Below are 53,581 nucleotides of genomic sequence, written 5' to 3' on the forward strand. Positions count from 1 at the left end.
TCTGGTCGCGCACGCGCTGCGGGCGTGTGCCGGGGGCCTGACCGCCGCCGAGGAACTGCGCGGCCTGCTGTCGCTGAGCCGGCACGGCGGCACCGACCTGCTCGCCGAGGCGTCGCGCCACGTGCGGCCCGAAGTGGCCGCGACCGCCCTGGCGGTCGGTGAAGTGGTCACCGCGCGTCCCGAACTGGCCGACGCGGTGGCCGAGGCCGAGGGCAGTGCCGGGCTGATCGCCGAACTGCGCGCCGGCCTGCCGCCGTTGACATGGCGTCGGGAGATCGACTGGGTCGCCGTGCGCGACGAGCAGCGCCGCGAACCGCTGCCCGAGGCGATCGCCGCGCTGCTGGCCGCCGACCCGGACTGCCCCGACGACCTGCTCGTCGCGCTGTACACCGCACACCCGACGGTGGTGGGCCCGGTCGCCAGGCCGACGCTCGCGGTGTTGCGCGCGGCGATCGGCACCCCCAAACACCCGGCCCTGGCCCGGATCGCCGCGCTCACCCGCGACCTGGCCGAACCCGCCGACCTGGCCCGAGTGGTGCACGAGGTGACCCCGGCCCGAACCGCCGTCGCCACCCTGGTCGAACTGCCCGAATGCGCCGAGCTGCGCGACCTGTTGCACCGGCACCTGGGCGCCCACGCCGACCGCTGGACCACGCTGCGGGCCGTACTGCCGCGCCGACGCGAAGCGTTGCCCGCCCTGTTGGCCGGCATCGAGGCGGGCACCGTGACCGCGCCGCCGGAGCCGGCCGGCGGCCCGCCGCCGACGCTGACCAAGCCCTACCGGCACCTGCTCACCGCGGCCGACCCCGACGACCTGCGCGCCCTGCTGCCCGACCTGCCCGACTCGCTGGTGCGCGATCTGCTCTCCAGCGGCTCGCTCCCGCGACATGTGCACGAGGCGGCGATCACCTCGACCGACCCACGCGTGTGGGAGGCGATCGCCCGCAACGTCGGCCTGGACATCCGCGAACTGGCCCGGCTGGTGGCCAAACAGGTCCCGGCCGTGGACGCCGCCGCCTACCTGAGCCTGCGCTCGACGCCATCGCTGCGCCGCACCATCGCCGCCCGCACGCCGTTGGCCCCCGGCCTGCGCGCCGAACTGCTCGCCCACGGCGACCGTCGCACCCTGTTGCCGCTGGTGGCCAGTGGTGATCCCGAACTCGCGGCCCGCGCACTGTGGTTCGGCTGCCGCAAGATCGCCCAGCAGTACGCCTACGTCAAGGTCTGGGAACGGCACGGCCCGGCCGGCGTACGCACTTTGCTGGACAGCAGCGGCACCGGCACCGCGGCGCAGATCCGCAAGCGGGTGGAGGCCGCGCTCAAGGCCGAGGACGGCCTGACCGACCTGCGCGAGAGCGGCGAACCGTACGAGGACCCGGCCACGCTGCCGCACCGCTTGCAGACCCGCACCAGTCGCACCACCGTGCGCGACCTGGTGCACGAGCCGTACGCGCACGACTTCGCGCTGTTGATGGCGGCCGAGCGGGAGGAGCCGTTCGCCTACGAGGCCGTCGACGATCTGATCCGCCACGAGGACGCCACCGACGAGGACCGCGCGCGGCTGCGCCTGGTGCTGATCAACGCGCAACGCAACTACGCGCGCCGGACGAACGACACCCTGCCGGAGGAATGGCTGCGCACCGAGCCGTTCGACGGGAACGAGAACTGGGTGAACGAGGCGGTGGAGTACGACCTGCTCGATCCCGCCCGCCTGATCGACGTGGCCCATCCGGCGCAGGCGGTGGTGACGGCCGCGCGCCGGGTGAACCCGACGACCGTGCTGGCCCCGATGCGGGCCCGGCTGGCCGAGCTGACCCGGGAGCATCTCGCGGGCCACACCGAGGCGTTGGCCATCGCGGTCGGTCTGATCGACGGCTTCAACGCGTCGCTCGCCGAGTTGGTCACCGTGGCCGGTCAGGCCGCCGGTCCGCGGCCGGGAGCCGAGGAGTTGGCCCGGGCGGACGCCGCCACGCTGGCCGCCGCGCGGCGCGACGCGGCCGAGACGGCGAACAGCACACCGGTGCCCGCCACCGCGCCGGCATCGACCACCAGGCGTGGCGGCACGATCCGGGCCGCCGATCCCGATCGCAGGTCCCGGCTGGTCGCGGCGCACTTCCTGCGCGACGTCGCGGCCGGTTTGCATCCCGTGCCCGTCCCGGTGCCGGTGCCGGAGGATCCGGCCGTGCTCGCGGCGCTGGCCTCGGTGTCGACGGTCGACGCGCCGGGCTACGAGTACCCGAGTTGGCTCTACGAGGCGTGTTTCGGCAGCGACTCGGTGCAACCGCGGGTGGCCCTGGGACGCCGGGTGTTCGACGAGTCGGTCGCCAACGACCTGATCGACCTCGGCGAGCCCGAGGTGCTGAAGTCGATGGCCGAGAACAAGGGCCTGGAGGAGCCGACGAAGGACCGCGTCACCGCGCTCCTGGCCGGTAACCCCGCCGAGCGCCCCGAGCAGTACCCGACCAGGGACACCTGGCCGGGCCCGACCAAGCCGAGTTCGTACCTGCGCTGGATCCGCGAGTACTACGACGAGACGCGTGGCGGCGGCGACTTCCTGGCCGAGGGCGCGTATCGGCACGGCATCGTCGGCCCCACCGACGTGCTCGGCGTGCTCCCCACCCAGGCCCTGACCCCGCTGCCCAGGAAGTGGCGCGCGCTGACCTTGGCCGGTCCGCTGAACCGGGCAATCGAGGCGCTGGTCGCCGAGCGACTGGGCGTGGACCCGGAGCGGTGGTTGCGCGCGCTCGTCGCGATGGACACCGCGGGGGATCTCCCGTTGCCCGAAGTCCTGGACGTGAAATCGGAGTCCGCTCCCGACGAGACGTTCGAGTGGGGGCGGCTCGAGTCGCCGATCACCGTCGAGTTCGACACGGTGCGTCGGAGCGCCCATCGGGTGCGCCGCGCTTGGCGGTGGCCGGCCGGCAACCTGCTCCTGCGCGCGTCCGCCGAGGCGCTCGCGGTGCTGCTGCCGCGGCTGGGCGAGCACGCCTACCCCACGCTGTGGGCCTACGCGGACTACGTCGAGCACCGCGCGCCCGCGCTCGACGAATACCCCTTCATCACCCAGGATCGAACCGCGCTGCGGATCCTGGCCACGCACAGTCGTGACAGCGCGATCCGGGCTCGGCTCACGCGCCTGGACGACCCGGTGCTGAACGCCGACCTGTACGGCTCACCGCTGGTCCGCGGCAACGTCGTGGTGCGCCGCGCGGTGCTCTCCCGCGTGCCGCAGGGGCGTTCGGCTGTCGGGTCGCCGGCTGTGCTGCCGCTGGATCCGGAGCTGCGCGAACGACTCCTGGCCGACGACAAGGCGACCGCGTCGGTGTTGCCGGCGCTGCGGTTGCGGGTCGAGGCGGCCGACCCCGAGGTGATCGAGCACACGCTGCGCCGACTGGGCAAGAAGGCCGCGCTGCTGGACCGACTCCTGGGCGTGCGGGGTCTGTTGCGGTACGGCGGCGCGAATCGTGTCGGCGAACTGGTCGAACAGGGCGTGCTCGGCGCGACCGCCGGCCGGATGGTGGCCAAGGCCCTGGCGGCGGCCGATCCCGACGCGGCGCTCACCGAGCGGATCGACCGCGAACGCGCCGGCGACAAGCTGGTCGCCAAGCTGCGCAGGTGCACGCGGGGCTCCGAGACGGACGAGGTGCTCGACCTGCCGTACCTGCGCGACTGGGATCTGATCGTGGCCGAGCACGAGCGGGAGCCGTTCCCGGCGGACGTGCTGAACCGGCTCGTGATCCAACCGGACTCGCCCGCACGGCTGCTCGAACTCGGGCCCGTGCACTTCCGGATCGCCCGCACGGCCGCGACGCTGGACGCGGAGCACGCGCGTGCCTCGGTCGCCTTCGGCCGGGAACTGCTCGGCGACACCGCATGGCACATCCACCTGGACCTCCTGGTCACCACCGGCCTGCTGACCGGCCACGACCTGGTCCACCGCGCCCGCGGCGCGGCCTCCGTGCTGCGCTGGATCGCCGAGGCGGCCGTCCGGATCGAGGCCGATCCCGCGCTCCGCGCCGCCGCCGACGAGGCCCGCACCGAGATCGCCGCCCTGATCGAAACCCACCTGGGCGACGACACGACCAAGTGGTCCCGCGCCTTCGCCGCCCTCGCCGGCTGCGATCCCACCTGGAGCCCGGAGGCCCCCGGCTCGACGATCACGGCCCTGCTGACCCGCTGACCGGACGACGACGCACCCGAACGAGTCTCGGCCCGAAGCACCGGACGGACACCCACTCCGTCCCGACCCGGCGCTCCGGGCCGGGGTTCGGAGCCGGGGCTCGGGTCCGCTCGGCGGCGACGGCGGGACCGAGCCGACCCCGCCGTCGCCGGGACGTGGGCCCGAACCGATCAGTCGGCCCGGACGGCCCCATCGCCCGATCGCCCGATCGGCCCGGTCCGCGCTCACGGCGGGCGAAAAGCCGCGTCGAGAACCCCCGAGACCCGCCCCGGGCGAGGCCGATCGGCCGGACCCGCTTGCGCGTCCTCGAACCCGTGCGCCAGCCTCGGGAGATGCCCTCGGATACCCGTGTCCACGACATCGTCCTGTTCGGCGCGACCGGGTTCACCGGCGAACTGACCGCCGCCTACCTTGCCCGCGCCGCCCCGCCCACGACCCGCTGGGCCCTGGCGGGCCGCGACGCGCGGAAGTTGCGCGCGCTCCGGGACCGCCTCGCCGTGATCGACCCGCGCCACGCCGACCTCCCCCTGCTGTGCGTGCGCGCCGACGACACCGCCGCCCTGGCCGAACTCGCCGCCTCGACCCGCGTGGTGGCCACCACCGTCGGGCCCTACCTCCGGCACGGCGGCCCGCTCGTCGCCGCGTGTGCGGCGGCCGGCACCGACTACGTCGACCTGTGCGGCGAGGCGGAGTTCGTCGACCGGGTCTACCTGGACCAGCACGCCACCGCGGTCGCGACCGGGGCGCGACTCGTGCACGCGTGCGGCTTCGACTCGATCCCGCACGACCTGGGCGTGCTGTACACCGTGGGCCTGCTGCCCCGGGACGTACCGATCCGGGTGGACGGCTTCGTCCGGGCGAGCGGCACCTTCTCCGGCGGCACCTTCCACTCCGCGATGAACGCGTTCACCCGACTCCGCGAGGCCGACCGCGCGCACCGGGCCCGCCGCGCCGCCGAGCCCGCGCCACTCGGCCGCCGGGTCCGGATCGGCACCGGCCCGCCCCGGCTGGACCGCACCACCGGGATGTGGGCGATCCCGCTGCCCACGATCGACCCGCACGTGGTGGTCCGCTCCGCCGCCGCGCTGCCCGACTACGGCCCCGACTTCGGCTACCGGCACTACGCGGCCGTCAAGCACCTCCCGGTCGCGCTGGCCGGCGCCGTCGGCCTGGGCACCCTGGTCGGCCTGGCCCGGATCGGCCCGGTCCGCGAACGCCTGCTCGCCCGCCGCGCGGCCGGCACCGGCCCCTCCGCCGCCGCCCGCGACAGGTCCTGGTTCCGGGTGCTGTTCGTCGCCGACGCGGGCGACCGCCGGCTGATCACCGAGGTGGCCGGCGGCGACCCCGGCTACACCGAGACCGCCAAGATGTTGGCCGAGTCCGCGCTGTCCCTGGCCCACGACCGACTCCCGGAGACCGCGGGCCAGACGACGCCGGCCGCCGCCCTCGGCGACGCCCTGATCACCCGGCTGCGCTCCGCCGGCATCTCCTTCCGCGTGCTCCGCGACGAGAAGCGCCCCTGACCGGCGCCGCCCGCCCGCCGCCGATCGGTCGTGCCGCCGGCGGGCGGCACCGACACGCCCCTGGGCCGTCCGGGGGACCGTGTGTGTAGCCGACCGCCGTCGCGACCAGGCTCACCCCATGGCCGATCTGCCGGTGTATCCGCCCATGCTCGCCACCTCGGGATCGTTGCCGCCGGCCGTCGAGGACGATCGTTGGGCGTACGAGACGAAGCTGGACGGTCAGCGGTGTCTGGGCTATCTCCCGGGGGACGGCACGGTGCTGCTGCGGGCGCGTTCGGGGGCCGACATCACCGGCGCCTACCCGGAGCTGCGCGCGCTGCGCACCGCGTTGGGCACCCGGTCGGCGGTGCTGGACGGCGAGGTGGTCGCGCTGGACGAGCGTGGGCACAGCGACTTCGAACGCCTTCAGTCCCGGATGGGGTTGGCCGACCACCCCGCCGAGGCGGCCCGGATGCGCGATCGGGTGCCCGCCCGGCTGCTGCTGTTCGACGTGTTGCTGCTGTCCGGCCGACCACTGATCGATCGTCCCTACGCGGAGCGGCGTCGGGTGCTGGAGGGGCTCGAACTGAACGGACCGCACTGGTCGACGCCGGCGGCGCTGATCGGGCACGGCGAGACCGCGCTCACGGCGACCCGCGCGGAGGGCCTGGAGGGGTTGGTCTGCAAGCGGCTGGACTCGGTGTACACCCCGGGCGAGCGCTCGCGGCACTGGGTGAAGATCCGGCACGTGCACACCCTGGACGTGATCGTGGGCGGCTGGGTGCCCGGTCGCGGCCGGCTCACCGGTCTGCCCGGCGCGCTGCTGGTCGGTGTGCGCGAGGGTGGTGTGCTGCGTTACGTCGGCGCGGTGGGCACCGGCTTCGGTGACCGGGACCGGGCCGTACTGGGCGAATTGTTGCGGGTGTCCGCGATCGACGCGTGCCCGTTCACGCCGGAGCCGGAGGTGGCCGACGCGCGCTGGGTGCTGCCCCGGCTGATCGGCGAGGTCCGGTACGCGACACTCACTCGCGCGGGACTGTTGCGCCACCCGTCCTGGCATCGCCTGCGCCCGGATCTGGCCGAGGACTGATCCGGGCCGATGCCTACGGGGCGTGTCCTACGGCAGTCGGCCGGTGGTGCTCGCGGCCAGCAGTGGCGCGAAGACGTCGCCGTCGCGCGTCACCCGTTCGAGGACTTGGGCCGGGTCGAACACCAGCTCGGCGTCCGATTCGACCTCGGCCCAGGACACCGGCGTGGACACGGTCGGCTCGGGCTGCGCGCGCAGGGTGTACGGCGCGGCGGTGGTCTTGGCACTGGCGTTTTGGCTCCAGTCCACGAACACGTGTCCCGCCCGCAGATTCTTGGCCATCCGGTGCACGACCAGGTCGGGCCGATCCCGCTCCAGGCGCACCGCGAGCGCTTTGGCGTACGCCCCGACCGCGGCCTCCGGGGTCGGCTCCAGGGCCGCGTACAGGTGCAGCCCCTTGCTGCCCGAGGTCTTGGCCACGCAGGTCAACCCGTCCGCCGCGAGCAGGTCGCGGGCCAGCAGCGCGACCTCGCGGCATTCGGCCATGCCCGCCCCCGGCCCGGGGTCCAGGTCCAACACCAGCCGGTCGTGGCCGTCGGGGTCGGCGCCCCACTGCGGCACGTGCAGCTCGATCGCGGCCAGGTTGGCCGCCCACATCAGGGTGGCCAGCGAGTCGACGTCGACCTGCTGCCTGCTCTCGTCCCGGCCGACGACCTCGATCGTGCTCACCCAGTCGGGCGCACCCGGCGGCACATGCTTGTTGTAGAAGCGGCTCCCGCCGTCCACCCCGTGCGGAAAGCGGATGAACGTGGCCGGGCGCCCGGTCAGGTGCGGGAGCAGGACCGGGGCGACCTTGGCGTAGTAGTCCAGTGCCTGGCCCTTGGTGTATCCGGTCTCGGGCCACCACACCTTGTCCAGGTGGGTGAGCGTCAGCGAACGTCCGTCGACTGTCGTGGCGATGCGGTCCGGCATACGGTAAAGGTCCCCTTGTGTCCAGATATCGATGCATAATCCGCGAAAGTGGAGAGCCGATGCGCAGCAGTTGGAAAGGTGCGATCACGTTCGGGCTGGTGAGCATCCCGGTCCAACTCTTCCCCGCCACCGAGGAACACAACGTGCCCCTGCATCAGGTGCACGAGAAGGACGGCGGCCGGATCCGCCTCAAGCGCTACTGCGAGTTGGAGGAGCGCGAGGTCCCGTACAAGGAGATCGCCAAGGCGTACGAAGCGCCCGACGGCCGGCAGGCGGTGCTCACCGATCAGGACATGGCGGAGTTGCCGCTGCCCAGCAAGAAGGTCATCGACGTGCTCGCGTTCGTGGACGTGGACGAGATCGATCCGCTGATGTTGTCCAAGGCGTACTACCTCCAGACCGCGACCCCCGCCGCCGCCAAGCCGTACGTACTGCTGCGCGAGGCGCTGAACAAGGCGGGCAAGTCCGCGGTCACCAAGATCACCCTGCGCACCCGGGAGAGCCTGGCCCTGCTGCGCGTGCACGACGACATCCTGATCCTGCAGACCATGCTCTGGCCGGACGAGGTGCGCACGTCCGAGGGGCTGGCCCCCGAGGGCCGGTTCGACATCCGGCCGCAGGAGTTGAAGATGGCCACGTCGTTGATGGACACGCTGAGCGAGGACTTCGACTTCCAGGCGCTGCACGACGACTACAAGGAGGCGCTCGACTCGCTGGTCGTCGCGCGCCTGGAGGGCACCGCCCCGGCCGCCGCCGAGGAAGAGCGGGCCGAGACGCCGGACAACGTGGTCGACCTGATGGCCGCGCTCACCGCGAGCGTCGAGGCGGCGAACAAGGGCCACGGCCGGGCCGCGTCGGGCCGGAAGAGTGCCGCGCGCAAGCCGGCGGCGAAGACCTCCGCGAAGACCTCGACGAAGGACTCGTCGGGGAGCAAGTCCTCGGCGAAGTCGAGCACGAAGAAGAGCGCGGCGAAGAAGACCACGCGCAAGCGCACCAGCGCCTGAGCACCGGGCCGGTCGCCGGAGGCCGGTCGGCGGCGGTCGGCCGCCGGCGGTCATTCGGTCGGGAAGGCCGCCACCCGCTGGTCCAGCGGCACCGGCTCCTCGGCGATACCGTCCGCCGAACCGCTCGCGAACCGCGCGCACACGCCGCGGCAGGCGAAGGTCTGCCGTTCCTCCACATGCCCGACCGGCACCGCGTCGTGCGCGGGTCGGTCCGCTGCGGCCCGCAGGTCGCGGCCGCACATCGTGCAGGCCAGGCCGTAGGTCATCTCGACCGTGGTCTCCGGTCGAGAGCTTCGGCGGTGTCCCGCGATCGAGTGCTGTGAGTACATGGGTTCGAATCCTCTGGTCGGTCTGGTGCGCGGATGTCCGGATCGCCGCAGACGACGCCGCCATGGGTGACGGCATACGAGGTGCCCTCGGTCTCCCCAAAGTACTCCTCCCGTTCCGCCGCCCAGACCCCCTCGCGGAATCGTTTCGACACCGGATCGCGTCGCTCGCACCGATCCTCGGCGACCGATCCCGGACATGGCCGCGGGGCCCGTCGCTTCGACAGGCCCCGCGTCCGGCGGTTCGACGACGTGTCGACTACCAGCGATACCAACGCCCACGACGGCCACCCGCACCGGCGCTGCGGAACACGAACCCGAGGGCCCAGAGCACCAGCACGATCACGGCTATCCACCAGAGGGCTTTCAGGGCGAATCCTGCACCGAACAGGATCAAAGCGAGCAAAAGCACGACAAGCAGCGGAATCATCTTGAACCACCTCCGCCCGACGTCTGCCCCGAATGATTCGCTTCACGCGGTGCGATCGCAGACTTGTTCGGAGATCTATGCCGGGGGCTCCGCGCGCAGGTCCGCGGCCACCCGCGCGCCGATCTCCCGGACCACGTCCGCGAGCAGTTCGACATCCGCCTCGGTGCTTCGCCAGTTCACGATCGCCGGGCGCAGTGCGACCCGGCCCCGGTAGACGGTGGTGCCCGCGTACACCCGACCGTCCTCGTTGAGTTCGGCGCCGAGTCGGCGGTTGAGCTCGTCCAGTTCGGCCTCCCCGGTCGGCCCGGTCGGGCGGTAGCGAAAGCACACGACGCACAGCCGCACCGGGGCCAGCAACTCCAGGTCGGGGGCCTGCTCAACCAGCGCGCCGAGGTGGTTCGCGAGGTCGTTGTGCCGCTCGATCATCGCCCGGTATCCGGAGCGGCCGTACGCGCGCAGCGTGGCCCAGATCGGCAGTGACCGGGCCCGGCGTGAGGATTCCGGCCCGAGCGAGCCGTAGTTGAGGTGGGTGTCGCCGGCGCCGGGCAGATACGGGGCGTTCCACGCGCCGAACGCCCTGCCCATCACCGCGGCGTCGCGGACGAACACGAATCCGCTCTCGTACGGCACGTTGAGCCATTTGTGCCCGTCGGACGCCACCGAGTGCGCGCGCTCGACGCCTTTGACCAGATGCCGCAACCGCGGCGAGACGCCGGCGAACAGGCCGAACGCGCCGTCCACGTGCAGCCACGCGCCGTAGCGTCGGGCCAGGTCGGCGAGCGCGTCGATCGGGTCGAAGTCACCGGTGTCCACCTCGCCGGCGGTGGCGATGAGTACGGCGGGCCCGTCGATCTCGATCAGCGCGCGCTCCATCGCGTCGATGTCCACCCGACCCGCGTCGTCGCGCGCGCACACCCGGAGCGTGTCCCGCCCGCAGCCCAGGATCTGGAGGGCCTTGCGATTGCTGGGATGCACGTAGCCGCTGGTGAGCACCGGCATGGTCGGCAGTCCGGCCAGCCCGTCGGCGGTGACGTCCACGCCGTGTTGCGCGGCCCACCAGTACCGCGCGCAGGTGAGCGCCGTGAGATTGGCGAACGTCGCACTCGGCGTGAGCACCGCGCCGTACGAGTCGGGCAGCCCGAACAGGTCCTTGAGCCAACCGAGCACCACCGTCTCGGTCTCGGTCGCCAGCGGCGACGCGGCCCACAGTCCGGCCACCTGGTCGAGCAGCCCGGTGATCCAGTCGCCGGCCTGGGCGGCCGGGGTGGCTCCGCCGACGACGAAGTGGAAGAACCGGGGACCCGAGGACTGCGTCGCGGCGCGGGTGCCCACGTCGAGCAGTTCCTCGATGCTGGCCAACGTGCCGTCGCCACGCTCGGGCAGCGGTCCGCCCAGCCGGTCGAAGAGCACGTCGGGGGCCGGGATCCGCACCGGCAGCCCGGGCAGCGCCTCCAGGTAGGGCCCGGCGGCCTTGGCCACCAGGTCGAGGGCGGGCCGGGCGAGGTCACGTTCGTGGAGGGGGTCAGCCATCCTTGCAGGGGACCACGCGAAGCCCGGCCGCGTCGAGTATTTCCGTGTCACGCAAGGCTGTTGACGGATCATCAGACCCGCCGCGCGTGGGCCGAGGCGGGAGTGGGGAGGATCCCGTGCCGGGGGGCCGATGACCTCGACCTGGAGGAAGCGTGGCAACCGACATCGCGCGGACCCATCACCGGGGCGGTGACCTCGACGAGATCGGGCGGGTGCTGCTCGACATCTACGCCGAGGTCTACGCGGCGGATCTGGACCGACCCTTCCACTCGGTGCCGACCTTCGCGGAGCGGTTGGCGCGTTACGCCGCGGCGCCCGGCTTCGAGTGCGTCGTGGGGTGGAGCCGCGACATCCCGGTCGGCTACGCCTTCGGGTACACGCTCCAGGCCGGCGCGCGCTGGTGGACCGGACTCACCGAGCCGGTGCCGGCGGCGGACATCGAGGAGGACGGACGGCGTACGTTCGCGCTCAACGAGCTGATGGTCCGCGAACCGTGGCGCGGTTCCGGCGCGGCCCGCACCATCCACGACACGCTCCTCGCGGCCCGCACCGAACAGCGGGTGACCCTGCTGGTGGATCCGACCCACCCCAGGGTCCTCGCGCTGTATCTGCGCTGGGGCTATCGCGTGCTCGGCGACCTGCGTCCGGCCTGGCCGGACGCGCCGCTGCTCACCGCGCTGCTCCTGGATCGCACCTGACCGGCGTCGGTCGCCTGCGGGCCGCTCGGGTCGTGGTTGGCGGACCTGAGCGCCCGACCGGGCCATCCCCCGCCGAGAAGCTTGCCTCTGTTTAGTTTCGGCGCGCGTGCGTAGGGTGCGCGCCATGAGTGACGCGACCGCGAACAAGCGGCTGATCGAGCAGTTCTGGCAGGACCTGTACGCCCGCGACTTCGCCAAGGTCGCGGCCTACTTCGCCGCCGACGGCCACTACACGGACGTCGCCGCGCCCGGGCCCGGCGCGACCGGACCGGCGGCCGTGGAGGCCCGGCTGCGGCTGGGCCTGGAGATGCTCTCCGGCTACATCCACCACCACAAGAGCACCGTCGCCGAGGGCGACCTGGTGGTGACCGAGCACGCCGAGGAGTGGCACTGGGAGAGCGGCGAGCAGGTGGTGCTGCCGTTCGTGTCGATCCACGAGTTCCGCGACGGCGAGATCGTGCGCTGGCACGACTACTGGGACTTCGGCACGTTGATGAACGCCGCACCGCAGTGGTGGTTGGAGCACGTCGCCAAGGGCTACGCGCAGGACGCCTGACCGGCCGACCGCTCGACGCCGGGTGCTCCGGCCGACCGCCCACGACTTCGGCCGTGGGCGGTTCTCGGGTCGGCGGGAGTATCCGCCCGCCCCGGAGCGGGCGCGTCCCCGGGGCACCCGATCGGGACGGTCAGCTGCGCGGTTCGATGCGTTCGACCACCGTGTCCGCGATCTGCGCCAGCATCGCGATCTGTTCCTCGGTGAGCAGGTCGATCAGGTTCCGCCGGACCGAGGCGACGTGGTGCGGCGCGGCCTCCTCGATCACCCGCAGCCCCTCGGCGGTCAGCACGACCTCGGCGCCGCGGCCGTCGCCCGCGCACTCCTCGCGTCGGACCAGGCCGCGCTGCTGCATACGTTTGACGTGGTGCGACATCCGGCTCTGCGACCACAACATGCGCTCGGCCAACTCGCCCAGTCGGCGGCGATGGCCGGTCGCCTCGGACAGCTCGGACAACACGTCGTAGTCGGGGTCCGACAGCCCCGAGTCGACGGCCAGATCACGGGCCACCCGGGTATCCACGAGCAGTCGCAACCGCCGATACCCCCGCCACGCGCGCTGCTGCCCGGGGTCCAGCCAGGGCGTCTCCTCGATGCGGGCCATGGCCACCAATCTAGCAGCTACTTGACATGTCATGTACTTGGTCGGGACGATCTACATGACACATCAACTACTTCGCCGACCCCGACGAGCGCCGGGCGTGCGGCCAGGAAGGCGGATGCCTCGTGAGCACCCCCGTTCGCCTGCCGAATCGGCTGATCCGCCTGTTCCTCGGCCTGGCCCTGTTCGGCGTCGGCATCGCGCTGATGGTGCGCGCCCGACTCGGCCTGGACGCGTGGAACGTGCTGCACGAGGGCGTCGCGGAGCGGACCGGGCTGCCGTTCGGGCAGGTCGTGATCGGCACCGCCGTCCTGGTCCTGCTGCTGTGGATCCCGCTGCGGCAGCGCCCCGGGTTCGGCACGATCGCCAACGTCGTGGTCGTCGGCCTGGTCGTGGACGGCGTGTTGTGGCTGCTGCCCGCACCGGAGAACCTGCCGCTGCGGGCGGCGCTGTTGGCCGCCGCGATCGTGCTCACCGCGCTCGCCACCGGCTTGTACATCGGCGCCGGACTCGGCCCGGGCCCGCGCGACGGGCTGATGACCGGTTGGGCCGCTCGCGGTCACTCGATCCGGCTGGGCCGCACCGTGATCGAGGTGACCGTCCTGGGCACGGGCGTCCTGCTCGGCGGCACGGTCGGCGTCGGCACGATCGTCTTCACCCTCGCCATCGGGCCACTGGCCCACTGGTTCCTGCCTCGACTGACACCGAAGCCCGCATCGAAAGCGAGTCGCCCACGATGGACACGAAACTCCTCGGCACCGACCGACGCGGCGTCCTCACCACGCTCAAGCGGGACGGCCGCCCCCAACTCTCCCCGGTCTCCTACCTGTGGGAGCCGGACCGCCGGTTGATCCGGATCTCGGCCACCGTCGACCGCGCCAAGACCCGCAACCTGGCCCGCGACCCGCGCGCGAGCTTCCTGGTCACCGCTCCCGACTACGACGCCTACCTGGTCGCCGAGGGCCACGCCGAGATCAGTGCCGCGTGCCAGTCGCCCGACGACCCGATCGCCGACGAACTCGTCGAGGTATACCGCCTGATCGTCGGCGAGCACCCGGACTGGGCCGAATACCGCGACGTGATGGCGACGGAACACCGCGTGGTCATCCGGATCACCGTCGAGCGCACCTACGGCTGGTCCCGCACCTGAGCGGACCGCCCCGAATACGTCGCGTTCCCGGGCCGCGGGGTTGCCCGGGAACGCGACCCCGCCCTACCGCCCGCGCACCGGCGCCGGCCGCCGGTCCCGACCGACGGCCGGGCCGACACCGCGGCCGTCCGTGATGTGCGCCGACCGTCCCGCGCCGCCCTCGGGCCGAGCACGCGAGAATTGGTCCAGGTCTCGGCACGACGTAGAGTTCCGCCGGGGTTTTGTGGCGGCGGCGAGCACAGGAAACGGCAACGGCGATGACAGCGAGTAGTGGGATTCAGGCGGACACGGGCGTGGCGGAGGGCATCGATCCCGCGCGTATGGAGTTGTGCCTGAGCGTGCTCGCCGAGGTCGAGGAACTGGACGTCGAGCACCCGGACGCGGTCCGGATCCGGCGGGCCACGGCCGGGATCTACAAGAGCGTCAAGGAGCGCCGCCGCAAGGAGCGCCGGGACCGGGTGATCGCCAACGACGAGGCGGTCACCGCCGCCACCGCGACCGGCGCGCCGGGCCGGATCGACGACGAGACCCTCGGCATCGCGCTGACCACGGTCACCACGACCGAGATCGCCGGCGTCCTGGAACGCGCCCGGGCCTGCTACATCTGCAAAAAGCGCTACCGCGAGGTGGACGCGTTCTACCACCAGCTCTGTCCCGAGTGCGCCGCCGAGAACCGGGCCCGCCGCGACCAGCGCACCGACCTGACCGGGCGCCGCGCCCTGCTCACCGGCGGCCGGGCCAAGATCGGCATGTACATCGCGCTGCGCCTGCTCCGCGACGGCGCGCACACCACGATCACCACTCGCTTCCCCAACGACGCGATCCGCCGCTTCGCCGCGATGCCGGACAGCGCGGACTGGCTGCACCGGCTCAAGATCGCCGGGATAGACCTGCGCGACCCGGCCCAGGTGGTCGCGCTGGCCGACTCGGTGGCCGAGGCCGGACCGCTGGACATCCTGATCAACAACGCCGCACAGACGGTGCGCCGGACCCCGCAGGCGTACGCGGCACTGGCCGCCGCCGAGGCCGCGCCGCTGCCGGCCGGCGAACTGCCGGAGATGGTCTCGTTCGGACACATCGGCGGCAGCGGCCACGTACTGCTGCCCGGGCAGTCCCGCGCGGAGGAGCAGGCGCTGACCCCGCAGGCACTCACCGCGCTCGCCCTGACCAGCGGTTCGGCCTCGCCCGCCCGGATCGAGACCGGCACCGCGATCGACGCGGGCGGCCTGGTCCCAGACCTGGATCCGGTCAACAGCTGGACGCAACGCGTGCACGAGGTGGACCCGGTCGAGTTGCTCGAAGTGCAACTGTGCAATGTGACCGCTCCGTTCGTCCTGGTCAGCCGACTGCGTCCGGCGATGGCCGCGGCCAAGGCCCGGCGCAAGTACGTGGTCAACGTGTCCGCGATGGAGGGCCAGTTCAGCCGCGGCTACAAGGGCCCCGGCCACCCGCACACGAACATGGCCAAGGCCGCGCTGAACATGCTGACCCGCACCAGTGCCGAGGAGATGCTCTCCGACGGCATTTTGATGACGGCCGTGGACACCGGCTGGATCACCGACGAGCGCCCGCACCCGCAGAAGATGCGGCTCGCCGACGAGGGCTTCCACGCGCCGCTCGACCTGGTCGACGGCGCGGCCCGGGTGTACGACCCGATCGTGCGCGGCGAGGCCGGCGAGGACCTGTACGGCTGCTTCCTCAAGGACTACGCGCCGGCCGCCTGGTAGGCCCCCGACCTGCGTGTTCCGGCCCCGGCGGAGGTTCCCGCCGGGGCCGGTTCGGGTTCGGTCGGGATTCGCCGAAAAAAACTTTCGCCGACGCTGAACCCTTTCCGACCCCTCCCCCGTACTGCTGGATGTCGACGCGCAACGACCGGCACGCGAACCGGTCGACTCGGGAACGGAACCCAAAATCCGTCTCCCGTACCGCCGTTCGGCAAACCATCAATCACACTCCGGGGGTTCACCATGTCTGTTTTCAGCACCCGCAGCCTCGCCGCCGTCGCCATCGCCGGTGCGCTCGGTCTCGGACTGTCCGCGTGCGGCAGTGACTCGAAGGACGACGGCAAGGCCGCCGGCACCGCGACGCAGCCCACCGGGCAGCAGTCCCAGCCCGCGCCGAACACGCCCGGCACGCCCGCCGCGCCCGCTCAGAGTGCGAACGGTACGGCGGGCAAGGCCGTGTTGAAGGCGGGCACGGACGCCAAGCTCGGCCCGATCGTCGCCGACGGCGCCGGCTTCACGCTGTACCGCTTCGACAAGGACACCGCCAAGCCGTCCAAGTCGAACTGCGAGGGCGACTGCCTCGCGAAGTGGCCCGCCGTCACCACCACCGGCGGCGTCACCCTCAACGGCGTCGACCAGTCCGTCGTCGGCAGCGTGACCCGCGGCGACGGCAGCACCCAGGTCACCATCGGCGGCTGGCCGGTGTACCGGTTCGCGGCCGACACCAAGCCCGGCGAGACCAAGGGCCAGGGTGTGGGCGGCACTTGGTTCGCGGTGACCCCCGACGGCAAGAAGGCCGGCGTGACCGCGACCACGGCGCCGCCGAGCGACAAGCCCTCGACCGGCGGCTACGGCTACTGATCGCACCCGGCGCCGGCGCGGCCTCGGCTCGCCACCGCCGCCGGCCGACTCCCAAGCGGCACAAGCCGATTGGCCATCCACAGGCACCACGGCAACGACGCCGCGGTAACGACACCGCGGCGGTGACTCCGGCCCGCGCGCCCCCGCGCCACGCACGCGGACGAGGCCCGGCCGGACAACCCACGCGCATTCCACGACCCATGTCTTCGGGGAGACTCGTCATGTCCGCACGCAAGTACACGCTGCCCACCGTCGCCTTGTCCGCCACGCTCGCGCTCGCGGTCACCGGATGCTCGTCCTCGGACACCAAGTCCGCTGCCACGAAGAACGATTCGACCAACGTGTCCGCGGCCAAGGCGGGCAACGACCCCGGCTCGCCCGGTGGCGAACACGGCGGGGAGCACGGCTCCGAACACGGCGGAGCGGTTCCCGCCTCCGACCGGACCACCACCGGCGCGGCCGAACCCGCGACCGGCGAGGAGACCTTCTTCGCCGCGGGCCTGTCCGGCGCGAACGAGGTCCCCGGCGGCAACGCGGCGGTGGGCGACAAGGACGGCAAGGGCACCGCGCTGGTCCGGATCAAGGGCGACCAGGTCAGCTTCGGGATCCGTTGGGAGGGCACCGGCGCGCCGACCGCGGCCCACCTGCACCTGGGCGGCAAGGGCAGGAACGGCGAGGTCAAGGTGCCGTTCTTCGCGACCGCGCTGCCCGACACCGCGAACGCGGTGACCGGAAGCGTCAAGGTCACCGACGCCGCGCTGCTGGAGAAGATCAAGAGCGACCCGGCGAGCCTGTACTTCAACATGCACACCGGCGAGTTCCCCGGCGGCGCGATCCGCGGCCAGTTGGTCGCGCTCGCCGGCCCGGTCGACATGAACAGCGTGCTCAAGAACGGCACGTTGCCCGCCGAGGCGACCGGGAAGCAGGAGGTGCAGAACGCCGAGGGCAAGAAGACCGGCGACCCGGACGGCCGTGCGGACACCTCGGTCCGCCCGTGGGGCAACTGCATCGACTGGTCGTTTTCCTGGACGGGTGTCGCCCCGCCCACGCTGGGCCACCTGCACAAGGCCGCGGCGGGCGCCAACGGTGACGTGGTCGCGCCGCTGTTCGACGCGAAGGGCGGACTGCCGCAGTCGGTGACCGGCCTGGCCGGCACCGTGGAGGGCATCGACCCGGCGGTCGTCGAGCGGATCAACGCGACGCCGGCGAACTACTACACCAACCTGCACACGGGCGAGTTCCCGGGCGGCGCGGTGCGCGGACAGCTCGACCGCAAGGTGGCCCCGAAGTCGCCGGCGCTGAACCTGTCGGTGCTCACCGGCAAGCAGATCTACCAGTGCACGACCAAGGACGGCGCGAGCTCCTTCACCCAGCTCGACGTGGCGGCCAAGCTCCAGGGCGACCTCAAGCACAGCTTCGTGAACCCGGCCGCCGGTCCGCCGCAGTGGATCGCCCCGGACGGCAGCGCGGTGACCGGCGCGGTGGCGACCAAGCTGCCGAACGGGGATGGCAACATCCCCGAGCTGGTGCTGAAGGCGACCCAGACCGGCAAGCCGGGCCTGCTGCTCTCCGCGACCACCCAGGTGCTGCGACTGAACACCCGGGGCGGTGTGGCTCCGGCCGGCACGTGTGACCCGGCGACCCGGCCCACCGCCGAAGTGCCGTACCAGGCCGACTACCTGTTCATCGGCTGACCGAAATCCCGCTCCCCCGAGCCGGATCGTCCCCGGAAAGACCCCGAAGGGCCGCGCGTCCAACCCCCACGCGCGGCCCTTCGGCATGTCCGCTCCCGCGACCGGGCCCGGGTCTCACTCCGGCAGGGCGACGACCATCTTCCCGGTGTTCTCCCCGCGCAGCATGCCCAGCAGCGCGTCGAGGTTGTTCTCGATCCCCTCGACGACCGTCTCGCGGTACTTGAGCTTGCCCTCCTTGACCCAACCGCCGACCTCGGCGAGGAACTCGTCGCGCCTGCCGAAGTGGTCGATGACGATGAAGCCCTGGAGCCGCAGCCGCTTGCCGATCGACAACGCCAGGTTGCGCGGCGCCGGGGTCGGCTCGGTGGCGTTGTATTGCGCGATGGCGCCGCACATCGCGACCCGGCCGTGCGTGTGCAGCGCGCCGATCGCTGCCTCCAGGTGCTCGCCGCCGACGTTGTCGAAGTACACGTCGATACCGTCCGGAGCGGCCTTGGCGAGCTGCCCGGCCACCGGCCCGTCCTTGTAGTCGAACGCGGCGTCGAAGCCGTACTCGTCCACCAGCAGCTTGACCTTGTCCGCCGAGCCGGCACTGCCGATCACCCGCGAGGCGCCCTTGATCCGGGCGATCTGGCCGACCTGGCTGCCCACCGCGCCGGCCGCGCCGGAGACGAACACCGCGTCGCCGGGCTTGAAGGACGCGACGTCGAGCAGGCCCGCCCACGCGGTCATGCCCGGCATGCCCAGGACACCCAGGTAGGCGGACAGCGGCGCGAGGTCGGGGTCGACCTTGACGGCGCCGGCGCCCTTGCCGGCGACCACCGAGTACTCGCGCCAGCCGAGCCAGTGCTGCACCGCGTCGCCCACCTCGAAGCCGGCCGCCTTGGACGCGACGACCCGGCCGACCGCACCACCCTCCATGGCCTCGTTCAACTTGAACGGCGGGGTGTACGACTTGACGTCGTTCATCCGACCGCGCATCGCGGGGTCGACCGACAGGAACAGGTTGCGGATCAGCATCTGCCCGTCGGCGAGCTCCGGGATCTCGACCTCGCGCAGGGCGAAGTCCTCCTCCTTGGGCCAGCCCTTGGGGCGGGCCAGGAGGTGCCATTCGCGGCTGGTGGTGGGTGTCATCGGGCGTGGCCTTTCTCGGCGGTGCGGAGTGGGTCGGGAGACGGGGGTCGGTACGGGTGCCGGTCCGGCGACGCGTCCCGTGCGGTGGTTCGGCCGTCAGGCGTCCACGGACTCCTGGGTCCGCGGCACGGACACGGCGACCGGCTCGGCCCTTGCGGGTACCCGCTTGAGGCCGAGCAACGCCACCGCGACGACCAGCACGAGCATCACCCCGGCGATCACGAAGCTCAGCGTGAACCGGCTCTCGGCCGGAATCGGCGGGAAGCCCGCGGGCAGGCCGGCGACCGACTTGGACGCGAGCAGCGAGGTGATCACGGCGCTGGCGATCGAGCTGCCGACGCTGCGCGAAATGGAGTTGATCCCGTTCGCGATGCCGGTCTGGTGGTGCGGCACGTTGGCCACGATCAGCGCGGGCATCGCCGCGTACCCGAACGAGATCGAGATGCCGGTGAGCATGCCCGCGAGGATCACCGACGCCGAGGCGCCGTGCCCGAACGCCAGCCACGCGAAGCCGGCGATGCCCACCAGCGAGCCGATCACCAGGGTCATCCGGGCGCCGATCCTGCCGACCAGGAGGCCGCCCAGCGGTGCCGCGAGCAGCGAGATCAGCGCGCCCGGGAGCAGGTATTCGACCGAGGCCCGCAGCACCGACGCGGTGAATCCGTACCCGGCCACCCGCTCCGGCATCTGGACCAGGTAGGAGATCCCGATGAACTGGCTGAACGCGGCGAAGCCGACGAACAGGCCGGCCAGGTTGGTGAGCAGGACCGGACGGTGCACGAACATCCGCAGGTCCACCAGCGGGTCGGCGACCCGGCGCTCGACCTGGACCCACACACCCGCCATCAGCACGGCGCCGACGAACGAGCCGACCGTCCGGCCGGAGGCCCAGCCCCATTCGTGCCCCTGCGAGATGCCCAGGAGCAGCAGCACCAGGAACAGGCCGAGGGTCGCCGCGCCGAGCAGGTCGATCCGGCCGCCCGCCTTGGTACGGCCGGCCGGTACCCGGAGGATCACCGCGAGCAGGGCGACGGCGGACAGGATCGCGGAGAACCAGAAGACCAGGTGGTAGTTCGGGTCGTCACCGCGGGTGAGCAGTCCGGTGGCCACCAGCGAGAGTCCGCTGCCGAACGCGAGCGTTCCGCTGATCAGCGACATCGCGCCGGGCAGCTTCTCCACCGGCAGTTCCTCGCGGATGATCGACAGCGCGAGCGGGAAGATCGCGGTGGCCGCGCCCTGGAGCACCCGCCCCAGGATCAACAGCGGCAGCGAGGACGTCACCGCCGCCAGCACCGAGCCGGCGATCATCACGCCCAGTACGCCGATCAGCGTCGGCTTCTTGCCGTGCTGGTCACCGAAGCGGCCGAGCAGCGGGGTGAACACCGCCGCGGACAGCAGCGTCGCGGTGGTCACCCAGCCGACCCCGGCGGGCGTGGTGCCCAACTCCTGCTGGAGCAGTCCGAGGATCGGGATGACCTGGGTCTGCGCCATCGCGACGACCATGGCGGCCAGTCCGAGCGCGAGGATCAGCGGGGCACCGGATCCTCGCTTGTCGGCGGTGGCGGCAGCGGTGCCGGTGCCGGTGCCGGTGCCGGGCGGGGTGGGACTCACGGAGACGCTCTTTCTTCGGGGAGTCGGGTTCGGGACGTCTTTTCGGGACGCCGAGGCGAAGCTTTGCAGCCTCGATGGTTGAAGTCTTCAAGCAATAGAGCCGACCGTAGACACCCGCAAATTGCTACGTCAAGTTCAAAGGTTGAAGTCCTCAACCTTTTTGCGTTAACTTGGATCCATGAGCAGCGCCACGGACACCGACGTCGATCCCAGCACCCCGAGCACGGCCGAGATCATGGACGCCATGGCCGCCGTGGGCACCGCGTACTTCCACGACTTCGCCGCGGTGGTCAGCCGGCACGGCCTGACCTCGGTGCAGGCCAAGACGCTCTCCCTGCTCCGCCGCCCGCTGCCGATGCGCGGGCTCGCCGACCGCCTGGTGTGCGACGCCTCCAACGTCACCGGCATCGTGGACCGGCTCGAATCGCGCGGCCTGGTGCGCCGCGAGCCCAATCCCAACGACCGCCGGGTCAAGAACGTGGTGGCCACCGAAGAGGGCCACGCCACGATCCGCCGCATCCGCGGCGAGATGCACACCACCCGCGCGGCACTGGACGGCCTCACCACCGACGAGCGCCTCGCGCTGTACACCCTCCTGGGCCGGCTCCGCCCGGCCATGGAGACCGCGCACCCCTGACCCGGAACCCGAGTCGGCGCGGCCGATCCTGCCGAGATCGGCACCGCGGCCGGGAGCAACGGCATGATGCGCCGGCTCGGCAGCGTGTTCGGCATCGCCGTCGCCGTCGCGATCTCCGCCGGCGCGGGCAGCCCCGCCTCGCCGGCCACCTTCGCCGACGGCTTCGTCCCGGTCTCGGCGCTCGGCGCGAGCCTGTCCCGCGCGGGCGCGGCGACCGGCCTGCTCCTACCCGCGCGCCGCCGGCCGGGTCGCCGGGTACGCCCACCCGGACCGACGCGGCGTCGGTGGGGTGAGCCCGGGGCCGGCAACGGCCCGGCCACTGGGCGTGGTGGGGCGGCGCTCCGGGTGCGCGTGGGGCGGAATCGGTTGCCGAGGCGGGCGTGTGCCGCGCATGCTCGATCGGTGATCGACCTTCCCGCCGCAGCGACCGCAACCGAGTACCGGGCGATCGCCCGGGCGACAATGCGGCCCGCCGAATGACCCCGGATCCCGCCCCGGACGGCGGCGTCTTCGAGTCCGACTCCGGCTTCGAGCCGGTTTCGCTGGAATCGGGGGACCCCGCCTGGGTGTTCCCCGCCGTCGGCGGTGCCGAGGCCGAGGCCGTCCGGCGCGCTCTCGACGAGGCCGACGCGCACGTGCGCGCGCTCGGCGTGCACGTCGGCGTCTCGGCGTCCGTGCGCTACGAGTGCCAACGCCTGACGGACGTGACCCTGGCGAGCGTGCAGGGCGTACTCGAACTCCCCGGCGGCGTCATCTTTCTCGCCGCGCTCTACTTCCCTCGCCGCTGCGGGTTCGACCTGCGCTGGGGCCCACCATGGGTCGTCGACGCCGACATCACCCGGTACTGCCCGGCACCGGCCGACTGCGCCGGCCACCCTGTCGCCGACTCGTCCAGCGAACACGACACCCCCCTCGCCGCCGCCCGGGCCTTCGCCGACATCACCCGATGGCTCCGCGACCGGGCACTCACCCGCACCCGACCCGAGTGGCTCTCCGCCACGCCGACACCCGCGTGTCCGCCCTTCCGGCCACCATCGGCGCCCGCCGCCGGCTGAGGTGCCGGCGGCGGGTCAGGGGCGGGGGTGTCGGCCAGGCCGCGGATGAAGACGTCCAGACCGAACTCGACGCGGTCCAACCCGTCCGCCGCTGGTCATGTGCCGCTTGAGCGCGGTCAGGGTCGGGAAGCGGTCCCGGGGCAACACGAGCCCGGTTCCGCGTCCGGCGTACTGAACGCCACCGGCAACTCGGCGCGACGCTGGGCGTGGCGATCCTCGGCACGCTGTTCGATGTCGCCGCCGATCCGGACGCCGCGCGTCGGGCGGGTGCGTACACCCGCGCGCTGGAGCGGACCCTGTGGGCGGTCGTGGCCGCACTCCGGTCCCCGCACTCGGATGTGCCGATCCGGAGGTCGCTCGGCGTGCCGTGCCGTGTCGAGCGTGCGCGCCGGCCTCACCCCCGCCACCGGCACCGCGTCCGCCGGGCCGGTCGACCCCGGTCGGCCCGGTCGGCCCTACGCCGGATCCGTCGGCGAGTCCCGCTGGGGATTCGGGGGGTGCGGGGGTGCGGTTCCCGCCGGGATCGTGCCGCCGAGGGCGCGCCAGAGGAGGGACGCGGTGCGGTACGGCCAGTTCGACGGGATCGGGGCGCCCGCGAGTTCGCGGGCGTACCAGGCGCCGGTGCACATGGTCAGCGCGATCTCCAGGTCCGCGTCGGCGGCGAGGTGGCCCTGTCGGCGGGCCGACTCCAGCGCGGACAACAGGCGGGCCCGCCGCGGCGCGATCACCCGGGCCCGGTAGCGGGCACGCAGGTCCGGGTCGGTGGTGTCCTGGAGCATCGTGCCGACCAGCGAGAGCCGGCCGGACTTCGAGACCCCCCGCTGGAAGTCGGTCAGCTCGGCCACCAGCGTGGTGAACGGATTGTCCGCGGCGACGTCGGTGCGGTCCTCCTCGGCCAGCGCGGCGACCACCGCCGCGGCTAGCTCGGCCTTGCCGGGCCAGCGGCGATACAGCGCCTGGCGGGTGGTACCCGCCTCCTGGGCGACGGCCGCGAGCGACATCCCGGCGTACCCGTCCCGGGCCAGATGGCGTCCCGCCACGGCCAGGATCCGGGCGTCGATCGCGCTGTCCCGGGCGCGACCGGAACCGCGACTGGCACTTTCCATTTCAATACACTCCTGTATTGTATTGAATCAGCACCGCACCGAGACAGGGGTAGCGAGCGTGACCATCGTGTTCAACCGTCCCATCATCCCGTCGGGCCGACGCATCGGTTGCACGCCGTGACCGGCGCGCCGACCCAGGCCCGGCTGCGGTCGCTGCTGATCCGGGCACGTGTCCTCGACCGCGAACTCACCCGGCGGATGACCGACGCCGACGCGGGCGACCCGCTGCGCGACACCGTGCTCCGGCCGATGACCGAGGCGCTGATCGAGATGGGCGGGGATACCGCCGGACCTCAGCCGAGCGAGCCGCGCGCCGCCGGCGCTCCCGCCGACACCGACTGGGATCCGGTCGGCCCGGTCCGGGAACTCGCCTCGGAAGTGACCCGGTTGCGCGCACAGATCAGCCCCGAACCGCCCACCGGCCTGGTCGAGGCCGCGGCGGCGCTGCAACACCTGGCCTGGCTGTTCACCGACGGTGACGCCGAACGTGCCGCCCTGGTCGCCGAGTTCACCGAGATCCAGGGCGAACTGCCGACCCGCATCCAGGTCGCGCCGGACGGACCGTATCTGGTCACCAATGCGACCCACGTCACCGACCGGCTCGGCGAACCGATCCCGGTGCTGCCGCAGACCGCGCTGTGCCGCTGCGGCGAGTCGGCGACCAAGCCGCTGTGCGACGGCAGCCACGCCCGAATCGGCTTCAGCGGTGCCAAGGATCCGGGCCGGGTGCCCGACGAGCGCCGCACCCACCCGGGCAACCCGGTCGAAGTGACCGACAACCGGGGCCTGTGCGCGCACTCGGGCCTGTGCACCGACCGGCTCTCCTCGGTGTTCCGGCAGAAGGAGGAGCCGTTCGTGGCGCCGTCCGGCGGCCGGATGGACGAGATCGTGCGGACCGTCCGGGCCTGCCCGTCCGGCGCCCTGGACTACCTGCTCGACGGGCACGAACCGCCGTCGCAGCAGCGCGAACCGGCGATCGAGGTATCGCTGAACGGCCCGTACCGGGTCACCGGCGGCATCCCGTTGGTCGGCGCCGACGGCGAACCGGAGCCGCGCGGCCCGGGCGCGCCGACCGAGCGCTACAGCCTGTGCCGGTGCGGCCATTCGCGCAACAAGCCGTTCTGCAGCGGAATGCACTGGTACGTCGACTTCGCCGACCCGCCGCCCTCCGCCGAACCCACGCTCTACGAATGGGCCGGCGGGCTGCCCGCGCTGACCCGGATGACGCACATCTTCTACGACAGGTACGTCCCGCAAGACCCCCTGCTGGCACCGCTGTTCGCCCGGATGGCGCCGGATCACCCGGAACGGGTGGCGGCCTGGCTGGTCGAGACCTTCGGCGGTCCCAAGCTGTACAGCGAGCGCTACGGCGGCTACGACCACATGGTCGGCGAGCACGCCGGCAAGGCGCTCAAGGAGGAATGGCGAGCCCGCTGGGCGCAGTTGATCAGTCTCGCGGCGAACGACGCGGGCCTGCCCACCGACGCCGAGTTCCGCGCCGCGTTCGCCGGCTACGTCGAGTGGGGTTCGCGGATCGCGGTGGAGAACTCCCAACCCGGCGCCCGCCCGCCGGCCCACATGCCCGTACCGCGCTGGTGGTGGGTCTGCGGCGCCACCCCGGGCGCCCGGGTGTCGGCACTGGCACCACCCCCGAAACAGGAGACGACCGACATGTCCCTGCCGACCGCGGATCAACCGATCGGCTTCGACGAGCACATCAGGCCCTTGTTCCGGGAGATGGACCGCAAGTCGATGAGTTTCATGTTCGACCTGTGGGCACACGCCGACGTCAGCACGCACGCCGAGGCGATCCTGGCCCGGCTGCGCCAGGGCACGATGCCGTGTGACGGCGCCTGGCCGGCGGAGCGGGTGGAGGCGTTCGCCCGCTGGGTCGCCGAGGGCAAGCCCGAGTAGTTCGGCGGACATCGGCCGGCGGTCCGCGTCACGGCGCGGACCGCCGGCACCGACCCGATTCCCGGTACGAGCCGGTCGGTTGTCCGACGACTTCGGATGTGTACCGATTCCTCGACAGCCCTACGTCGCCGGCCCAAACCACGAATGCCCCCAGTACAGTCGGCGAACGTAGGGAATCGGTACTGCGGAGGCAGGCGGACGTGACATCCATACCGGCGGGGAACGCGGGGGACGGCGACGAGAAGGCCTGGCGGTTGCCTCGACTCGACGAGGTGGAGAGTCGGCTGCCGGCTCGGATCGACACGAGCATCCCGCACACCGCCCGGATCTACGACTATCTGCTGGGCGGCAAGAACAACTTCGCGGTCGACCGCGCGACGGCGGACGCGATCGTCGCCGCGATCCCCGATCTGCCGGTCACCCTGCAACTCAACCGGCTCTTCCTGCGCCGCGCGGTGCGCTACGCGGCACGCCGCGGCATCCGCCAATTCCTGGACATCGGCACCGGCATCCCCACGGCCGGCAACACCCACGAGGCGGCCCACGAGATCGCCCCGGACGCCCGGGTCGCCTACGTGGACAACGATCCGATCGTGCTGGTGCACGGACGGGCGTTGATGACCGACGCCGGCCCGGGCCGGATCACCTTCACCCAGGCCGATCTGCGCGCGCCCGAGGACATCCTGACCGCGCCCGAGGTGCTGGAGGTGATCGACTTCGGCGAGCCGGTCGCGCTGATGCTGGTCGCCATCCTGCACTTCATCCGGGACGACGAGAAGCCGCACGAGATCGTCGCCCGGCTGCGCGACGCCCTGCCCGCCGGCAGCATGCTCCTGCTCTCGCACGCGTCCTTCGACGCCAACCCGAACCAGGGCCGCAAGGGTGCCGACGGGTGGAAGAACGCCTCCGCCGAGATGACCATGCGCCGATACGACGACATCCTGGCCATGTTCGCCGGGTTCGACCTGGTCGAACCCGGCCTGCGCACCCACTGGAATCCCGACGCCGAACCGGACCACCCCCTCGACACGGTCGAGAACGTCTGGGGCTACGGCGCGGTCGGCATCAAGCCCCAAGGCGTGTCCTAGCCGCCACCGTCCGACCGACCCGGGGCCGGCCCCGGGCACGAGCGGCCCGCCGGCGGTGCCGACGGGCCGCTCGTCGGGTGGAGGGGTCACCCGGTCTCCCCGGCGACCACCGACGGAAGTGGCGGTTCCGGTTCCGGCTCGGGGCGCCGGCTCATGATGGATTCGGCGATCTCACCGCTGCGGACCGCGATGTTCGACAGCAGTGACGACGTCAGCCCGTGGGTGTGTTCGGTGCCGCCCTGGAGGTAGATGCCACAGGCCAGTTCGGGCGTGGTGACCAGCCGGTAGTCCCGAGTCACCCGGTATCGGCCGGTCTCGTCGCGCAGGCAGTGCCGGTCCAGGTCGCCGAGCAGCGTGGTCGGCTCCATGGCGTCGTAGCCGGTGGCGAACACGATCGCGTCCACGTCCAGTTCCCGGGACTCGTCGGCCGGCAGCGACAGCAGCGACACCCGCGTCTCGTCACCGGCCCGCTTGACCTGGTCGACCCGGGTCAGGTTGAGGAAGTGCAACCGCCGGAGGCCACGCACCTCTTCGTCGTACGAACGCCGGTACAGGTCACGGATCACCTCGTCGTCGACCACCGAGTAGTTGGTGTTCCGGTGGTAGTGCCAGAACGCCTCTCTGGAGCGGTCCGTCCCGAAGTAGTAGGTGTCCACCGCGCCCGGGTCGAAGATCTGGTTCGCGAAGGGGGTGTCGTCCGCGACGCAGTAGCCGTAGGACGGGATGATCGAGAACACCTGCGCGTCCGGCAGCTCGTCGTAGAGGAACCGGGTGATCTCGGCCGCGCTCTGCCCCGCGCCGACCACCGCCACCGACCTCAGGTCGGACGGCTTCATCCGGCTGTACTTCTCCAGGAACTCCGAGCTGTGCCAGACCCGTTCGTCGCGCAGCACGCCCTTGGGCATGCGCGGTACCAGGCCGGTCGAGATGGCCACGTTGCGCGCGTCGACCACCCTGGTCGCGGAGCCGCTGCGGATCTCGAGTTGCACATGGTCGGCCGCGGCCCCGGCCTTCGCCGCCGCCGGCACCCGGATCCCGGTGACCTCCGAGCCGTAGCGAACCCGGTCGGTGAAGCCGGTCGCGGCCCATTCCAGGTACTGGTGGAACTCCTGGCGGGTCGGAAAGAAATCCTGATTGTTGACGAACTGTGCGAGCCGGTCCGAGGCGTGCAGATACGACACGAAGCTGAATCGCGACACCGGATTGCGGAAGGTCGCCAGATCCTTCATGAAGGAGATCTGCATGGTCGTCGCGGGCAACAGCATATTGCGGTGCCAGCCGAACGCGGGCTGTCGCTCGAAGAACATCGCCGCCGGCTCGGCCCGATCACCCGGTGCCTCGGCTCGATACTCGTCCAAGGCAATGGCCAGCGACAGATTGGACGGGCCGAATCCGATGCCCACCACGTCGTAGATTTCGCGTGCAAAAGTGCCCATAGAAAACTCTCCCGCTAGCGTGGCGGCGACAGGGACTTCCGTATCTTCGACGAGTCGTCACGGAACCGACAGAAAACGCCGGTCGTGGATTCGGGATGGAATTCGTCGAACGTGCCCTATGATCCCATATCTCTCGACCGGCCGTCCGGGAGAAACGCATTCGGTATTGCGCCGGGGGGCACCGCAGCTTCAACTTAAGGGGGCCGGGCACGCCTTTCAAGGGCTCGGTCCGCAATACAGCCGGGTACGCCGTCCTGCCGACGGGACAACACTTCGGTCCGACCGTCGACGCGACCGTGCCCGCGCGCGCCCGGACCGCCGGCTTCCTCGCGTGGAGCCGTGCGCCGCACCAGGTCACCGAAAGGGTGAGTTCCGCATGTTCGTTCCCAAGCAGTATCGCGAACCGGACGGTTCGTGGATGGTCGAGCTGATCCGCAGAAATCCATTGGCACTCCTGGTGCTGAACGGCACCGCCACGGACGGCCCTTTCGCCACGCATCTGCCGATCATTCCCGACCCGGAGATGACCGACGAATGGACCGATGACCTGTCCGGCGCGACATTGCTGGGCCACATGAACCGGGCGAATCCGCATTGGGGCGCGCTGACCACCGGCGACACCGTGCTGCTGACCTTCACCGGCCCGCACGCGTACGTCTCGCCGACCGTGTACGAGACCACCCCGGCCGCGCCCACCTGGAATTTCACCTCCGTGCACGTCCGCGGCACGGTAGACAAGATCGATTCGCTGGAGGAGACCCTCGGCGTCGTGCAATCCACCGTGCGGGCCTTCGAGGACGAGTTCGGCAACGCGTGGGACATGTCCGAGTCGGTCGACTACTTCCGCAAGATCGTGCCCGCCGTGGGCGCGTTCCGGATCCGGGTCTCCCGGGCCGACGGCATGTTCAAGCTCAGCCAGGAGCAACCGGCCGAGATACGCGACCGGGTGCTGCGCTCGTTCGACGGGCGCGAGTGCACCCGGCATCGCGAGACGGCCGCGATGATGAGCCGGTTGCCCTGACCCGGACGAAACCACGCCGATGGGCCCGCGCTCGGTCGTGAGCACGGGCCCCGAGGTCGCCACCGACCGAGTCGCCCCGAGCCACTCGGATCCTGCGATGGCGCCCTACCGCACGCCGATGCCGGCGTACTCCCTACCGCCCTACCGCCTTGCCGCCTCACCGCTTCGGCACCGCCGAAGCGTCACACGCTCACACCGGCCTGCTCCTGGACGTCCTCCAGGACCCGCTCGGCGGCGTGGTCGAGCGTGGCGAGCACCCATTGCTCGAAGTCGATCCCCGATTGTTCCGCGGCCTTGTGCCACCAGCGGATGCGATCACCGGGCACCGCGAGCCGGCGCGTCACCTCGGTTTGACGACCGTCGCGCACTTCGTCCGCCCGCGCATCTCGGATAGCGTTGCGCAACTGCTTGGTGGTCCACTTCATCTGTTCGGCACGGTCCAGCCACAGTTCCTGTTCGGCAACGGGAAGCGAGGCCAACTCCGCATGATGCTGAAAACTCAGAGCCGACCGCCTGCGATCGAATTCGAATCGTCGCGATACCCACGCATAATTCCTTAGCGTCTGATAGCTTAATCCCGCGGCACGTATCCCTCGTTGATACAGGTCTGTGTAATGGTCCTTTCCATACACAAGCCAGTCGCCGAGCCACCACGAAGAGGAATCCAAGATTCCGGAAAGCTTGCGTCCGGCCTGCTCCCAGTCCTCGAAGGTGATATCTGCAGGTATTTGCAGACCCACTTTCGTCGTGAGCAGACGGCCGCAATGCGGATTCTCTCCGGCGACCCTTCGCGGTCGGGCCACAATCCCGGGACCCGAACGAAGTTGTGTATCCCTTGCACTTTCGTGACTTCTGGTTTGATTCGCCACCATGCCTCCATGTGAGTGCACGCTCGAACAAGCGAATTTTGCGCCATTCGCTGCTGCTACTGCGCAGCTCGTTGCCACGGGGGTATGCCAGACATATCCGATATGCATTCGATCGTCCACCGTGCCCGCACGGCCGACTCCGCCGATCTCCCTCGGATCACTCCCGGTCGGGCGATCGGCGACACGGACTTCGGAAGCGCGCGGCGATACCGCACGACCATCGCGGTCGCACAGCCGGACAAGGTCGACATATGTACGAATGTGCGCATCAACGACTCGCCCCGTTCGCCTCTTTACAGATCCCCGTTGGCGTTGCGGCTGTCGGCGTCACACCCTGCCGACACCTGAAGATCCACATTCAAAGTGGTTCTCTTCGAAGGCCTACCCGAGTAGATCCCAGCAACTGCCGGAAATCAAGGAATCGGCCGCTAATTGTTTCGGAGCGACACCGAGCGCAACCGCTCGGTAGTCGGCCCCGCCATTCCGACACCGGCGAGAAATAACCGTCCAACCATGTCGTGCCCTCGACCGGCCACGGAAAAGAGCCTACACACCGGCGGTGTCGGTCCCTGTTCCGGTCGGGGTTCGAGTCGGCCGGGTTTCACGGGGGCGGTCACTATAGAGGTATTCATCTGTTCCGGCTCGGCTACTCACGCGTCTTGACGCCGTCCTAACGGCATGGATAGCCGGAAGCCACCGCGCATTCATAGCGAAGCCGGGCTCGGAATACCTCCGGCCATCCGGATGGATTTCACCAGGACCCGCTCTGCGCCCGGATCGGCAACCCGTCGCGGCGCGGCGAGCGCTGCGATTCGGCCACGCGGGATCGGGGTGGATGGGTGCTCCGGAGCAGGGTCGAGAGCCGGCGGTTCGATGCTGTGAGGTTGAGTCCGACTACGTTCCGGCATCCTTCTCGGCGGGTTCGGGGGCGGCGGGCGGTTCGTGCGGGTGGCCCGTTCGCCGGAGTCGCCCGGCCGCCGGCGGCGCGTGCGCCACGCGATCGAACATCCGATGCGCCGGCGTGGGCACCACCGAGCCGGGTCGATCCCGCGCAGCCTCGACTCCCCCGATCCCGGGGCCGGTTCGCGGGCTGCCCCGGCGACGGCCGCGGGCAGCACTCGAGCCGTCGCGGTCGGAGACCGGCGGCGGCGCGAGGCGATCGGCCGACGCGGGTACCTCCCCGCCCCTCCACCCCGGCGGCCGGCGCGAGCTCATACCTCGGGTGGTCGATTTGCCGCGTGGGTTCGATCCCGCGATGCTCGCCGGGCAATTGCATCCGCGCCGGGCATCGGAATCGTTGGCATTACGCGGGACCGGCGCACCGGAAATTGCGATTATCGATCGCCAGTGATGAATATCTATGGCGCTCTCGTGGCACCGGGAGGTCGGCGCTGCTGTCCCGTCGACGGGACGAGACGCGCCCACACCTCGTGCTAGCTTCGGTCGGCGGCAATCCCGCTCGTTGTCGGCCTGCGCGCATCATGCGCACGCCGTTTTTCGCCCGGTGGAACGCACCGTTTCGCACCGGAATTGATTTCGCCCCGGACACAACCACGGAGAACAAGGGAATCAAGGTGGCCCAGACAAACGTTGAACAAATATCGAACAACAACCGTACGGCTCGGTCGCGACGTTTCCTGATGTGCCGGCCGACCTATTTCGACGTCACCTATGCGATCAATCCGTGGATGGATCCGAGTGTGCCCACCTCGGCGGACACCGGCCTGGCCCAGTGGAAGCAGCTCCACGACGCCTACGTGGCACTCGGACACGACGTCGCGCTGATCGAGCCGGTGCCCGGACTGCCCGACATGGTGTTCGCGGCCAACGGCGCGACCGTCATCGACGGCAAGGTGCTCGTCGCGCGATTCCGCCACGCGCAGCGCGCCGACGAAGCCCCGGCATACCTCGACTGGTTCCGCACCGCCGGCTGGTCGCAGGTGCACCAGGCCGAGTACATCAACGAGGGCGAGGGCGACTTCCTGTACACCGGAAGCGAAATCCTGGCCGGCTGCGGCTTCCGCAGCGACCTGCGCGCGCACGACGAGGCCCGCGAGTTCTTCGGCATCCCGGTGGTCGGCCTGACCCTGGTCGACCCGCGCTTCTACCACCTGGACACCGCGCTCGCGGTGCTCGGGCCGGGCGAGATCATGTACTACCCCAAGGCGTTCGCCCCGGACAGCCAACGCCTGCTGGCCGAGCGATTCCCGGACGCGATCCTGGCCGATGAACCCACCGCCGCCGTCTTCGGGCTCAACGCGCTGTCCGACGGGCGACACGTACTCATGCCGGAGCGGGCCGTCGAGCTCGCCGGCTCGCAACTGCGCGAGCGCGGCTTCGTCCCGATCGGAATCGACCTCACCGAACTGCTCAAGGCCGGCGGCAACGCCAAGTGCTGCACGCTCGAACTGCGCGGCTGAGCAAGCCGGCGGCGCGCGGGCGCGGTGCCGGTGCCGCGGGGTCGCCGCGCGGGAACTGCGCACGCCCGGCGGACGGTTCGTCCGGGTTGAGTCCCGTCGACGGGACACCCTTCGTCGGTGCCGGTACCGACGGGCCGCCCGGCCGGGCATCGTCGCGAAGGCACCTGTGCCCGGCTTTCCGCGATTCGCCGAATTCCCCGCGAGGAGGCGCACCCACGACGCCGGGCTCCCGTTCACCGTTCACCGTATTCCAGGCGGAGGGTATGCTCGGGCTCGGTCGAAAACGGCTACCCGGGACGCGGATCGAGAACTCGATCGGCGCCCGACCCGGCCCGATCCGCGCACGGGTCCACCGAATACCCGTATCGGCGCCCGGGCGAAGCCGATTGCCGGTCCCCATCCATGGACCGCCACCGCAAGAATCCCGCACGCGCGTGCGTCCTCCCGGCTTCGGCGCGGAGAACCTCCGTCGAGGAAACGTCGGCATCGGGAAACCGAGCACTCCGGGAATCCCCGGAATGCCGCCCCCCGAATGTCGCGCACCGGAATCCTGGGACCCCCGGAATCCGAGGCTCACAGAATCCGACGGTGGTGGGATCCGCCACCCGGATCAACCACGCCGCACCGATACCCGACTTATGACGGGCACGGACGACCCTGGTCACGTCCGGCTGCCGCGCGTGATCGCCCTTGCCACCCTCCGCGGACCCTCGGCATCCGAGCGGCCCGCCACGCCAGGTGGGCTCACCGAACCGGCGGGCCCACCCAGGGCATGTCCCTCAGTCCCCACCGCATCCGAAATCTCATCCAACACGTTGGATGGAGGAATTGACTCCATCCTGTCCCCGCGAGCAGGCGAACAGTGCGAAATCGGTGCCGACCGGACCCACACCGACCACCCGGTCCCCGGTCCGGGCCGAACGAGCCACACGAGCCCCCTAGGGTGTTGCCTGTTTCGGGATACGGATCTCGTCTACGGGGTGAGGAGGCCGGTCGGGGTGTCCGATGTGGACGTACCGGGTTCGAGCCCGTCGGGTTCCGACCCGCCGGGCTCCGACGAGGAGACCAAGTTCGTCACGATGCTCTATCGCGAGTACTCGCGGCCGTTGCTCGCGGTCGTCTCGCGGCTGAACGGCGGCGATCGCCAGCGCGCCGAGGACAGTGTGCAGGAGGTGCTGGTCCGGGCCTGGCGCAACCGCGCGAAGCTGGATCCCGCCGCGCCGCTGCTGCCGTGGCTGGTCACCGTCGCCCGCCGACTCGTCATCGACGAACAGCGGGCCCGCGCGGCCCGACCGCCGGAGGTCGGCGACGAGCCGTTGGCCGCGCTGCCCACCGGCGACGAGGTCGATCGCCTGCTGCGTTCGGTGGTGGTCGGGGACGCGTTGGACGCCCTCTCCACATCGCACCGGGAAATTTTGATCGAAACGTTCTTCCGCGACCGTACTGTCAATCAGGCGGCCGACGTACTCGGCATCCCGGCGGGTACGGCGAAGTCGCGCGTGTACTACGCGCTGCGCGCCCTGCGGGTCGTCCTGGAGGAGAGGGGGGTGTCGGCATGAGCGTCCAACCCGAACACGCGGATATCGCCGCGTATGCCCTCGGCCTGCTGGAGCCGGCGGACCGGGACGCGTTCGAGGAGCACCTGGCCACGTGCGACCGGTGTCTCGACGAGCTGGCCGACTTCTCCGGCATGGCCACGCTGCTGACCGAGCTGCGCGACGAGGGTGTGTACGAACTACCGGAGCCGCGCGATCGGCCCGAACCGTCCGCGCCGGCCGCGGCCGCACCGCCGGCGCACGCCGCGCGGGCACCCGGACCGGACCTGACGCCGGTTTCGGAACCGACCGGTAGTCCGGTGACGGCTCCGCCCGCGGCACCCACCGCCGCGCCGACCGTCGCTCCGGCCGCCGGGTCCGGCCCCGTGGACGAATTGGCCGCGCGTCGAGCCGCCCGGCGCGGACCCCGATGGTCCCTGCTGGTCGCCGCGTGCGTCGCCCTGCTCGTGATCGGCCTGGGCGCGGGCGTGCTCACCGGGCGGACCTGGCTCAAGGACGACTCGTCCACCTCGGCACAGGAGCTGCCGTTCGACCCGATCAAGGCCATCACCAAGAACGGCACGAGCGTTCGGGCGAGCGATCCGACCACCGGCGCGGCCGCACAGGTCGCGCTGGAGGGCAAGGCCTGGGGCACCAACCTCGCGCTCGAACTGCGGAACGTGCGCGGTCCGCTGCGGTGTTCGCTGATCGCGGTGGACAAGAACGGCAAGGAGCAGCAGATCTCGAGCTGGAGCGTACCGGCCAAGGGCTACGGCGTGCCGGGCTCGGAGGCGCCGCTGGTGGTGCAGACCGGCATCTGGACGCCCAAGGAGCAACTCGCCCGTTTCGACGTGCGCACCTCGGACGGCGGGACGTTGGTCAGCGTGCCCGTGTAGTTCGGGCGGCACGTGCGGGACGTGCGGGAGCACAAGCGGTGGGCGCGCCCGGGTGACCGGGTGACCGGGTGAGCCGGAACGAACCCCGGTCCTGATGCCTCGTCGAATCCGACGAGACATCAGGACCGTTCGGTTCGGGGCGGGTTACGCGAAGCGGCCTTGCAGCAGCCAGACCCCGGGGGCACCGGGGTCGGCGACCGGGTCGCCGAGCAGGCCCCAGAATCGCTCCACCACCGCGGCACGCGGCACGTCGGCCACGTCCATTCCTTCCGGGAAGACCGAGCTGAGCGCCTCGAGCACTTCGCCGATGCGTTTGCGGCGCATGCCGATCAGCCGGGTGATGTCCGGCAGTTGGGTCTTCCAGCGGCCCACCACGGCCTCGGCGAGCAGGGTCTCCAGTTCCGGGCCCACCCCGGACACCTCGGCGAGGTCGCGCATCGACAGGCCGAGCGCGCGGACCAGGAAGCCGGTCCGCTCCTCGTCGGCCCGCCACTTGTTCGCCCGTTCGAGTCGGGTGTAGCCGAGCTCCTTCATCCGGACCCGCTTGGCGAGCTCGGCGCGGGTGAGGCCGGCCGCGATCCGGTGGTCCTGGAGGTTGGTCGGTCGGCCGCCCATGAGTTGGCTCACGGGAACGACCAAGGACTTGGCGAGGGCGAGCAGTTCGGCTTCGTTCGGGCGCTCCGTACCGGCTTCCCACTGGGCCACGGTCGACGGCAGTACCCGCAGCTCGTACGAAGCCAATGTCGCGGCCACACGCTCGCAGGTTAGCGCCATCACCCCCCGGGCAGAGGCGGCTGCGGACGGCGAGAACGCCGGTCGGACATCGAGGTCATTGGGGTCGGTCACGCGGCAAGCATAGAAACCCCCGGCGGCGGCGTGACGCCGACGTCGATGTGGAATCGGGCGAAGTGGCCCACATCCGACGGACATCGGAGCCGCTCGCGGTCCCCACCGGTCGGACAGTCGGCCACACCGGGTCCGCACCCGGTCGACACCGGTCGGCAACCGGTCGGCAACCGGTCGGCAACCGGTGATTAACGGTGCGGTCGCAGCTTCGTCACGTGTCGCGGCAGCGCCGGCGCGATCGACCACAACACCTCGGCCTCGATCTCGCCCGGATTCGTCCATCCGTGTTCCAGCCGCGCGGAGAACGTGGTCGAGTCGCCCGCTCCCAGGTGTCGCACGGTGCCGTCGACGGTCAGTTCCAGGCTGCCGCGGACCATGTACGCGAACACCGTCTCGGCCTCCAGCGTGTACGCGCCGCCGGAACCGCCGCCAGGGCTCAGCACGGTACGCATCACCTGCACATGGGTCTCGTCCGCCGGGGTCAGCAGGAACTCCTCGATCCCGATGCCGCCCATCTCCAGCGGCGCACCGATGCCGCTGCGCACCACGTCCTGGTCGGGATAGTCGAACAGGGCGGCGATGCTCGTGCCGACCGCGTCGCAGATGCGCAGCAGGGTCGGTACCGACACCGATGCCTTGCCGCGCTCGGCCAGGCTCAGGAAGCCCTTGGTCACGCCGGCGGCGCCGGCCACCTGGACCAGAGTCAGCCCCTGTGCCAGGCGCAGTTCGCGCAGCCGCGGGCCGACCCGGGACATCCGGCTGGAGGTGTCCCTGCCGGTCTCCTTGGCGGTGTCACCGCCGGCATCGCCGGAAGTGTCCCCGGGGGTGGCCGGCGCGGGCTCGGCTTCGGGCTCGGAGCCGGGCGGGCGGCTCGGGTCTTCACCGCGATGTTCACCGGGCTCTTCTCCGGAATGTGCTGGCACGCGCGACACGCTACCCGCCCTCCCCCGCTTCCTCGCACCGATCGCGGCCCGCCGGGCGGTCCATAAAGGTTCGGATTCACCCCGCTCGGGGGTCTTTACGCCGAGAGTTTACTCCTGTAAAACCTTGACGAAAGTTTAGCGCCACTAAACGCGATCCCGTCCAGCCTGGAGCAGTCATGCGCACCATCCCCTCGCCGGCACCCGCCGACCGCGTCCGCGGCGTGGTCCTGCGCCCCGGCAACGACCTCACCATGACCGACCTCGTCCTGGCCCCGCCCGGCTCGGGCGAGGTCGAGGTCGCGGTGGTCGCGGCCGGCGTGTGCCACTCGGATCTGCACGTGGTGCGCGGCGAGTGGGACGTGCCGATGCCGGTCGTGCTGGGTCACGAGGGTTCCGGTGTGGTGACCGCGCTCGGTCCGGACACCGAGGACTCGGGCCTGGCCGTCGGCGACCACGTGGTGCTGTCCTGGGTGCCCGCCTGCGGCGCCTGCCGGTACTGCCTCGCCGGTCGCCCCGCCGCGTGCTCCCTGGTCGCGGAAGTGGTCGCGCCCCGGGGCGTCCTGTACGACGGCACCAGTCGGCTGAGCTCGACCGACGGCGAAGAACTGCACCACTACCTCGGCGTGTCCTCGTTCGCCGATCGCGTGGTGGTCCCGGTCTCCGGCGCGATCAAGGTCCGCAAGGACGCGCCGCTGGACGCGCTGGCCCTGGTCGGCTGCGCCATCGCGACCGGCGTGGGCGCGGTCCGCAACACCGCGGGCGTCGAGGCCGGCGCGACGGTCGCGGTGATCGGCTGCGGCGGTGTGGGCCTGTCCTGCGTCCAGGGCGCCCGACTCTCCGGCGCGGGCCGGATCGTCGCGGTGGACGTGGTCGCGGACAAGCTCGACCTGGCCCGCAAGCTGGGCGCGACCGACACGATCGACGCGAGCGCGGTCGACCCGGTGGCGGCGCTGCGCGCGTTGGTCCCCGAGGGCTTGGACTACGTGTTCGACGCGATCGGCAAGATCGCCACCACCGAGCAGGCCATCGCCGCACTCGGCCAGGGCGGCGCGGCGGTGATCGTCGGCCTCCCGCCGACCGGCAGCACCGCCCGGTTCGACCCGCTCGCACTGGCCGAGGCCGATCAGCGCATCCTCGGCTCGAACTACGGCTCGGTGGTCCCCCATCGCGACATCCCGATCCTGGTCGACCTCGTGGTCGGCGGCTTTCTGGACGTCGAGTCGATGATCTCCGCGCGGCGCCCGCTGGAGGAGGCCGGGGACGCGCTCGCGGAGCTCAACGAGGGCCGCGCGCTTCGCCAACTGTTGCTCACCGGCCACCGACCGACGGCGTACGAACCGGGCGAACCGGGCGTAGCCGCCGTCGAATCGGCCGCCTACGACTCGGCCGCATACGACGCGTACACGGCGTACACCGCGCCCCGGTCCGTCTCCGGACCGGGCACCCACACCCCGTCCGCGTACGACCCCACCAAGCGCGAGGGCTGACCGATGACTACTCTCACCCCAGGCAATTCGGCCGGAAAGTCCGGAAAGGCAGCAAGCGTGCCCACATCCGCAGCCTCGTCCGGCGCCCCCTCCTCCGGTGCCGCGGCCCCCGGCGGGGCCGACAGCGGCCTGGCCCGACGCAGTGTGACCAGCTTCGAGGTGGGCGCGCAGAGCGTGGCCAACGTCGCGCCGAGCGCGGTCATCGCGTTCGCCCCCGCGAGCATGGCCGCGTCCGCCGGCAACGGCGCGTGGTTCTCCTTCTTCCTGGCCATGGCCGCGGTGCTGGCGATCGCGTACTGCATCTGCGTGTTCGCCCGCCGCCGGGCAGGCACCGGCTCGCTGTACGCGTTCACCCGGCTCTCGCTCGGACCGTCCGGCGCGTTCGTGACCGGCTGGGCGCTGTTGATCGGCGCGGTGTGCATCGGCTCCGGCTCGCTGGCCGGCGCCGGCTACTACACCGGTCGCGCGCTCGACGGGATCGGTGTGGGCGCGTTCACGGGTGTGGCCGGTCAGGTACTACTGGACGTGCTCCTCGCCGCGATCGCGGTCCGGCTGACCATCGCGAGCGTGCGCACCGCCGCGCGCGTGGCGGCGACGCTGGAGGTGGTCTCGATCGTGCTGGTCGTGGTCGTGCTCCTCGCGGTGTTCTTCAAGAGCGGCAACGACCTGTTCGACACCGATCAACTCACCCTGAGCGGCAGCACGCTCGACGGCGTGGTGTTCGCGGTGGTCCTGGGCGTGCTCGGCTTCGTCGGCTTCGAGGGCGCGGCCTCGCTGGGCGCGGAGGCGACCGACCCGTACAAGGCGATCCCACGCGCGGTGATGGGCAGCGCGCTGCTGGCCGGGCTGTTGTACATGTTCGCCACCTACGCCCAGGTGGTCGGCTTCGGCGGTCCGGACGGCCTGGTGGCCAGTGCCGACCCGATGGACGAACTGGCCGGACTCTCCGGGCTCGGCTTCCTGAAGTTCTTCCTGCACGCGGGCTTCGCGGCCTCGTTCCTGGCGGTGGTGATGGCCTGTGTCACGGTCGCGGCCCGGCTGCTGTTCGGCATGGCCAGGGAGGGTGTCGTCCCGGCGCGCCTGGGCCGGGCGCACCCGACCCACAAGACCCCGTCCGCCGCGATCCGGGTGGTCACGCCGTTCGTCGCGATCCCGACCGTGGCGGTGATCCTGGCCGGCACCGACGGCCTGGACGCGACCACCTACATCGACACGATCGGCGTCTTCGGCTACATGCTGTCGTACGTGCTGGTCTGCCTCGCCGCACCGCTGTTCGTCCGCAAGACCGGCGCCCGAGCCTTGGCGATCACCTGGGTCCTGGGCCTGATCGGCGCGGCGGCGATGGTCTACGTCTTCTACCGCAACCTGTGGCCGGTCCCGGAGTCCCCGCTCAACGTGCTGCCGTACGTCTTCGTCGGCGCGCTGGTGGTGGGCATCGCCGGCTACGCGATCCTGCGCCGGCGAGACCCGCAACGCGCCGCCCACGCAGGCACCTTCGCCGACGACGCGACCTGACCCCGCCCCAACCGCCCGCCGCCTCCCCGCACCGGGGAGTCGGCGGCTTCGCGTCTCTCGCGGCGCGCACCGGCCTCGGGTCGAGCCGGCGTCGCCCGCCGGAGTCGGCGTGCCACCGGCCGCCCTCATCCGGCATCGAATCCGGCAAATGGCGAGAAATGGTTTTTCGCGGTATCGCGGTGGGTCGGGTGAATTTCGATTTGTGGGCGGATTTCCCCGGACGTGAATTGACTAAACTTCGGGTTACCACGATTCTTGCGTTCGGCGGCCCAGGGGTGGGGACCCCGGTGACAGACCCGGGCAGCGGGGGCCGCCTTTCATGAGGAGTCGTTTCTTTCATGTTCAGGACCCAGCGGGGTATATCCCGCGTGGCTTCGGCGTTCGCCGCCACAGGTATGGCCGCGGTCGCGGTCGTCGGCCTGGCGCCTTCCGCGCACGCCGACACCGACAGCACCAAGCTCCGATTCCGGGGCCACGTGGACGACACGGAGGGCTCGGTGCGCCTGAAGGGCCACCCCTTCGGCGTGCAGACCGAGTTGATGATTCTCAGCCAGGAGCGCCGGGGGACGCCCGAGGTCCTGGTCTACTGCATCGACCTGGACACCACGGTCCGCGACGACGCCGAGTACCGCGAGGGCACCTGGGGGGAGTCCTGGCTCAACGACACGGCCAAGGTCGCGAAGATCAACTGGGTGCTGAACAACTCGTACCCGAAGACGTCCGACCTCAACGCGCTGGCCAAGACCGCGGGTCTGCCGCTGCACGAGCGCAAGGGCAAGAAGTTCTACGACCTCGACGCCGCGGAGGCCGTCGCGGCCACCCAGGCGGCGATCTGGCACTACAGCAACGGTGTCGACGCGAGCAGCAGCAACGGCGAGGACGTCAACGCGCTCTACGCGTACCTGACCGGCCCGGCCAACAAGGGTGAGTCCGCCGAGCCCGGTGCCTCGCTCGAGCTGTCGCCGACCACCAGGTCCGGCAACGACAGCGACACTCCGGGCGTCGGCCCGATCACCGTCAAGACGTCCGGGACCGACCCGGTCGCGGTCAAGCTCGACGGCACCGTCCCGGCCGGCGCCTCGCTGGTGGGCAAGGACGGCAAGCCGATCGACTCGGCCGCCAACGGCACCGAGCTCTACGTCAAGGCGCCCAAGACGCCGGGCGAGGCCAAGATCTCGGCAACCACCAAGGCCGGCATCAACATCGGCCGGGTCTTCCTGGGCAAGAACCGCAAGCACACCCAGACCCTGATCACCGCGGGCTCGCAGCCGTTCTCGGCCAGTGCCTCGGCCCAGGTCAAGTGGAGCCACAAGCCGGTTCCGGTCCCCTCGTCGACGTACAAGGAGGACTGCGTCCAGGGCGGCGTCACGGTCACGCTGAAGAACACCGGTGACGGACCGGCCGACTTCAAGGTCAACGGCACGACGGTGACCGTGCCGCCGAGCTCGACCAGGACGCAGTTCGTCAAGGTCGCCGAGGACACGGCCTACACGATCACGGTGTCCGGCCCGGGCAACTACGCGGCGACGTACACGGGCAAGCTCGACTGCGTCGAGACGCCGACCGTCCCGCCGACGACCGCGCCGCCGACGACCCTGCCGCCGGTCGCCACCACGACGCCGAGCACGCCCAAGCCGCCGACCTCGAGCGCGCCGGCGACGTCCGCCGCGCCGACCACCTCGGCGCCGGCGACCACGTCCGCCCCGCCGACGACTTCGGCGCCGGCCACCAGTTCGGCCCCGACCACCCCGTCCGCTCCCGCGAGCCCGTCCGCCCCCGCGACCACCTCGGCGCCCCCGGCCACCAGCGCGCAGCCGACCGGCAGTGCGGGGCCGACCAAGCCGATCGTCGAGCCCGGCACCGACGACCCGGCGGTTGTCGTGCCCTGGCTCCCGGTCGCTCCCGCGGGCAATGGGAAGGACCTCGCCAAGACCGGTGGCGACGACTCCTACACCGGCATGATCGCCGGCGCGGCCGCCGCGCTGCTGCTGGCCGGCGGAGGTGCGATCTACTTCAACCGTCGCCGCGCTCGCCACGAGGTCTGACGCCGTCGAGGCGGACCACCGCACGAACGCCGAACCGGGTGGGATCACCGAGTGATCCCACCCGACCACGAGGGCCCCGCCGCATGGCGGGGCCCTCGCCGTTTCCATCCGCGATTCCCGTGCGTATTTCCGCGAATGCAATCCGTGCTTTGTCGACAGCACGATTCATTTCCCTGACCGCACCGGGGCGGCCCGATAATCCGAGAGAACTCGACCGGTACACGCTGTGACGATTCCCTGTCGCCGTTGCCGTAATGCCCGGATATCGCCGGGCCGCCGGATCGCCCGGTCTGCGGCATGGGCAAAAGGCCGGGCCGCGAAACCCGGGTCGGCGGCCCGTCGCGAGGTTGGCACCGCCGGTGCGGTCGATCACCGTGCCGGTCATGAAGCCGTTGCCGACGAACAGCCGCATCACGGCCGCGACTTCGTCGCCCCGGCCGACTCGACCGACCGGCGTGGCGGCGCCGACGTCGGTGAAGAGCTCGGCGCCGGCCTCGCTCGGTATCGCCCCCCACCACGGGGTTGGGCCGTTCCCCGGACGCGGATGGGGAACATCCGGTTCGCGGCGCCGCACCGATGATCGAGACGTCCTTCGGGAATGATCAGCCGCGTCGACGACCTGTACTCGACGACCGTTCGCTTCGGAGGGACCCCGACCATGTCACACCGCATCATCAACCCCGACGGCCTGCACGACCCGGTGCACTTCGGCTACAGCCATGTGGCCGTGGCATCCGGGGAACTCGTCTTCGTCGCCGGGCAGTACGCGTCGGACGCCGACGGCCATGTGACCACCGACGACTTCGCCGAGCAGGTCGAGGAGTCGTTCGCCAATCTGCGCACGGCGCTGGCGGCCGTCGGCCTGGACCTGAGCCACATCGTCCAGCTGCGCACGCATATCGTCGACCACGATTCCGACAAGCTGGCCATTCTGGGCAAGGCGATCGGCGAGATCTGGGGCTCCGTCCCGCCGACCCAGACGCTCAGCGGCGTCGCCGCGCTGGCCCTGCCCGAGATGTTGTTCGAGGTCGACGCGGTCGCCGTACGCCACTGACCGCCGCCACGCCCCGAGGCGCCGGCCGGGCGGACCCGACCCGGCCGGCGCGAGCGGCCCGCTCTCGGCGACCGCCGTCCGTCGGACCTGTGCCGTCTGCCGGACGTGCGCCGTCCGGCAGACCCGGGCCCTCCGTCAGGCCTGCACCAGGTGCGACCGCTGCCGCCCCAGCCGGTCGATCTCCATCTCCATCACATCGCCCTCCGCCAGGTACGGGAAGCGCCCGGACAGCGCGACGCCCTGCGGCGTCCCGGTGTTGACGATGTCGCCCGGTTCCAGCACGAGGTACTGCGACAGGTGGTGGATCAGGTACGCGACGCCGAAGATCATGTCGGCCGTCGTCGAGTCCTGCCGGCTCTCGCCGCCGACCCACGAACGCAGTCCGAGCGTCTGCGGGTCGGGAACCTCGTCGGTGGTCACCAGCCACGGGCCGAGCGGGTTGAACGTCTCGCAGTTCTTGCCCTTGGACCACTGTCCGCCGGACTGCTCCAACTGGAAGGCGCGTTCGGACACGTCGTTGCTGATCGTGTAGCCCGCGACGTGCGCCAACGCGTCCTTCGGCGACGCGAGGTATCGCGCCTGCCGCCCGATCACGACGGCGAGTTCGACCTCCCAGTCGGTCTTGACCGCGCCGCGCGGGATCAACACGTCGTCGTAGGGCCCGGTCAGGGTGTGCGGCGTCTTGTAGAACAGGATCGGCGTGCTCGGCGGCTCGGCGCCGGATTCGGCCGCGTGTGCCGCGTAGTTCTGGCCGATGCACAGGATCGCGCCGGGGGCGGCCACCGGCGCGCCGACCCGCAGGCCCGCGACGTCGATCTCCGGCAGCGTGCCCGCCGCCGCGGCCTCACGGACCCGCTCGACGCCGTCGGAGGCGAAGAACGCCCCGTCGATGTCGACGGTCAGCCGGCTCAGGTCGAAGTGGCGGCCGTCGGCGGCGAACAGCACGGGGCGTTCGTTGCCGGGTTCGCCTACGCGCATCAGGCGCACGGTGATCTCTCCAGGTACGTGAAGGTGTCGATGGTGGAACTGCGAAGGAGGTTCAGCCGACGCGGGTGAGCGCTTCGGGGCCGACCTCGTGGGCGAGCGGACGGCCCGTCAGATAGCGCTCCACCTCGTCGAGGACGATGTCGCCCTGGCGTCGGCGACACTCGACCGTACCGGCGGCCCGATGCGGCGTCAGCAGCACATTGGGCAGCGCCCGGAACGCGTGGTCCACGGGCAGCGGCTCCGCGTCGTAGACGTCCAGCGCGGCCTCGATCCGGCCGGTGCGCAACTCCGCGAGCAGGGCCCGCTCGTCGACCAGCCACGAGCGCGCGGTGTTCACCAGGCCCGCACCGTCCGCGAGCAGGGCCAACTCGCGGGCCCCGATCAGGTGCCGCGTCGCCGGCAGCGACGGGGCGTGCAGCGCGACGATGCGACTGGTGGTCAGGAGCCGGTCCAGCTCGACGAGTTCGACTCCCAGATCGGCCGCGTCGGCGGCGCTCAGGGTGGGGTCGGCGACCTGGACCCGGGCGCCGAGCGCCCGAGTCACCTCGATGTACGCGCGACCGGTCCGGGACGCGCCGACCACGCCGATCCGGGCGCCGAGCACCTCGTGCCGGGCCGGTGCGATCGAGGCCGTCTCCCACTCGCGTCCACCGCGCAACGCGTGGTCGTAACGATGGGTTTGATGCAGCAGCGCGAGGGTGAAGGCCAGCGCCACCTCGGCTACGGACCGGGCCATGCCCTGGCCGGCCTGCGTCACCCGCACCCCGCGCGCGAACGCGTCCGCGCCCACCACCGGCGTGATCGCCGCGCCGGTGTGCGCCAACAGCCCGACCCGGGGCGCCGCCGCGAGCAACTCGCCGGTCAGTCGGGGCATTCCCCACGACGACACCACGACGTCGGCGATCCCGAAGGCCGCGCGCAGCGTCTCGACATCGGTGGGATCGTCCACCGGCACGAGGTCGGCCGGCGCCCGCAGCCGCTCGGCCGGCCCACCCGGACCGGCCGGGTCGGCCGCGCCGAAGAACTCCGCGCGCAGCCCGGGCGGCACGGCCAGCGCGACCACGGCGCGATCGGGCCGCACACCGGCCGGGCCCGGACTAGGCGAGCCAGGCATCGAGGTGCTCCGCCACGAACGCGTCGTCGGTCAGCCACGGATAGGCATTCGACACCCGCTCGATCTCCTCCGCCTGTCCCGGCGACAGCGCCTCCGCCGGATCCAGGCACCACGTGCCGGCCAACAGGCCCTGGCGCCGGAGCACCTCGTGCACACCCGCGATGCAGCCGCGGAAGCCGCCGCGCACGTCGAACACCGCCGAGTTCGCGTCGGTCAACTCCGGTGCCTGACCAAGCAGGTCGACCATCAATCGGTGATCGCCCGCGCGGGCGCGGCGGACCCGGTCGAGCAGCGTGACCGCGGTCGACGTCCAGACCGCCCACTGGCCGAGCAGGCCACCGGCGAACCAGCGCGGCCGGTCGCCGGCCCGATACGGGGTGAGCAGGTCGGTGATGATCGCGTCGTCGTTGCCGGTGTACAGCGCGACCTCGCCCGCCCGGTCGGCGTCGGCCACCGCCGAGAGCACGTCCGAGGTGCGGTAGCGGTCGAACGGCGCGATCTTGATCGCGGCCACACTCGGGATGTCCGCGAACGCGCGCCAGAACCCGGGGGTCAGGAACCGCCCGCCCACCGCGTCCTGGAGGTAGAACCCGATCACCGGCAGCACCTCGCCGACCGCGCGGGCCCGGTCCAGCAGCCCCTGTTCGTCCGCACCGGGTACGGCGGGGCTGAGCAGCACCGCGTCGTAGCCGAGCGACGCGGCGAGTTCGGCCTCGGCCACCGCCTGCGCGGTGTACCCACAGGCTCCGGCCACCCGTACCACCGGGCGGCCCGCCTCGCGCGCGACCGTCTCGGCGGCCAGTTCCAACACCGGCCGCAGCAGCCCGACCTCGGGCCTGCGGATCTCGAACTGCGTGGTGTGCACGCCGACCGCGATCCCGCCCGCACCGGAGCCGAGGTAGTACCGGGTCAGCGCCCGCTGCCGGCGCTCGTCGAACCGTCCCTCGGCGTCCAGCGCGAGCGGATGCGCGGGGATCACGGTGCCTTCGAGCAACAACTCGATCGGTGAGAGCGGCGATCCGGCCGAACCGGCCGCGCCGGCCGAATCGATCGAACCGGCCGGGTCGACCGGATCCACCGCGCCGATCGAACCCGGGTAATCCGTTGCGGAGTTGATCACGATGCCTCAGAACTTTCCGTCGCGGACCTGGAACTTGGTGGCCTTGCCGGACAGCGGATACCCGCGCCGGATCCAGTCCGCCTGCCAGGCCACGAGTGTGCGCAGGGGGACCTCGGGATAGCCGAACAACTCGTGGCACAGACTCGCGTCGGACAACAGCGCGCTGCCCGACTCGGCGCCGGTCACGATCGCCTCCCGACCGAACTCGGCACCGAACAGCGTCGCCAGGCGCCGTACGGACGCGGTCTCGGGACCGGTCAGGTTCACCGTGAACGGCGTCGCCGCGTGCCCGAGCGAACGCAACGCGACCTCGTTGGCGTAACCCTGCCACACCACGTTGGCCTGACCCGTCGTCACATCCACCGGCTGGCCCGCGTACACCGCCGCCGCGATGTCGGCGAGCACGCCATAGCGCAGGTCCACCGCGTAGTTGAGCCGGATGAGCGCGACCCGGGTGCCGCGCGTGGTCGCGGCGTGGGTGAACACCCGCTCGCGGCCCAGGCAGGACATCGCGTACTCGCCGACCGGCCCGACCGGGTCGCTCTCCACGCTGCCGCCGAAACCCGCGGCCACCAGCGGATACACATTGCCGGTGGAGAACGCGGCGATCCGCGCGGTCGGGTAGCGGCGCGCGATCCGGTCCGGTAGCGCGGCGTTGACCGCCCACGCGTGCTCGGGGGCGCCGGCCGAGCCGAACTTGGCGCCGACCATGAACACCACGTTGCCCGCGTCCGGCAGTTCGGCCGGGTCGCCGGTCATCAGGTCGAACGCGACGGTTCGCACACCGTCGGCCTCCAACGCCTCGGCCGCGGCGCGGTCCGACCAACGCGAGACCGCGTACACGCGCACCTCGCCGCGCCCGCCCGCGTCCAGCGCGCGGCGGGCCAACCGGCACAGGCTCGGGCCCATCTTGCCGCCCGCGCCGAGCACGACCAGGTCGCCCTCCAGATCGGCCAGGTCCGCGATCAGTGCCGCGGACGGGGTCGCGAGGAGTTCCTCCAACGCGGCCTCGCCGTCCGGGAACGCGAGCCCGGTGGGCGTGCCTTTCGCTTCGGCCACAGCTACAGCCACCTCATTCATGACGCGAGATCAGCCCTTGATTCCGGTTGCCGCCACGCCTTCGGTGACGTAGCGCTGGCCCACGAGGTAGGCCATGAAGATGGGGACGAACGCGACCACGGAACCCGCGAGGACCACGTTCAGCGGCACGTTCTGTTGTTGCAGCGAGGCGATGCCGACGGTCAGCGTGCGCATGTCCGTGCTCTGACCGACGATCAACGGCCACAGGAAGTCGTTCCAGTGCCACAGGAAGACGAACGTGCCCAGGGTGGCCAGGATCGGCTTGATCAGCGGCAGCACGATCCGGACGAAGATCTGGAACTCCGAGGCGCCGTCGATCTTGGCCGCCTCGAACAGCTCGTCCGGCAGTCCCTGGATGAACTGCCGCATCAGGAACACCGCTTGCGCGTTGGCCAGCGAGGGCAGGATCAGACCCCAGTAGGTGTCGACGCCGTTCATCTTCGCGATCAGGACGAACGTCGGGATCATCGTCACGTGGTAGGGGACCATGACCATCGACAGGAACGACCAGAACATCGCCTCGCGGCCGGGGAATCGCTTCTTGGCGAACGCGTAGCCGGCCAGCGCGGACAGCAGCAGCGTGCCGAGCACGCCGACGATCGAGTAGATGAGCGTGTTGATCAGCCACTGGGGGACGTCCTGCGAACCGAGGACGTCGCTGTACGCGCTGGTGGTCAGGTTCCACGGCAGCAGGCTGCCCGGGAACTCGACCGCGCCGGAGGGCTTCAGGGACAACACGACCATCGCGTAGAACGGGAAGATCGTGGCCAGCGCGACCACGCCGAGCAGCAGGCCGCGCAGCACCTTGCCGCGCCGGGTACCGCGCATCGCGTACGGCACGGTGTCCTGCTCGCGGCGGGGACCGGAGCGGTCGCGGCGGCGCAAACGCAGGCGGGCGCCCGCCGGTTCGCTCTTCGCCGCGGCGACCGGCGGCGGCGTGATCTCGGCGACCTCGTGGGTGTCGAGGGACATGGTCACTTCTCCTTCCCGATCACCAGGCGCTGGATGATCGCCACGATGAGCGTCAGCACGAACAGGGCCAGGCCGATCGCGCTGGCGTAGCCGAGATCGAAGTACTTGAAGCCGGCGTCGTAGAGCTGGAACACCAGCGTGTAGCTGGCGTTCGCCGGGCCGCCGCCGGTCATCACGTACACCGCGTCGAAGACCTGGAAGCTGGCGGTGGTCTCGATCACGGCGAGGAAGAACAGCGCGGGCTTCAGGCTCGGCGCGATGATGTAGCGGAAGCGCTGCCAGGGACCGGCGCCGTCGGTGAGCGCGGCCTCCTCCAGTTCACGGGGCACGTTCTGCAGACTGGCCAGCAGGATCAGCATGCCGTAGCCGAACCGCGACCAGATGCCCACGATCGCCAGCGCCGGCACCACAAACACGTCGTCGGCCAGCCAGGATCCGGTGTGTCCGCCGATCCAACCCATCACCGTGGACCACGGTCCGTCGGTGGAGAAGATCCAGATGAAGACGGTGGAGGCGAGCACCAGGCTGGTGACCACCGGCAGGAAGAAGATCGAGCGGAACAGCTTCGACCCGCGGAACGCGCGCCGGGTCAGCAGCGCGAGCCCGAGCGCGGCGATGATCGTGCCGGGCACGGTGATCACCGTGTAGAGCACGGTCACCCTGAGCGAGGACCAGAAGACCGGGTCGTCCCACAGGCGGGTGAAGTTGTCCAGGCCGGTGAACTTCGGCGAGTCCATCAGCGAGTAGTCGGTGAAGCCGAGCAGCACGCCGGCGATGCTGGGGCCGAACCGGAACAGCACGAACAGCACGAAGGCGGGCAGGACGAACAGCAGCCCGATTCGGGCCTCGCGGCGGGCGTGCGGCCCGCGTCGGCGGAGCCTGCGGGGTTGTTCCGCGACTGCGGCCACGGGGACCTCCTTGGGCTGAGGAACGGATGAGGGAACGGATGGGAGCGGATCCAGCTCGGATGGCGGGAGGGAACAGGCGCGGGTGAAGGGGTGGGCGGCCCGGACGCGGGGCCGGGCCGCCCGGCCGGGGTCAGCGCGCGAGCAGCGCGTTCGCCGCCTTGGCCGCGTCGTTGAGCGCGTCCTTGGGGCTCTTGTTGCCGATCAGCGCGGCCTGGATCTCCGGCGCGAGCACGCCCATCACGTCCCGCGACTTCTCCTTGAGCGGGCCGGCGCTCATCACGTCGAGCGTCTTGGCCACGTCGGCCTGGAGCTTGTCCCCGGGGTAGGGATCGGCGGCCGAGGTGCGGGCCGGGAAGTAGCCGTTGGACTTGACCAGCGCGAGGCTGTTCTCCGGCTTGGCGACGAAGGAGATCCACTTGCCGGCGGCGTCCTTGTTGGCGCCCTTGAGCATCGCGAACGAGCCGACCGTGCCGTACCCGGCGGACTTGACGTCCTTGAGCGGCGGCAGCACGACCGTGTTCTCCTTGCCCCAGAACTTCTCCACGTCGGCCGGGGTGTTCTGCCACGTGCAGGCGACCTTGCCCTTGGCCACCGGGGTCTGCTCCAGCTTGGGCGTGGTGGTGACCTGGTCCTTGTCCGTATAGCCCTTGTCCACCAGGGTCTTGAGGAAGCTCAGCGCCTTGACGCCGGCCTCGGAGTTGAACGCGACCGACTTGCCGTCGGCGGCGAACACGTCACCGCCCGCCTGCCACAACATCGGGTACCAGGTCAGGTTCAGCGTCTGCTGGGTGTCGCCGCTGTAGCTGGTCGCCTGGTAGCCCTTGTCCTTGAGCTTCGGCGCCAGGTTGAGCAGGTCGTCCCAGGTGGCCGGGTAGTTCGTCTCGCCGACCGCGGCGAACACCCGCTTGTCGCAGATCAGCGGGTTGGCGCTGGTCAGCAGCGGGGTCGCCATCGGCTTGCCCTCCACGCTCACCGAATCCAGCGCGGCCTTGCGGTAGTCGGCCTTGTCGGCGGCGGGCATGTACTCGTCCGCGGGCACCAGGCTGCGCTGGTACTTGGGCAGTTGGTCGGGCACCAGGTAGACCACGTCCGGGCCCTTGTTCGCGGCGATCGCGGTGGCCAGCGCGGTGTCGCGGTTGGCCCACGGGTAGGTCTCGACCTTGACCTTGTAGCCGGGGTTGGCCTTGCTGAACGCGTCGCTGAGGCCGGCCCAGTACTCCTTGTTCTTCGCCTCGTCGGCGATCACCGGATACATCCAGGTGGTGATCGACTTGCCGCCCGAGCCGGGGCCGGAGGAGCCGCCGCACGCGGCGAGGCTCACGGTGAGGGCGGTGGCGAGCACCGGGAGGGCGATCGCGCGGACGGTACGCGGACGGATGCTTCTTCTCATGGGGGTCGCGTCTCCTGACAGCGGGGTTTGACGGGGTGTCAGTTCAAGGACCGAGGCGGTGGCCCGACCGCTCGCCCCCCGCCGGCAGGCGGCGGGGGCGGGACGGCTCGAGCGGCCGGACCGACTCGGGGGTTGCTCAACCGAACGGGGGGTCGCTCAACTCGCGGGTACGGTCTCGGTGTTGCCGCCGTGTCGGGAGCGTTCGACGGCGAACGCGGCGAGGTGGCTGCCGAGCGAGTCGACGCCGTTGGAACGGATGTGGGCGTGGTCGCCGGTGGCCAGCGCAGTGACGAACGCGTCGATCAGCGCGGTGTCGCCGCCGCCGTGTCCGTCCGCCGCGTTCGACCCGGAGGCTCCCGCGTCGTGGGTGACCACCCGGTCGTCGGCGAAGGTGTGCACGGTGACCTGCTCGCCGTCGCCGCGCAACCAGCCGTGGCTGCCGAAGATCCGCACCTGGCGGTGCGTCTGCTCGGTGAACGCGGTCATCGTGAAGGTCGCGGTGATCCCGCCGGACAACTGCATCGCCACCACCTGGTGGTCCACCACGTCGTTGTCGCAGTGGTAGACGCAGCGCCCGTACGGGCCTTCGCGCAGCGCCCGGACCAACTCGGCCTGATCCCGCGGCCCGTGCGCGGCGTCGGTGACGTGGTTGATCGGCCACGCGTCGCCGGTCTTGCGCAGCGCCGGGAAGTAGAGCTTGGGCCCCGAGTACGGGCAGTCGGGTTCGACCGCGCAGTCCAGGCAGTTGCGGGCCGATCCGGCCGGCGCGTTCTCCGGCTTGAAGTGCGCGAGCCCGCCGAAGCTTGCCACCGTCTCGATCCGGGAGCCGGTGACGTACCCGATCCAGTCCAGGTCGTGCGAGGACTTGGCCAGGATCATCGGCGAGGAGTCCGCCTCCCGGCTCCACGGGCCGCGCACGTACGAGTGCGCGTAGTGCCACCAGCCGACCGGCTCCAGCAGGTCCAGGCTCACGATCGAGCCGAGCACACCGGAGTCCAGGACGCCCTTCACCAAGTCGGTGTAGGGCGTGTAGCGCAGCACGTGGCACACCGCGAACGGGACGCCGGCCGCGGCGACACCCTCGATGATCCGCCGGCAGTCCGCCTCGGTGGCGGCCATCGGCTTCTCGGTGAGGATCGCGTAGCCGGCCCCGGCCAGTGCCAGGATCGGCTCCACGTGTTCGCGGTCCTGGGTGGCCACGATCACCGCGTCCGCGATCCGTTCCTCGAGCAGTGCACGCCAGTCCTCGAACTGCACGCTCGCGCCGGAGGCTTCCCGGGCGGAGGCGCGCGGGTCGGCCACGGCGACCAGTTCGGCGCGGTCGGGGTGCCGATGGATCCAATCGGTGTAGGTCAGGCCTCGGTTGCCCGCACCGACCAGGGCGACCCGTACGGGTCGGTCGGTGATGGCCGGTCGGCCGGTGTTCATGGTCGAACTGGGGGAGGTCATGGTGCTTCCCGTGGTGCGAGGGTGTTGCGGATACGACGGTGGCCGCGCGTACGAGCGTGCCGCGGGCCCGGGGTGACGGCGGGTCAGAGGAGCTGGTTGCCGGCGGTGTGCGCGACGCGCGGGCCCTCGTCGGGCAGTGCGGTACGCGTGACGCCGTCCTCGACGCAGCCGCCGTGCAGCAGCGCGCTGTTGCCGCCGAAGGCCGCGCCGGCGAGTTCGAGCCGACCGCCGGTGAACGTGCTGCCCGCCGCGCGATAGCGGTTGGGTCCGTCGGTGACCAGCACGTGTGCGGTGGCCGGGTCGGCGGCGGTGGACACGCAGCCGTCCAACTGCCAGGAGACGGTGCGGGCACCGCCGGTGCGCGACAGCAGCGCGCGGGTCGCGTTGGTGCCGCCGAGCCGGGTCCGCGCCAGCGCCACACTCTGGTCTCCGGTGCCCGCGAACCGCAGGCCGCTGTCCCGCAGTTCGCCGCCGGACACGCTCAGCGCGGGGCCGGTCACCGTGGTCGGCGCGGCGGTCGGCGTGCCCACCAGCGTGCAGTCGGTGAGCACGAGCCGCCCGGCGTTCTTCAGGCTCGCGTTGTCCAGGCCCTTGAGGGTGACCCGGTGCAGATGCAGTTCGCCGCTCACATTGGCCTGGGTGATCTCGGCGTCCTTGCCGAGCGTGAACGTCGAGTCGGCGATCACGTTGGCGCGCTGCGAACGGTTGGACGCCTGCGACACGATCAGCGGCCCGGAGGCGGTGCAGCCGCGGATCTGCACGCCGTCGGCGTTGACCCACAACATCCCGGAGCCGGCCAGCGCCGGCTTGCCGATCACCTGCATGTCCTCCAGGGTCAGGTCGGTGATCTTGACCCGGGCCACGAACCACGAGCACACGTGCTTGCGCACGGTGATGCGCTTGGCCACCGAGCCCCACGCGGCACCGGAGTTGGCGAAGGTCATCAGACCCGAGTTGCCGGTGTAGACGAGGTCGTGCTCGAACTGACCGTGCGTCACGAACGGGCCCTGGTCGTCGCCGTCGCCGTGACAGTTGGTCACGTAGCAGTAGGCGGACGCGGTCAGGTCGTTGAGGTGCCGGCTGTTCGCGACGTGGCAGTCCTCGACGTGCCCGTACAGGCAGTAGATCTGCTGGGTGAGGTAGCCCGCGCCGCCCCACGTGACGCTGGCCGGGTTCTTCAGCGAGCACGCCCGGGTGCGGTAGTGGGTGCACCAGCGGCGCATCACCACCGGCCAGAACGTGCCGACCGCGTCCACGTGTTCGACGTCGCAGTGGATCGTGTACTCGTAGGCGATCGGGTGCGACCCGGTGTACTGGTCGCCGTCCTGGATGCCCTGGAAGACCATGTTGCGCACGTGCGCGCGGTCCACCGGCTCGATCCGGGTCCAGGTGAAGGTACGGCCGGCGGCGAGGTCCCAGCCGATCTTGTAGCCGACCCGGATGTGCGTCGCGTCCACGAGCTGGGTGATCTCGACCAGGCGCTGCACCTCCTGCTCGTACTTGCCCTTGCCCGGCTCCGGGTCGATGGTGACCGCCCACCAGTCGCCGACCTTGAAGGCCGCGCTGTCCGGTACCTCGAAGACGTCCGCCAGGTCGGGCATCGGCTGGGACAGCTTGGCCTTGACCACCGTGTCGGTGACCTTGCCCTTGAAGTACAGGACCGCGCCGAACGGGTTGTCGTGGGTGTTCTTCTCGATGCCGGTGGTGCGGACGGTGT

45 protein-coding genes (1 of these 45 only partly in view) are annotated in these 53,581 nt (G+C 71.1%); 24 read left to right on the forward strand and 21 right to left on the reverse strand.

Annotated features, from left to right (window positions below; translation table 11 throughout):
* The 3 genes from ACZ4FV_RS09970 to ligD (ACZ4FV_RS09980) form a co-directional block, all read left to right on the forward strand.
* Positions 1–4,180: the 3' portion of a hypothetical protein gene (locus tag ACZ4FV_RS09970; RefSeq protein WP_402233080.1), read on the forward strand. Its footprint begins 449 nt before the window's first position; the window shows 4,180 of its 4,629 coding nt (coding positions 450–4,629); the start codon falls outside the window, past its left edge; the stop codon is at positions 4,178–4,180.
* A 332-nt stretch (positions 4,181–4,512) separates the two neighbouring features.
* Complete coding sequence (locus tag ACZ4FV_RS09975; RefSeq protein WP_395863740.1) at positions 4,513–5,703, forward strand: saccharopine dehydrogenase family protein; 1,191 nt, start codon at positions 4,513–4,515, stop codon at positions 5,701–5,703.
* A gap of 118 nt (positions 5,704–5,821) precedes the next feature.
* Positions 5,822–6,772 carry a non-homologous end-joining DNA ligase gene (ligD, locus tag ACZ4FV_RS09980; protein WP_402233083.1) on the forward strand — a complete coding sequence of 317 codons (951 nt, stop codon included), beginning with the start codon at positions 5,822–5,824 and terminating at the stop codon, positions 6,770–6,772.
* Between the two features lie 27 nt (positions 6,773–6,799).
* Here ligD (ACZ4FV_RS09980) and ligD (ACZ4FV_RS09985) read toward each other — a convergent pair whose 3' ends face one another.
* Positions 6,800–7,681: a non-homologous end-joining DNA ligase gene (gene ligD / locus ACZ4FV_RS09985; protein WP_402233086.1), complete on the reverse strand. Its 882-nt coding sequence runs from the start codon at positions 7,679–7,681 to the stop codon at positions 6,800–6,802.
* Between the two features lie 59 nt (positions 7,682–7,740).
* Here ligD (ACZ4FV_RS09985) and ku point away from each other — a divergent pair, with 59 nt between their 5' ends.
* The gene (gene ku / locus ACZ4FV_RS09990) at positions 7,741–8,685 is read left to right on the forward strand and encodes a non-homologous end joining protein Ku (protein ID WP_465322349.1); all 945 of its coding nucleotides are present in this window, start codon (positions 7,741–7,743) and stop codon (positions 8,683–8,685) included.
* 50 nt (positions 8,686–8,735) lie between these two features.
* On the opposite strand, the gene ACZ4FV_RS09995 is transcribed toward ku, so the two are convergent.
* The 3 genes from ACZ4FV_RS09995 to ACZ4FV_RS10005 all read right to left on the reverse strand — a co-directional run bounded on the left by ACZ4FV_RS09995 (position 8,736) and on the right by ACZ4FV_RS10005 (position 10,971).
* Positions 8,736–9,014, reverse strand: a complete 279-nt coding sequence (locus ACZ4FV_RS09995; protein WP_395863732.1) for a hypothetical protein — start codon at positions 9,012–9,014, stop codon at positions 8,736–8,738.
* Between the two features lie 256 nt (positions 9,015–9,270).
* Positions 9,271–9,441, reverse strand: coding sequence for a DUF5670 family protein (locus tag ACZ4FV_RS10000; protein ID WP_355537031.1), 171 nt, complete (start codon positions 9,439–9,441; stop codon positions 9,271–9,273).
* A 75-nt stretch (positions 9,442–9,516) separates the two neighbouring features.
* On the reverse strand, positions 9,517–10,971 hold the full coding sequence (locus ACZ4FV_RS10005) for a pyridoxal phosphate-dependent decarboxylase family protein (RefSeq protein ID WP_465322351.1): 1,455 nt from the start codon (positions 10,969–10,971) through the stop codon (positions 9,517–9,519).
* Positions 10,972–11,123: 152 nt separating this feature from the next.
* On the opposite strand from ACZ4FV_RS10005, the gene ACZ4FV_RS10010 reads away from it, so the two are divergent.
* Entirely contained in the window at positions 11,124–11,669 is a 546-nt protein-coding gene (locus tag ACZ4FV_RS10010; RefSeq protein WP_395863728.1) for a GNAT family N-acetyltransferase, read from the forward strand.
* A 124-nt stretch (positions 11,670–11,793) separates the two neighbouring features.
* A complete protein-coding gene (locus ACZ4FV_RS10015) occupies positions 11,794–12,225 on the forward strand; it encodes a nuclear transport factor 2 family protein (RefSeq protein WP_402233091.1) in 432 nt (143 codons plus the stop codon).
* Between the two features lie 130 nt (positions 12,226–12,355).
* Here ACZ4FV_RS10015 and ACZ4FV_RS10020 read toward each other — a convergent pair whose 3' ends face one another.
* Positions 12,356–12,826: a MarR family winged helix-turn-helix transcriptional regulator gene (locus ACZ4FV_RS10020; protein WP_395863724.1), complete on the reverse strand. Its 471-nt coding sequence runs from the start codon at positions 12,824–12,826 to the stop codon at positions 12,356–12,358.
* Positions 12,827–12,948: 122 nt separating this feature from the next.
* On the opposite strand from ACZ4FV_RS10020, the gene yczE reads away from it, so the two are divergent.
* From yczE to ACZ4FV_RS10045, 5 genes are all read left to right on the forward strand, one after another.
* Positions 12,949–13,674 (forward strand): membrane protein YczE, encoded by a 726-nt coding sequence (gene yczE / locus ACZ4FV_RS10025; protein WP_402233095.1) that lies wholly within the window; start codon positions 12,949–12,951, stop codon positions 13,672–13,674.
* Positions 13,560–13,973 carry a PPOX class F420-dependent oxidoreductase gene (locus ACZ4FV_RS10030; RefSeq protein WP_395863720.1) on the forward strand — a complete coding sequence of 138 codons (414 nt, stop codon included), beginning with the start codon at positions 13,560–13,562 and terminating at the stop codon, positions 13,971–13,973. The genes yczE and ACZ4FV_RS10030 overlap by 115 nt, the downstream gene beginning before the upstream one ends.
* Before the next feature lie 257 nt (positions 13,974–14,230).
* Entirely contained in the window at positions 14,231–15,700 is a 1,470-nt protein-coding gene (locus ACZ4FV_RS10035) for an SDR family NAD(P)-dependent oxidoreductase (protein WP_395863718.1), read from the forward strand.
* A gap of 240 nt (positions 15,701–15,940) precedes the next feature.
* Entirely contained in the window at positions 15,941–16,558 is a 618-nt protein-coding gene (locus tag ACZ4FV_RS10040) for a hypothetical protein (protein WP_395863716.1), read from the forward strand.
* Positions 16,559–16,779: 221 nt separating this feature from the next.
* Positions 16,780–18,252, forward strand: a complete 1,473-nt coding sequence (locus tag ACZ4FV_RS10045) for a CHRD domain-containing protein (RefSeq protein WP_395863715.1) — start codon at positions 16,780–16,782, stop codon at positions 18,250–18,252.
* A 114-nt stretch (positions 18,253–18,366) separates the two neighbouring features.
* On the opposite strand, the gene ACZ4FV_RS10050 is transcribed toward ACZ4FV_RS10045, so the two are convergent.
* Positions 18,367–19,386 (reverse strand): NADP-dependent oxidoreductase, encoded by a 1,020-nt coding sequence (locus tag ACZ4FV_RS10050; RefSeq protein WP_395863713.1) that lies wholly within the window; start codon positions 19,384–19,386, stop codon positions 18,367–18,369.
* A gap of 96 nt (positions 19,387–19,482) precedes the next feature.
* Complete coding sequence (locus ACZ4FV_RS10055; RefSeq protein WP_465322354.1) at positions 19,483–20,997, reverse strand: MFS transporter; 1,515 nt, start codon at positions 20,995–20,997, stop codon at positions 19,483–19,485.
* Between the two features lie 178 nt (positions 20,998–21,175).
* Between ACZ4FV_RS10055 and ACZ4FV_RS10060 the strand changes: the two genes are divergently transcribed.
* The 3 genes from ACZ4FV_RS10060 (at position 21,176) to ACZ4FV_RS10070 (ending at position 22,689) form a co-directional block, all read left to right on the forward strand.
* Entirely contained in the window at positions 21,176–21,634 is a 459-nt protein-coding gene (locus tag ACZ4FV_RS10060) for a MarR family winged helix-turn-helix transcriptional regulator (RefSeq protein WP_395863709.1), read from the forward strand.
* A gap of 63 nt (positions 21,635–21,697) precedes the next feature.
* Positions 21,698–22,114, forward strand: a complete 417-nt coding sequence (locus ACZ4FV_RS10065; RefSeq protein ID WP_402233103.1) for a hypothetical protein — start codon at positions 21,698–21,700, stop codon at positions 22,112–22,114.
* Positions 22,111–22,689, forward strand: a complete 579-nt coding sequence (locus ACZ4FV_RS10070; RefSeq protein WP_465322356.1) for a hypothetical protein — start codon at positions 22,111–22,113, stop codon at positions 22,687–22,689. The genes ACZ4FV_RS10065 and ACZ4FV_RS10070 overlap by 4 nt, the downstream gene beginning before the upstream one ends.
* 455 nt (positions 22,690–23,144) lie before the next feature.
* On the opposite strand, the gene ACZ4FV_RS10075 is transcribed toward ACZ4FV_RS10070, so the two are convergent.
* Positions 23,145–23,795: a TetR/AcrR family transcriptional regulator gene (locus tag ACZ4FV_RS10075; protein WP_465322358.1), complete on the reverse strand. Its 651-nt coding sequence runs from the start codon at positions 23,793–23,795 to the stop codon at positions 23,145–23,147.
* 117 nt (positions 23,796–23,912) lie between these two features.
* Between ACZ4FV_RS10075 and ACZ4FV_RS10080 the strand changes: the two genes are divergently transcribed.
* Together ACZ4FV_RS10080 and ACZ4FV_RS10085 are read left to right on the forward strand one after the other, a co-directional pair.
* Positions 23,913–25,709 (forward strand): CDGSH iron-sulfur domain-containing protein, encoded by a 1,797-nt coding sequence (locus tag ACZ4FV_RS10080; protein ID WP_465322360.1) that lies wholly within the window; start codon positions 23,913–23,915, stop codon positions 25,707–25,709.
* A gap of 200 nt (positions 25,710–25,909) precedes the next feature.
* Positions 25,910–26,797 (forward strand): SAM-dependent methyltransferase, encoded by an 888-nt coding sequence (locus ACZ4FV_RS10085; protein WP_395863699.1) that lies wholly within the window; start codon positions 25,910–25,912, stop codon positions 26,795–26,797.
* Between the two features lie 86 nt (positions 26,798–26,883).
* Here ACZ4FV_RS10085 and ACZ4FV_RS10090 read toward each other — a convergent pair whose 3' ends face one another.
* A complete protein-coding gene (locus tag ACZ4FV_RS10090) occupies positions 26,884–28,233 on the reverse strand; it encodes a lysine N(6)-hydroxylase/L-ornithine N(5)-oxygenase family protein (RefSeq protein ID WP_395863697.1) in 1,350 nt (449 codons plus the stop codon).
* Positions 28,234–28,609: 376 nt separating this feature from the next.
* On the opposite strand from ACZ4FV_RS10090, the gene ACZ4FV_RS10095 reads away from it, so the two are divergent.
* Positions 28,610–29,254: an FMN-binding negative transcriptional regulator gene (locus ACZ4FV_RS10095; RefSeq protein ID WP_395863695.1), complete on the forward strand. Its 645-nt coding sequence runs from the start codon at positions 28,610–28,612 to the stop codon at positions 29,252–29,254.
* Between the two features lie 182 nt (positions 29,255–29,436).
* On the opposite strand, the gene ACZ4FV_RS10100 is transcribed toward ACZ4FV_RS10095, so the two are convergent.
* Positions 29,437–30,126 carry an LmbU family transcriptional regulator gene (locus ACZ4FV_RS10100; RefSeq protein ID WP_402233113.1) on the reverse strand — a complete coding sequence of 230 codons (690 nt, stop codon included), beginning with the start codon at positions 30,124–30,126 and terminating at the stop codon, positions 29,437–29,439.
* Positions 30,127–31,697: 1,571 nt separating this feature from the next.
* Between ACZ4FV_RS10100 and ddaH the strand changes: the two genes are divergently transcribed.
* The 3 genes from ddaH to ACZ4FV_RS10115 all read left to right on the forward strand — a co-directional run bounded on the left by ddaH (position 31,698) and on the right by ACZ4FV_RS10115 (position 34,974).
* Positions 31,698–32,543, forward strand: coding sequence for a dimethylargininase (gene ddaH, locus ACZ4FV_RS10105; protein WP_465322363.1), 846 nt, complete (start codon positions 31,698–31,700; stop codon positions 32,541–32,543).
* Positions 32,544–33,541: 998 nt separating this feature from the next.
* A complete protein-coding gene (locus ACZ4FV_RS10110; RefSeq protein WP_395863689.1) occupies positions 33,542–34,102 on the forward strand; it encodes a sigma-70 family RNA polymerase sigma factor in 561 nt (186 codons plus the stop codon).
* On the forward strand, positions 34,099–34,974 hold the full coding sequence (locus tag ACZ4FV_RS10115) for an anti-sigma factor family protein (protein ID WP_465322365.1): 876 nt from the start codon (positions 34,099–34,101) through the stop codon (positions 34,972–34,974). Before ACZ4FV_RS10110 ends, ACZ4FV_RS10115 begins: the two co-directional genes overlap by 4 nt.
* A gap of 144 nt (positions 34,975–35,118) precedes the next feature.
* On the opposite strand, the gene ACZ4FV_RS10120 is transcribed toward ACZ4FV_RS10115, so the two are convergent.
* Both ACZ4FV_RS10120 and ACZ4FV_RS10125 read right to left on the reverse strand, forming a co-directional pair.
* On the reverse strand, positions 35,119–35,727 hold the full coding sequence (locus ACZ4FV_RS10120) for a hypothetical protein (RefSeq protein ID WP_395863685.1): 609 nt from the start codon (positions 35,725–35,727) through the stop codon (positions 35,119–35,121).
* A gap of 281 nt (positions 35,728–36,008) precedes the next feature.
* Positions 36,009–36,743: a helix-turn-helix domain-containing protein gene (locus ACZ4FV_RS10125; protein WP_395863683.1), complete on the reverse strand. Its 735-nt coding sequence runs from the start codon at positions 36,741–36,743 to the stop codon at positions 36,009–36,011.
* Between the two features lie 176 nt (positions 36,744–36,919).
* Between ACZ4FV_RS10125 and ACZ4FV_RS10130 the strand changes: the two genes are divergently transcribed.
* From ACZ4FV_RS10130 to ACZ4FV_RS10145, 4 genes are all read left to right on the forward strand, one after another.
* Positions 36,920–38,230: a zinc-binding dehydrogenase gene (locus ACZ4FV_RS10130; protein ID WP_395863681.1), complete on the forward strand. Its 1,311-nt coding sequence runs from the start codon at positions 36,920–36,922 to the stop codon at positions 38,228–38,230.
* A 57-nt stretch (positions 38,231–38,287) separates the two neighbouring features.
* Entirely contained in the window at positions 38,288–39,745 is a 1,458-nt protein-coding gene (locus tag ACZ4FV_RS10135) for an APC family permease (protein WP_465322368.1), read from the forward strand.
* A 338-nt stretch (positions 39,746–40,083) separates the two neighbouring features.
* Positions 40,084–41,790: a Cys-Gln thioester bond-forming surface protein gene (locus ACZ4FV_RS10140; RefSeq protein ID WP_465322369.1), complete on the forward strand. Its 1,707-nt coding sequence runs from the start codon at positions 40,084–40,086 to the stop codon at positions 41,788–41,790.
* A 658-nt stretch (positions 41,791–42,448) separates the two neighbouring features.
* Positions 42,449–42,844 carry a RidA family protein gene (locus ACZ4FV_RS10145; protein WP_402233123.1) on the forward strand — a complete coding sequence of 132 codons (396 nt, stop codon included), beginning with the start codon at positions 42,449–42,451 and terminating at the stop codon, positions 42,842–42,844.
* A gap of 135 nt (positions 42,845–42,979) precedes the next feature.
* Here ACZ4FV_RS10145 and ACZ4FV_RS10150 read toward each other — a convergent pair whose 3' ends face one another.
* From ACZ4FV_RS10150 to ACZ4FV_RS10190, 9 genes are all read right to left on the reverse strand, one after another.
* Positions 42,980–43,831 (reverse strand): fumarylacetoacetate hydrolase family protein, encoded by an 852-nt coding sequence (locus ACZ4FV_RS10150; protein ID WP_395863673.1) that lies wholly within the window; start codon positions 43,829–43,831, stop codon positions 42,980–42,982.
* A gap of 52 nt (positions 43,832–43,883) precedes the next feature.
* Positions 43,884–44,945 carry a hydroxyacid dehydrogenase gene (locus ACZ4FV_RS10155; protein WP_402233126.1) on the reverse strand — a complete coding sequence of 354 codons (1,062 nt, stop codon included), beginning with the start codon at positions 44,943–44,945 and terminating at the stop codon, positions 43,884–43,886.
* Positions 44,929–45,948 (reverse strand): dihydrodipicolinate synthase family protein, encoded by a 1,020-nt coding sequence (locus ACZ4FV_RS10160; protein WP_402233304.1) that lies wholly within the window; start codon positions 45,946–45,948, stop codon positions 44,929–44,931. The genes ACZ4FV_RS10155 and ACZ4FV_RS10160 overlap by 17 nt, the downstream gene beginning before the upstream one ends.
* Positions 45,949–46,071: 123 nt before the next feature.
* On the reverse strand, positions 46,072–47,145 hold the full coding sequence (locus tag ACZ4FV_RS10165; protein WP_465322372.1) for an NAD-dependent epimerase/dehydratase family protein: 1,074 nt from the start codon (positions 47,143–47,145) through the stop codon (positions 46,072–46,074).
* A 9-nt stretch (positions 47,146–47,154) separates the two neighbouring features.
* Positions 47,155–48,117, reverse strand: a complete 963-nt coding sequence (locus tag ACZ4FV_RS10170) for a carbohydrate ABC transporter permease (protein WP_406294872.1) — start codon at positions 48,115–48,117, stop codon at positions 47,155–47,157.
* 2 nt (positions 48,118–48,119) lie between these two features.
* The gene (locus ACZ4FV_RS10175; protein ID WP_395863665.1) at positions 48,120–49,025 is read right to left on the reverse strand and encodes a carbohydrate ABC transporter permease; all 906 of its coding nucleotides are present in this window, start codon (positions 49,023–49,025) and stop codon (positions 48,120–48,122) included.
* 130 nt (positions 49,026–49,155) lie between these two features.
* Entirely contained in the window at positions 49,156–50,415 is a 1,260-nt protein-coding gene (locus ACZ4FV_RS10180; protein WP_402233130.1) for an ABC transporter substrate-binding protein, read from the reverse strand.
* 156 nt (positions 50,416–50,571) lie between these two features.
* On the reverse strand, positions 50,572–51,864 hold the full coding sequence (locus tag ACZ4FV_RS10185; protein ID WP_395863662.1) for a Gfo/Idh/MocA family protein: 1,293 nt from the start codon (positions 51,862–51,864) through the stop codon (positions 50,572–50,574).
* An 83-nt stretch (positions 51,865–51,947) separates the two neighbouring features.
* The coding region (locus ACZ4FV_RS10190) for a peptidase C14 (RefSeq protein WP_465322374.1) at positions 51,948–53,581 on the reverse strand (1,634 nt) is incomplete at its 5' end.

The organism is Embleya sp. NPDC025285 (genome assembly GCF_055558835.1).

Excerpts from the sequence above, each read along its gene's own strand:
- ligD (WP_402233083.1), top strand. The coding sequence starts at position 5,822 with ATGGCCGATCTGCCGGTGTATCCGCCCATGCTCGCCACCTCGGGATCG.
- ACZ4FV_RS10170 (WP_406294872.1), bottom strand. The coding sequence starts at position 48,117 with ATGTCCCTCGACACCCACGAGGTCGCCGAGATCACGCCGCCGCCGGTC.
- ACZ4FV_RS10000 (WP_355537031.1), bottom strand. The coding sequence starts at position 9,441 with ATGATTCCGCTGCTTGTCGTGCTTTTGCTCGCTTTGATCCTGTTCGGT.
- ACZ4FV_RS10050 (WP_395863713.1), bottom strand. The coding sequence starts at position 19,386 with ATGACACCCACCACCAGCCGCGAATGGCACCTCCTGGCCCGCCCCAAG.
- ACZ4FV_RS10115 (WP_465322365.1), top strand. The coding sequence starts at position 34,099 with ATGAGCGTCCAACCCGAACACGCGGATATCGCCGCGTATGCCCTCGGC.
- ACZ4FV_RS10180 (WP_402233130.1), bottom strand. The coding sequence starts at position 50,415 with ATGAGAAGAAGCATCCGTCCGCGTACCGTCCGCGCGATCGCCCTCCCG.
- ACZ4FV_RS09995 (WP_395863732.1), bottom strand. The coding sequence starts at position 9,014 with ATGTACTCACAGCACTCGATCGCGGGACACCGCCGAAGCTCTCGACCG.
- ACZ4FV_RS10090 (WP_395863697.1), bottom strand. The coding sequence starts at position 28,233 with ATGGGCACTTTTGCACGCGAAATCTACGACGTGGTGGGCATCGGATTC.
- ACZ4FV_RS10185 (WP_395863662.1), bottom strand. The coding sequence starts at position 51,864 with ATGACCTCCCCCAGTTCGACCATGAACACCGGCCGACCGGCCATCACC.
- ACZ4FV_RS10040 (WP_395863716.1), top strand. The coding sequence starts at position 15,941 with ATGTCTGTTTTCAGCACCCGCAGCCTCGCCGCCGTCGCCATCGCCGGT.
- ligD (WP_402233086.1), bottom strand. The coding sequence starts at position 7,681 with ATGCCGGACCGCATCGCCACGACAGTCGACGGACGTTCGCTGACGCTC.
- ACZ4FV_RS10075 (WP_465322358.1), bottom strand. The coding sequence starts at position 23,795 with ATGGAAAGTGCCAGTCGCGGTTCCGGTCGCGCCCGGGACAGCGCGATC.
- ku (WP_465322349.1), top strand. The coding sequence starts at position 7,741 with ATGCGCAGCAGTTGGAAAGGTGCGATCACGTTCGGGCTGGTGAGCATC.
- ACZ4FV_RS10045 (WP_395863715.1), top strand. The coding sequence starts at position 16,780 with ATGTCCGCACGCAAGTACACGCTGCCCACCGTCGCCTTGTCCGCCACG.
- ACZ4FV_RS10060 (WP_395863709.1), top strand. The coding sequence starts at position 21,176 with ATGAGCAGCGCCACGGACACCGACGTCGATCCCAGCACCCCGAGCACG.
- ACZ4FV_RS10100 (WP_402233113.1), bottom strand. The coding sequence starts at position 30,126 with ATGGTGGCGAATCAAACCAGAAGTCACGAAAGTGCAAGGGATACACAA.
- ACZ4FV_RS10035 (WP_395863718.1), top strand. The coding sequence starts at position 14,231 with ATGACAGCGAGTAGTGGGATTCAGGCGGACACGGGCGTGGCGGAGGGC.
- ACZ4FV_RS10130 (WP_395863681.1), top strand. The coding sequence starts at position 36,920 with ATGCGCACCATCCCCTCGCCGGCACCCGCCGACCGCGTCCGCGGCGTG.
- ACZ4FV_RS10005 (WP_465322351.1), bottom strand. The coding sequence starts at position 10,971 with ATGGCTGACCCCCTCCACGAACGTGACCTCGCCCGGCCCGCCCTCGAC.
- ACZ4FV_RS10020 (WP_395863724.1), bottom strand. The coding sequence starts at position 12,826 with ATGGCCCGCATCGAGGAGACGCCCTGGCTGGACCCCGGGCAGCAGCGC.
- ACZ4FV_RS10165 (WP_465322372.1), bottom strand. The coding sequence starts at position 47,145 with ATGAATGAGGTGGCTGTAGCTGTGGCCGAAGCGAAAGGCACGCCCACC.
- ACZ4FV_RS10095 (WP_395863695.1), top strand. The coding sequence starts at position 28,610 with ATGTTCGTTCCCAAGCAGTATCGCGAACCGGACGGTTCGTGGATGGTC.
- ACZ4FV_RS10065 (WP_402233103.1), top strand. The coding sequence starts at position 21,698 with ATGATGCGCCGGCTCGGCAGCGTGTTCGGCATCGCCGTCGCCGTCGCG.
- ACZ4FV_RS10145 (WP_402233123.1), top strand. The coding sequence starts at position 42,449 with ATGTCACACCGCATCATCAACCCCGACGGCCTGCACGACCCGGTGCAC.
- ACZ4FV_RS10015 (WP_402233091.1), top strand. The coding sequence starts at position 11,794 with ATGAGTGACGCGACCGCGAACAAGCGGCTGATCGAGCAGTTCTGGCAG.
- ACZ4FV_RS10155 (WP_402233126.1), bottom strand. The coding sequence starts at position 44,945 with ATGCCTGGCTCGCCTAGTCCGGGCCCGGCCGGTGTGCGGCCCGATCGC.
- ACZ4FV_RS10070 (WP_465322356.1), top strand. The coding sequence starts at position 22,111 with ATGACCCCGGATCCCGCCCCGGACGGCGGCGTCTTCGAGTCCGACTCC.
- ACZ4FV_RS10030 (WP_395863720.1), top strand. The coding sequence starts at position 13,560 with ATGGACACGAAACTCCTCGGCACCGACCGACGCGGCGTCCTCACCACG.
- ACZ4FV_RS10140 (WP_465322369.1), top strand. The coding sequence starts at position 40,084 with ATGTTCAGGACCCAGCGGGGTATATCCCGCGTGGCTTCGGCGTTCGCC.
- ACZ4FV_RS09975 (WP_395863740.1), top strand. The coding sequence starts at position 4,513 with ATGCCCTCGGATACCCGTGTCCACGACATCGTCCTGTTCGGCGCGACC.